Origin of the sequence: Saccharothrix coeruleofusca, from assembly GCF_014648515.1 — a bacterium.
In the GTDB taxonomy this organism is placed as follows: domain Bacteria; phylum Actinomycetota; class Actinomycetes; order Mycobacteriales; family Pseudonocardiaceae; genus Actinosynnema; species Actinosynnema coeruleofuscum.
This window is the reverse complement of the sequence record NZ_BMRG01000001.1, coordinates 198,651-244,357: the sequence shown is the minus strand read 5'-3', so window position 1 is coordinate 244,357 and position 45,707 is coordinate 198,651. Positions and strand designations below refer to the sequence as shown.

General features: G+C 73.5%; 46 protein-coding genes, 1 pseudogene and 1 riboswitch. Of the genes and pseudogenes, 23 read left to right on the top strand and 24 right to left on the bottom strand.

The features are described 5' to 3' along the window. From IEZ00_RS01305 to IEZ00_RS01290, 4 genes are all read right to left on the bottom strand, one after another. Positions 1–1,419, bottom strand: a 1,419-nt coding sequence (locus IEZ00_RS01305) for a glycoside hydrolase family 3 protein (RefSeq protein ID WP_189221167.1), incomplete at its 3' end; no start/stop codon positions are given. Positions 1,420–1,425: 6 nt separating this feature from the next. Beyond that, positions 1,426–2,256, bottom strand: a complete 831-nt coding sequence (locus IEZ00_RS01300) for a carbohydrate ABC transporter permease (RefSeq protein WP_189221717.1) — start codon at positions 2,254–2,256, stop codon at positions 1,426–1,428. 20 nt (positions 2,257–2,276) lie between these two features. Next, positions 2,277–3,269 carry a carbohydrate ABC transporter permease gene (locus tag IEZ00_RS01295; protein WP_189221166.1) on the bottom strand — a complete coding sequence of 331 codons (993 nt, stop codon included), beginning with the start codon at positions 3,267–3,269 and terminating at the stop codon, positions 2,277–2,279. Between the two features lie 7 nt (positions 3,270–3,276). Continuing rightward, positions 3,277–4,560 (bottom strand): sugar ABC transporter substrate-binding protein, encoded by a 1,284-nt coding sequence (locus IEZ00_RS01290; protein ID WP_189221165.1) that lies wholly within the window; start codon positions 4,558–4,560, stop codon positions 3,277–3,279. Positions 4,561–4,775: 215 nt separating this feature from the next. Here IEZ00_RS01290 and IEZ00_RS01285 point away from each other — a divergent pair, with 215 nt between their 5' ends. After that, a complete protein-coding gene (locus IEZ00_RS01285) occupies positions 4,776–5,534 on the top strand; it encodes a GntR family transcriptional regulator (RefSeq protein WP_189221164.1) in 759 nt (252 codons plus the stop codon). A 4-nt stretch (positions 5,535–5,538) separates the two neighbouring features. Here the strand turns inward: IEZ00_RS01285 and IEZ00_RS01280 are convergent, their stop codons facing one another. Together IEZ00_RS01280 and IEZ00_RS01275 are read right to left on the bottom strand one after the other, a co-directional pair. After that, entirely contained in the window at positions 5,539–6,699 is a 1,161-nt protein-coding gene (locus IEZ00_RS01280) for an HNH endonuclease signature motif containing protein (RefSeq protein WP_189221163.1), read from the bottom strand. A 115-nt stretch (positions 6,700–6,814) separates the two neighbouring features. Next, a complete protein-coding gene (locus tag IEZ00_RS01275; protein ID WP_189221162.1) occupies positions 6,815–7,744 on the bottom strand; it encodes a threonine ammonia-lyase in 930 nt (309 codons plus the stop codon). A gap of 513 nt (positions 7,745–8,257) precedes the next feature. Here IEZ00_RS01275 and IEZ00_RS01270 point away from each other — a divergent pair. Then, positions 8,258–9,421: a S1 family peptidase gene (locus IEZ00_RS01270; protein ID WP_189221161.1), complete on the top strand. Its 1,164-nt coding sequence runs from the start codon at positions 8,258–8,260 to the stop codon at positions 9,419–9,421. A gap of 94 nt (positions 9,422–9,515) precedes the next feature. Here IEZ00_RS01270 and IEZ00_RS01265 read toward each other — a convergent pair whose 3' ends face one another. Together IEZ00_RS01265 and thiE are read right to left on the bottom strand one after the other, a co-directional pair. After that, positions 9,516–10,289 carry a dioxygenase family protein gene (locus IEZ00_RS01265; RefSeq protein ID WP_189221716.1) on the bottom strand — a complete coding sequence of 258 codons (774 nt, stop codon included), beginning with the start codon at positions 10,287–10,289 and terminating at the stop codon, positions 9,516–9,518. After that, positions 10,289–10,951, bottom strand: coding sequence for a thiamine phosphate synthase (thiE, locus tag IEZ00_RS01260; RefSeq protein ID WP_189221160.1), 663 nt, complete (start codon positions 10,949–10,951; stop codon positions 10,289–10,291). Before thiE ends, IEZ00_RS01265 begins: the two co-directional genes overlap by 1 nt. Before the next feature lie 44 nt (positions 10,952–10,995). Next, positions 10,996–11,107, top strand: a riboswitch (TPP riboswitch). Here thiE and thiO point away from each other — a divergent pair. The 4 genes from thiO to IEZ00_RS01240 all read left to right on the top strand — a co-directional run bounded on the left by thiO (position 11,093) and on the right by IEZ00_RS01240 (position 13,634). Continuing rightward, positions 11,093–12,139, top strand: coding sequence for a glycine oxidase ThiO (thiO, locus tag IEZ00_RS01255; protein WP_229794877.1), 1,047 nt, complete (start codon positions 11,093–11,095; stop codon positions 12,137–12,139). It overlaps the preceding riboswitch by 15 nt. Continuing rightward, positions 12,139–12,339, top strand: coding sequence for a sulfur carrier protein ThiS (gene thiS / locus IEZ00_RS01250; RefSeq protein WP_189221159.1), 201 nt, complete (start codon positions 12,139–12,141; stop codon positions 12,337–12,339). The genes thiO and thiS overlap by 1 nt, the downstream gene beginning before the upstream one ends. A gap of 1 nt (position 12,340) precedes the next feature. After that, complete coding sequence (locus IEZ00_RS01245; RefSeq protein WP_189221158.1) at positions 12,341–13,102, top strand: thiazole synthase; 762 nt, start codon at positions 12,341–12,343, stop codon at positions 13,100–13,102. 91 nt (positions 13,103–13,193) lie between these two features. After that, a complete protein-coding gene (locus IEZ00_RS01240) occupies positions 13,194–13,634 on the top strand; it encodes a MarR family winged helix-turn-helix transcriptional regulator (protein WP_229794875.1) in 441 nt (146 codons plus the stop codon). An 18-nt stretch (positions 13,635–13,652) separates the two neighbouring features. Here the strand turns inward: IEZ00_RS01240 and IEZ00_RS01235 are convergent, their stop codons facing one another. Genes IEZ00_RS01235 through thiC form a run of 3 tightly spaced genes read right to left on the bottom strand, consistent with a single transcriptional unit; the run spans position 13,653 to position 16,945 of the window. Further along, positions 13,653–14,465: a class I SAM-dependent methyltransferase gene (locus IEZ00_RS01235; protein ID WP_189221157.1), complete on the bottom strand. Its 813-nt coding sequence runs from the start codon at positions 14,463–14,465 to the stop codon at positions 13,653–13,655. 9 nt (positions 14,466–14,474) lie between these two features. Beyond that, positions 14,475–15,296, bottom strand: coding sequence for a bifunctional hydroxymethylpyrimidine kinase/phosphomethylpyrimidine kinase (gene thiD, locus IEZ00_RS01230; RefSeq protein ID WP_189221156.1), 822 nt, complete (start codon positions 15,294–15,296; stop codon positions 14,475–14,477). Further along, a complete protein-coding gene (gene thiC, locus IEZ00_RS01225) occupies positions 15,296–16,945 on the bottom strand; it encodes a phosphomethylpyrimidine synthase ThiC (RefSeq protein WP_189221155.1) in 1,650 nt (549 codons plus the stop codon). The genes thiD and thiC overlap by 1 nt, the downstream gene beginning before the upstream one ends. Positions 16,946–17,130: 185 nt before the next feature. Here thiC and IEZ00_RS01220 point away from each other — a divergent pair, with 185 nt between their 5' ends. Beyond that, entirely contained in the window at positions 17,131–17,886 is a 756-nt protein-coding gene (locus IEZ00_RS01220; protein ID WP_189221154.1) for a hypothetical protein, read from the top strand. Here the strand turns inward: IEZ00_RS01220 and IEZ00_RS01215 are convergent. Beyond that, positions 17,773–18,369 carry a LysE family translocator gene (locus IEZ00_RS01215; RefSeq protein ID WP_189221153.1) on the bottom strand — a complete coding sequence of 199 codons (597 nt, stop codon included), beginning with the start codon at positions 18,367–18,369 and terminating at the stop codon, positions 17,773–17,775. The genes IEZ00_RS01220 and IEZ00_RS01215 overlap by 114 nt on opposite strands. 34 nt (positions 18,370–18,403) lie before the next feature. Then, a complete protein-coding gene (locus tag IEZ00_RS01210) occupies positions 18,404–18,991 on the bottom strand; it encodes a peptide deformylase (protein WP_189221152.1) in 588 nt (195 codons plus the stop codon). A gap of 110 nt (positions 18,992–19,101) precedes the next feature. Between IEZ00_RS01210 and IEZ00_RS01205 the strand changes: the two are divergent. Both IEZ00_RS01205 and IEZ00_RS01200 read left to right on the top strand, forming a co-directional pair. Next, positions 19,102–19,386, top strand: a pseudogene (locus tag IEZ00_RS01205) (DUF3263 domain-containing protein); the annotation flags it as partial. Between the two features lie 83 nt (positions 19,387–19,469). Beyond that, positions 19,470–20,099, top strand: coding sequence for a LytR C-terminal domain-containing protein (locus tag IEZ00_RS01200; RefSeq protein ID WP_189221150.1), 630 nt, complete (start codon positions 19,470–19,472; stop codon positions 20,097–20,099). Positions 20,100–20,118: 19 nt separating this feature from the next. Here the strand turns inward: IEZ00_RS01200 and IEZ00_RS01195 are convergent, their stop codons facing one another. From IEZ00_RS01195 to moeA, 4 genes are all read right to left on the bottom strand, one after another. Beyond that, positions 20,119–22,278, bottom strand: a complete 2,160-nt coding sequence (locus IEZ00_RS01195; RefSeq protein WP_189221149.1) for an AAA family ATPase — start codon at positions 22,276–22,278, stop codon at positions 20,119–20,121. Positions 22,279–22,296: 18 nt separating this feature from the next. Continuing rightward, a complete protein-coding gene (pssA, locus tag IEZ00_RS01190) occupies positions 22,297–23,250 on the bottom strand; it encodes a CDP-diacylglycerol--serine O-phosphatidyltransferase (protein ID WP_189221148.1) in 954 nt (317 codons plus the stop codon). Between the two features lie 3 nt (positions 23,251–23,253). After that, positions 23,254–23,964, bottom strand: coding sequence for a phosphatidylserine decarboxylase (locus IEZ00_RS01185; RefSeq protein ID WP_189221147.1), 711 nt, complete (start codon positions 23,962–23,964; stop codon positions 23,254–23,256). A gap of 179 nt (positions 23,965–24,143) precedes the next feature. Next, positions 24,144–25,379: a molybdopterin molybdotransferase MoeA gene (gene moeA, locus IEZ00_RS01180; RefSeq protein ID WP_189221146.1), complete on the bottom strand. Its 1,236-nt coding sequence runs from the start codon at positions 25,377–25,379 to the stop codon at positions 24,144–24,146. A gap of 66 nt (positions 25,380–25,445) precedes the next feature. Between moeA and IEZ00_RS01175 the strand changes: the two genes are divergently transcribed. The 4 genes from IEZ00_RS01175 to groL all read left to right on the top strand — a co-directional run bounded on the left by IEZ00_RS01175 (position 25,446) and on the right by groL (position 29,646). Continuing rightward, a complete protein-coding gene (locus IEZ00_RS01175) occupies positions 25,446–26,090 on the top strand; it encodes an AIM24 family protein (protein ID WP_189221145.1) in 645 nt (214 codons plus the stop codon). A 91-nt stretch (positions 26,091–26,181) separates the two neighbouring features. Further along, a complete protein-coding gene (locus IEZ00_RS01170) occupies positions 26,182–26,388 on the top strand; it encodes a cold-shock protein (RefSeq protein WP_033432301.1) in 207 nt (68 codons plus the stop codon). A 99-nt stretch (positions 26,389–26,487) separates the two neighbouring features. Next, positions 26,488–27,801 (top strand): serine/threonine-protein kinase, encoded by a 1,314-nt coding sequence (locus IEZ00_RS01165; RefSeq protein ID WP_189221144.1) that lies wholly within the window; start codon positions 26,488–26,490, stop codon positions 27,799–27,801. Positions 27,802–28,023: 222 nt separating this feature from the next. Next, a complete protein-coding gene (gene groL / locus IEZ00_RS01160) occupies positions 28,024–29,646 on the top strand; it encodes a chaperonin GroEL (protein ID WP_189221143.1) in 1,623 nt (540 codons plus the stop codon). Between the two features lie 82 nt (positions 29,647–29,728). Here groL and IEZ00_RS01155 read toward each other — a convergent pair whose 3' ends face one another. Continuing rightward, positions 29,729–30,151: a carboxypeptidase regulatory-like domain-containing protein gene (locus IEZ00_RS01155; RefSeq protein WP_244992640.1), complete on the bottom strand. Its 423-nt coding sequence runs from the start codon at positions 30,149–30,151 to the stop codon at positions 29,729–29,731. A 59-nt stretch (positions 30,152–30,210) separates the two neighbouring features. Next, a complete protein-coding gene (locus IEZ00_RS01150) occupies positions 30,211–30,816 on the bottom strand; it encodes an RNA polymerase sigma factor (RefSeq protein WP_189221713.1) in 606 nt (201 codons plus the stop codon). 359 nt (positions 30,817–31,175) lie between these two features. Between IEZ00_RS01150 and IEZ00_RS01145 the strand changes: the two genes are divergently transcribed. From IEZ00_RS01145 to IEZ00_RS01125, 5 genes are all read left to right on the top strand, one after another. Next, a complete protein-coding gene (locus IEZ00_RS01145) occupies positions 31,176–31,829 on the top strand; it encodes a copper homeostasis protein CutC (protein WP_229794873.1) in 654 nt (217 codons plus the stop codon). A 70-nt stretch (positions 31,830–31,899) separates the two neighbouring features. After that, a complete protein-coding gene (locus IEZ00_RS01140; protein WP_373293060.1) occupies positions 31,900–33,192 on the top strand; it encodes an extracellular solute-binding protein in 1,293 nt (430 codons plus the stop codon). Beyond that, on the top strand, positions 33,189–34,094 hold the full coding sequence (locus tag IEZ00_RS01135; protein WP_189221140.1) for a carbohydrate ABC transporter permease: 906 nt from the start codon (positions 33,189–33,191) through the stop codon (positions 34,092–34,094). Before IEZ00_RS01140 ends, IEZ00_RS01135 begins: the two co-directional genes overlap by 4 nt. After that, complete coding sequence (locus IEZ00_RS01130) at positions 34,094–34,939, top strand: carbohydrate ABC transporter permease (protein WP_189221139.1); 846 nt, start codon at positions 34,094–34,096, stop codon at positions 34,937–34,939. Before IEZ00_RS01135 ends, IEZ00_RS01130 begins: the two co-directional genes overlap by 1 nt. Next, a complete protein-coding gene (locus tag IEZ00_RS01125) occupies positions 34,939–36,285 on the top strand; it encodes a beta-N-acetylhexosaminidase (RefSeq protein WP_229795030.1) in 1,347 nt (448 codons plus the stop codon). Before IEZ00_RS01130 ends, IEZ00_RS01125 begins: the two co-directional genes overlap by 1 nt. A gap of 49 nt (positions 36,286–36,334) precedes the next feature. On the opposite strand, the gene IEZ00_RS01120 is transcribed toward IEZ00_RS01125, so the two are convergent. Beyond that, a complete protein-coding gene (locus IEZ00_RS01120) occupies positions 36,335–36,556 on the bottom strand; it encodes a PspC domain-containing protein (protein WP_189221137.1) in 222 nt (73 codons plus the stop codon). Positions 36,557–36,743: 187 nt separating this feature from the next. On the opposite strand from IEZ00_RS01120, the gene IEZ00_RS01115 reads away from it, so the two are divergent. Together IEZ00_RS01115 and IEZ00_RS01110 are read left to right on the top strand one after the other, a co-directional pair. Beyond that, positions 36,744–37,859, top strand: a complete 1,116-nt coding sequence (locus IEZ00_RS01115) for an XdhC family protein (RefSeq protein ID WP_189221136.1) — start codon at positions 36,744–36,746, stop codon at positions 37,857–37,859. A gap of 77 nt (positions 37,860–37,936) precedes the next feature. Beyond that, positions 37,937–38,593 carry a DUF433 domain-containing protein gene (locus IEZ00_RS01110; RefSeq protein WP_189221135.1) on the top strand — a complete coding sequence of 219 codons (657 nt, stop codon included), beginning with the start codon at positions 37,937–37,939 and terminating at the stop codon, positions 38,591–38,593. A gap of 41 nt (positions 38,594–38,634) precedes the next feature. On the opposite strand, the gene IEZ00_RS01105 is transcribed toward IEZ00_RS01110, so the two are convergent. The 3 genes from IEZ00_RS01105 to IEZ00_RS01095 all read right to left on the bottom strand — a co-directional run bounded on the left by IEZ00_RS01105 (position 38,635) and on the right by IEZ00_RS01095 (position 42,002). Next, positions 38,635–39,570: an o-succinylbenzoate synthase gene (locus IEZ00_RS01105; protein WP_268248644.1), complete on the bottom strand. Its 936-nt coding sequence runs from the start codon at positions 39,568–39,570 to the stop codon at positions 38,635–38,637. Positions 39,571–39,632: 62 nt separating this feature from the next. Then, the gene (locus tag IEZ00_RS01100) at positions 39,633–40,286 is read right to left on the bottom strand and encodes a hypothetical protein (protein ID WP_189221134.1); all 654 of its coding nucleotides are present in this window, start codon (positions 40,284–40,286) and stop codon (positions 39,633–39,635) included. A gap of 63 nt (positions 40,287–40,349) precedes the next feature. Next, positions 40,350–42,002, bottom strand: coding sequence for a DNA repair helicase XPB (locus IEZ00_RS01095; RefSeq protein WP_189221133.1), 1,653 nt, complete (start codon positions 42,000–42,002; stop codon positions 40,350–40,352). Positions 42,003–42,110: 108 nt separating this feature from the next. On the opposite strand from IEZ00_RS01095, the gene IEZ00_RS01090 reads away from it, so the two are divergent. Both IEZ00_RS01090 and IEZ00_RS01085 read left to right on the top strand, forming a co-directional pair. Further along, positions 42,111–42,647, top strand: a complete 537-nt coding sequence (locus IEZ00_RS01090; RefSeq protein WP_189221132.1) for an LppU/SCO3897 family protein — start codon at positions 42,111–42,113, stop codon at positions 42,645–42,647. A 54-nt stretch (positions 42,648–42,701) separates the two neighbouring features. Further along, the gene (locus IEZ00_RS01085; protein ID WP_189221131.1) at positions 42,702–43,169 is read left to right on the top strand and encodes an LppU/SCO3897 family protein; all 468 of its coding nucleotides are present in this window, start codon (positions 42,702–42,704) and stop codon (positions 43,167–43,169) included. A gap of 157 nt (positions 43,170–43,326) precedes the next feature. Here IEZ00_RS01085 and IEZ00_RS01080 read toward each other — a convergent pair whose 3' ends face one another. Beyond that, a complete protein-coding gene (locus IEZ00_RS01080; protein ID WP_229794871.1) occupies positions 43,327–44,193 on the bottom strand; it encodes an ABC transporter substrate-binding protein in 867 nt (288 codons plus the stop codon). A gap of 552 nt (positions 44,194–44,745) precedes the next feature. Here IEZ00_RS01080 and IEZ00_RS36085 point away from each other — a divergent pair. Further along, positions 44,746–45,707, top strand: a 962-nt coding sequence (locus IEZ00_RS36085; RefSeq protein ID WP_229794869.1) for a nitrate- and nitrite sensing domain-containing protein, incomplete at its 3' end; no start/stop codon positions are given.

The following is a 45,707-nucleotide window of genomic DNA, read 5'->3' as shown; positions in this document are numbered from 1 at the left end:
GGTGGCGGCGGCGATGCGCTCGGCCGCGGCGCGCAGGCACACCCGTGAACCGCCGTGGGTGTCCACGCGGGCACCGGCGCCCAGGTCGGGGCCCGGCACGCCGGTCTCCACGTGCACTAGGTCTAGACCAATTGTAGCCAGTTCGGACACCAGGTCGCGAACCGCCGGGAAGCGGTGCGCCTCCCTGGTGACCACCACCACGGTACGTCCGGCGGCCGCCCGCGACACCGCCGCGGCGGTGACGCCATCGGCGGGCAGCACCTCGGTGCCGGGCAGCAGTTCCACCAGGTGCGGCCCCAACCCCCACGGCACGTCGCCGACCGCGATCGACGGCTCCACCGCCAGGTCGAGCACCAGCGGCGGACCGCTGGGCGCCAGCGTCCCGGCCACCTCGACGGCCCGGCGCGCGGCGGCCATGCCCAGCTCCGGGTCGTGCCCGTCGACCGCCGCCGGGGGCCTGCCGAGCGCGGCGGTGCGCCGGGCGGCCTCCGCCAGCCGCTCGCGGGACAGCGCCCCGGACTCCACCGCCGCCACGATGCTGTCCACCAGCCACCGCAGCCCGTCGTCGTCCAGCGGCTCACCGCCCAGGCACAGCGCGTCCACGCCCGCCGCCAGCGCCCGCACCGACCCCTCGGCCAGGTCGCCGCCGACCGCCTTCATGTCCAGGCCGTCGGTGATGACCGCGCCGGTGAACCCCAGCTCCTCCCGCAGCACCCGCAGCGCCCGCGGGTTCAGCGTCGCGGGCTGGTCGCCCCACGCGGGCACCACCAGGTGCCCGGTCATCACCGACCGGACGCCCGCCCGCACCGCCGCGCGGAACGGCACGAACTCCACCTCGCGCAGCTGCTGCTCGGTCCTGGGCAGCACCGGCAGCGCCGCGTGCGAGTCCACCGAGGAGGCGCCGTGGCCGGGGAAGTGCTTCGCGCACGCGGCCACGCCCACCGCCTGCGTCCCCTCCACGAACGCGGCCACGTGCCCGGCCGCCGCGTGCGGGTCCGAGCCGAACGCGCGCACGCCGATCACCGGGTCCTCCGGGGTGAGCACCAGGTCGGCCGACGGCGCCAGGTTCAGGGTCACCCCGCACGCCGCCAGCCGCGCCCCGATCGACGCGGCCACCGCGCGGGTCAGGTCGAGGTCGTCGGCGGCCCCCAGCGCGTGGTTGCCGGGCACCTCCGACCCCCGCGCGGCGTCCAGGCGGGTGACGTCGCCGCCCTCCTCGTCGATGCCGACGACCACGTCCGGGCGGGCCGCGCGCAGCCGCGCGGTCAGCGCGGTCACCTGGGCGTCGTCGACGACGTTGCGGCCGAACAGCACGACCCCGCCCAGGCCGTCGGCCACCCGCTCGATCAGCCAGTCGGGCGCGGTGGTGCCGTGGAAGCCGGGCAGCAGCACGGCCGACGCGAGCCGGTGCAACGACATGCGGTCCTACCCCTTCACCGCACCGGCGGTGACGCCGATGACCATCTTGCGCTGGACGATCAGGAAGAACACCAGCACCGGCAGCGTGAACAGCGCCGAGGCGGCCATCGCGCCGCCCCAGTCGGTGCCGAACTGCGACTGGAAGCCGCTCAACCACACCGGCAGCGTCTGCCTGGACTGGTCGTTGATCAGCGACAGCGCGTACAGGAACTCGTTCCACGCGGTGACGAACGCGAACACCGACGTGGCCACCATGCCGGGGCCCAGCAGCGGCAGGGTGACCCGGCGGAACGCCTCCCACCGGCTGCACCCGTCGACCTGCGCGGCCTCCTCCAGCTCCAGCGGGATGCCGTTGACGAACCCGCGCAGCGTCCAGGCGCAGAACGGCAGGGTCACCGCGAAGTAGATCAGCACCAGCGAGGGCAGCTTGTCCAGCAGGTCCAGGTCCCGCATCATCAGGAACACCGGGATCAGCAGCGCCTCGAACGGGGCCATCTGGGCCACCAGCATCAGCATCACGAAGCCCTTGCGGCCGCGGAACCTCATCCGCGCCAGCGGCACCGCCGCCAGCAGGCCGACCACGACCGCGGCCAGCACCGCCAGCAGCGTCACCACCAGGCTGTTGCCCAGCGACTGCAGGAAGCCCGGCTTGGTCCACGCGGTGGCGAAGTTGGTCCCGGTGACCGACAGCGGCAGCAGGTCGTACTCGCTGGTCAGCATGTCCTTGCGCGGCTTGAGCGCGGTGGCGACCATCCAGTAGGTCGGGAACGCGAAGAACAGCGCCACGACCAGCGCGACGGCGTTCGCGGCCACCTTCTTGCTCTTCGCGGGGTTCACAGCGCGGTTCACAGCGGGGTTCACAGCGCCCCCTCCTGGGATCGGACCAGCCTGCGCAGGTACTGGAAGGTCAGCAGGGCCAGCAGCAGCACCATCAGCACGCTCACCGCGGCGGCCACGCCGAAGTGGCTCTGCGAGATGCCCTCCAGGTACTGGTAGACCGCGAGCGTGGTGCTCCCGCCGTCCGGGCCGCCCTTGCGGATCGCCCAGATCTGCGCGAACACCTTGAAGTCCCACAGCAGGGACAGGAACGTCACCATCATCAGCAGCGGGCGCAGCTCCGGCCAGGTCACCGCGCGGAAGGTCTGCCACGGCGAGGCGCCGTCCATGCCCGCCGCCTCGTACTGGTCGCGCGGGATGCCGATGGCGCCCGCGTACAGCGAGAAGGCCAGGAACGGCACGGCCTGCCAGACGATCAGCAGCCCGATCACCGCCAGCGTGGAGGCGCCGGTGGAGAACCAGGAGAAGCCCGCGAACCCGTCGAAGCCCAGGCGCACCAGGGTCTTGTTGAGGATGCCGTACTGCTGGTCGAAGATCCACTGGTAGACCGTGGTCGCCGCGAGCAGCGGCATGGCCCACGCCAGCAGCATCGACACCTGCAGCACGATCCGGACCACCGGGCTGATCTGGCGCATCAGCAGCGCCAGCAGCAGGCCCGCCAGCACCGAGCTGCCCACCACCAGCACGGTGAACACCACGGTGCGGGCGCTGATGGCCCAGAACTCCGGGTCGGACAGCACCTGGGTGTAGTTGTCCAGGCCGGTCCACACGACCTGGCCGCGGGTCAGCTCGCGCAGGTTCAGCTTGCGGAAGCTGGTCGCCAGCACGGACAGCACCGGGAAGCCGATCATCCACAGGATGGCGATGACCGCGGGGGCGAGCAGCAGGTAGGGCAGCGCCCGGTCCAGGGCGCTGCCCCGGCGGCGACGGGCGCCGCCGGGCGCGGCACGCCGCGGTGCCTGCGAGGAACCCCTCGTCGGCACCGCGGCGTCGGTCGTGTCCACGGCCGTCATGGCTGCGTCATCCGGCCAGCGTCTTGGTCAGCGCGGCGTTGGCGTCGCCGGTGGCCTGGTCCAGCGACTTGGCGCCGGTCAGGTACGCGGTCAGCATGTCCTTGAGCGGGTTCTGGCCCGCCTCCACCGCGGCCCAGGTGGGCGTGGTCGGGGTGACCTTGCCGTTGGGGGCGGACTCGGCCAGCGCCTTGCCCACCGGGTTGGTGGCCAGCTTGGCGGTGTCGGTGGAGGTGCCCGGCACCGAGCCGCCCTCGGCCAGCATGTCCTGGTACTTCTTGGACGACAGCAGCTTCAGGTAGTCCTTGGCCAGGTCGGTGTTCTGGCTGCCCGCCGGGATGGCCAGGTTCGAGCCGCCGAGGAAGACCGGCGCGGTCTTGCCCGCGGTCTTGGACGGGATCGGGAACGCCGCGGTCTTGCTCGCCAGGTCGGGGTTGGCCTTGACCGCGCCCGCCAGCTCCCACGGCAGGCCGATCATCATGCCGACCTTGCCCGTGCCGAAGACCTCCATCTGCTGCGGGGTGGCCTCGTCGGTGTCCTTGGGGGCCTTGGTGCCGGAGACGTCCACGAGCTTCTTGTAGAAGTCCAGGCCCGCCTTGGCCTGCGGGGTGTCCAGCGCGCCGGTCCAGGCGGAGCCGTCCTGCTTCGCCACGTCGCCGCCCTCGTCCCAGATGAACGACAGCAGCGCGTACCAGGACTGGCCGGGCAGGTAGAGGGCCTGGAAGTCGGGGTCGGCGGCGTTGGCGGCCTTGAGCTTCTCGATGGCCGCGACCCACTCGTCGCGCGTGGTGGGCGCGGCGGTGATGCCCGCGGCCTCGAAGAGGTCCGTGCGGTAGATGACGGTGCGGTTGGAGGCGTAGAACGGCATCCCGTAGGACTTGCCGTCCCAGGTCAGCGAGTCCTTCAGGCCTGCGAGCCACTGGTCGCCGCCGAGCGCGGAGACGTCACCGCTGAGGTCCTCCAGCGTCTCCTCGGCGGCGAACTTCGCGGTCTGGGTGTTGCCCAGCTCGATCACGTCGGGCGGGGTGTTGCTGGTCAGCGCGGTGGTCAGCTTCTCCTGGATGCCGCCCCACTTCTGCACCTCGTACTTGACCGTGACGCCGGGGTGGGCGTCCTGGAACTCCTTGTGCAGGGCGTCGGTCAGCGCGGCCGGCGCGGAGCCGTCCATCAGCCAGACGGTGAGCGTCTTGCCGTCGCCGGAGCCGCTGTCGGACCCGCTGGAGCTCGTGCCACATCCGGCCACGGCCACCGCCAGTGCGGCGGCACCGGCGGCCATCCCTTTCCAGCCCTTCACGTTCGCGCCCTTTCCCTGACCCGGTCGCCGCGACCGGGCACCAAGTGGTGTAGACCAATATGATCAGCGTGTGCCTCGCCACACTGCCTGTCAAGGCCGTTGCAGAGACGTTGCAAAGTCATCGGATCAATTCCGCTCCGGGGGTTCGGGGGCGCGATCCGCCGTGGACAGGGCATCCTTGTCGTGGGAGCGCTGGTGAGGTCGAGGAGGAAGGCATGCTGGAGACGAGCACTGCGACGGGACTGGACACCAGGTCCCGCGCGCAGCGCGAACCGAAGTACTGGGGACTCAAGCGCCACCTGCTCGACCTGCTGCGGGCGCTGCCGCCGGGCTCGCCGATCCCGACCGAGCGCTCGCTCGCCGCGGAGTTCGACGTCTCGCGCACGACGGTCCGGCAGGCGCTGGCGGAGCTGACCGTCGAGGGTCGGCTGCTGCGGGTGCAGGGCAAGGGCACCTTCGCCGCGGAACCCAAGGTGGCGCAACGGCTTCAGCTGTCCTCGTACACAGAGGACATGCGGGCGCAGGGCCGCCAGCCCTCGTCCCGGCTGATCGACGCCTCCGAGCAGCCCGCGGAGGCCGAGCTGGCCCGGCTGCTGGGCGTGCGGGCGGGCGCGAAGGTGCTGCGGCTGCACCGCCTGCGGCTGGCCGACGGCGAGCCGATGGCGATCGAGACCACGCACCTGGCGCTGGGCCGGTTCCGGGGCCTGCGCCGGTACCTGACCCCCGGCGGCTCGCTGTACCAGGTGCTGCGCGAGCGCTTCGGGGTCGAGATGGGGCACGCCGAGGAGACCATCGAGACGGCGCTGGCCTCGCCCGAGGAGGCCGAGCTGCTCGGCGCCGACATCGGGCTGCCGATGCTGCTGCTGTCCCGGCACTCCTTCGACACCCAGGGCAACCCGGTGGAGTGGGTGCGCTCGGTGTACCGGGGCGACCGCTACAAGTTCGTGGCGACGCTGAACCGCCCCTCGGACTGACCGCTCACCCCGCCAGCTCCAGGGCTCGTCGGTGCAGCAGGTTCTGCCGGGGGAGCTGGGCGGGGTCGATGTGGCGGGGCGGGATGAACACCGCTGCCCCGCCGGTGAGCCGGATCCGCCACCGGTGGTGGTGGACCTCGCTGTGGTGGCGGCGGCAGAGCAGGACGAGGTTGTCCAGATCGGTGGGACCGCCGTCGGCCCAGTGCCGCACGTGGTGGGCGTCGCACCAGCGGGCCGGGCGGCCGCAGCCGGGGAAGGCGCAGCCGCGGTCGCGCGCGTGCAGCGCCCGGCGCTGGGCCAGGCTCACGGTGCGCCGGGCCCGGCCCAGGTCCAGCACCTCGGAGCGGCCGCCCAGCACCGCGGGGATGACCACGGCGTCGCAGGCAAGGCGGCGGGCCTGGGCGGCGGTCAGGTGGCCGCCGCCGTCCAGCCGCGCGGTGCCGGTGCCGGTGCGCAGGGTCTGGTAGTCCAGGGTGACGCTGAGGTGGGGGCGTTGCCCCGCCCGGGTGGGCAGGGCCTCGCCGCGCAGGTCGATCAGGTCGGCCAGGGCCTGGCCCTGGCGCTCGGCGCGGGAGCGGGTGTCCTCGGCGCCGGGGCGGGCCAGCGGGTCCAGCGCGGCGGTGAGGCGGGCGCCGCTCTCGGCGGTCGGCTCGCCCCACAGCTCCAGCCGCCCGCCGGGCAGGTCGCGCAGGTGCAGCACGTCGGGGGCTTCCGCCTCGGGCTCGGGTCCGGGCTCGGCGGCGTCCTGCTCGGCGTGGATGCGGTCGGCCAGCAGGCGCAGCGCGCGGGGCTCGGTGGAGCGGGCTGCGGTGACCAGGATGTCCTCCGCGCCCTCGGGGAGCCGGGGCAGGGCTCGGGCGAGCTGGGCCAGGTGGGCCTCGGACAGCTCGGGCAGGGCGGCGGCGGTGACCGGGTGGGCCGGTGGCAGCGGTTGGCCCGACGGGCTCAGCGCGGGCAGGAACAGCCGGACCTGGGTCAGCCAGCGGGTGAACTCGGCCCGGTCGGCGCGCAGCAGCAGGCGGTAGGCGGCCAGGTCCAGGCCGCGGCGCTGGGCCTCGGCGAGCAGGCCCAGCCGTCGCTGGTGGGCCGCGCGGGCGGCGGCCTCGGCCTCGACGGCGGCTGAGCGCAGCTGCTCGTCGGACAGCAGCGGCGGCGGGGTTTCCATGCCGACCACGCTATTCGAACGGCTGTTCGAGCGGCAATGACACGATCAGGCGGACCCGATCAGGTGGCAGTGATCGGGTGCCCGTGATCGGGTGGCCGTGATCGGGTGGCCGTGATCACGAGGACAGGATGCGGGCGAAGACCTCCGGGTCGACGTTGCCGCCGGTCACCACGGCGACGGTCTTCCCAGGACGCGGCGACTTCAGGTGCGCCGCGACGGCCACCGCGCCGGTGGGCTCGACCACCAGCCGCGCCCGGCGGGCGAGCACCCGGACGGCGTCCAGGATCTCCCCCTCGGACACGGTCACCACGTCGTCGACGAACGCCCGCAGGTGGGCGAAGGTCAGCTCGGACAGCTCGGCCCGCAGCCCGTCGGCCACCGTGCGGGCGCGGTCGGCCGGGGACCACGGCACCCGCGCCCCGGCGCGGAACGACTCGGCCGCGTCGGCGGCCAGCTCCGGCTCCACGCCGACCACCGCGGCGGAGGGCCGCAGCGCCTTCACCGCGGCGGCGACGCCGGAGATCAGCCCGCCGCCGCTGACGGGCACCAGCACGGTGGCCACGTCGGGCAGGTCGGCCAGCACCTCCAGGCCGATGGTGCCCTGGCCCGCGATCACGTCGGGGTGGTCGAACGGGGGGACCAGGGTGGCGCCGGTGGCCTCGGCCAGCTCGCGGGCCCGCGACTCGCGCTCGGGCATCGGCACCAGCACCACCTCGGCGCCGTGCGCGCGGGTGGCCTCGATCTTGACCGCGGGGGCGTTGTCCGGGATGACGATGGTGGCCTTGATCCCGAACAGGGCGGCGGCACTGGCCACGGCCTGGGCGTGGTTGCCGCTGGAGTAGGCGATGACGCCGCGCGCCCGCACCTGCTCGGGCAGCCGCGCCAGCGCGTGGTAGGCGCCGCGGATCTTGAACGCGCCGACCCGCTGGAGGCTTTCCGGCTTGAGCCACAGCCCGTCGTCCTGCGGCAGCAGGGGGGTGCGGACGACCGCGGGGGCGATCAAGGCCGCCGCGGCCTGGATGTCGGTGAGGGTGACGAGGTCCATGGTGGAGATCCTGAACCATCCCGATGTCCGCGCCGGGTTCGTTCCGGAACCACTCTGGCGACTACTGAGACGCGCCATGGCCACTCGTTCGGCATAGGGGTTGTCACGCGAACGGGGAGTAGTCGGACGAGGAGTGGTCACTTCTGGCAATTAACACCATTCGGTGAGCTAATCATTACCCCGAGTGAGAGTTAACTGTCAAACGCTACACAGCGCAGTCAAACTGGCGTGACTTGTGACACACTTCGCCCTCAGGTGATCCGAGGCGTAACAGGTCACAGAGTCATAACGTAGCTCGAACGGGCGAGTACTGATCGGTAGCGATCGGGAAGGAGCGCGATGCGACGGCACCCCGCGCGACTCGTCCGGCCCGTGCTGGAGAAGACGGAGAGAAGAGAAGGGGTGGGGCGACCCCTGCCGCCGCCCCACCACCCGTCCCCCTAGAGCCCCCGAGAGCGGTCCCTGCAACCAGGCTCTCGGGTTCCCTGCACCCGAAGATGAGGGAGACGCCTGATGAACCGCACGAGTGCGGCCCGCCTCGCCGTGGCAGCTCTGCTCGCCACCGGCGCGGCTACACCTCTCAGCGTACCGGCGATCGCCGCTCCGGTCGGCCCCAACGGGACAAGCTCTCCGAACACGGAGAGCTACCCCGCCGAGTTGGTCCGAGCGGCGCAACGCGACCTCGGCCTGACCGCCGAACAGATGACCACCCGTCTCGCCCGCGACGCCGCGGCGGCGGAGGTCGAGGACGAGGCGCGCGACGCCGCGGGCGCGGCGTACGCGGGCTCCTGGATCAGCCCCGCCACCGGCGGGCTCGTGGTCGCCGTGGTCGACCCGGCCAAGGCGGGCGCGGTGCGCGCCGCGGGCGCCGAGGCCAAGCACGTCGCCTTCTCGCACCAGCAGCTGACCGGCGCCAAGGACGCGATCGACGCCATGGGCGCGCCCCGGTCGGTCACCGGCTGGCGGGTCGACGACCTGACCAACTCGGTGGTGGTCGAGGTCCACCGCGACCAGCGGGACGCGGCCACCGAGGCGTTCCTGACCAGGGCCAGGGCGGTCAGCCCGGCGGTGCGCGTGGTCGAGGTCGACCAGACGCCCACCACCCTGTACGACACCCGCGGCGGCGACGCCTACTACATCGGCAGCAGCCGGTGCTCGGTCGGCTTCGCGGTCAGCGGCGGCTTCGTGACCGCGGGCCACTGCGGCCGCAGCGGCGCGAGCACCAGCGGCCACAACCGGGTGGCGCAGGGCTCCTTCGCGGGCTCGTCGTTCCCCGGCAACGACTACGGCTGGGTCCGCACGAACAGCAACTGGACCTCGCGGCCGTGGGTGAACCGCTACAACGGCTCCAACGTCACCGTCACCGGCTCCAGCTCGGCGGCGGTCGGCGCGGCGATCTGCCGCTCCGGCTCCACCACCGGCTGGCGCTGCGGCACCGTCCAGGCCAAGAACCAGACGGTGAACTACGCGCAGGGCTCGGTGTCCGGCCTGACCCGCACCAACGCCTGCGCTGAGCCGGGCGACTCGGGCGGGTCGTGGGTGGCGGGCAGCAACTACAGCCAGGCCCAGGGCGTGACCTCCGGCGGCTCGGGCAACTGCTCCTCCGGTGGCACGACCTACTTCCAGCCGGTCGGCGAGATCCTCAGCGCCTACGGGCTGAGCCTGACCCGAGGCTGACCCCGGCCCGCGCGCGGTCGACCTCCCTGCGGACCGCGCCGCGGGCGACCGGCACCCCCTGGCGCACCCCCTCGCCAGGGGGTGCCGACCCCGGTCAGCCGAACTGGACCGAGCGCTTGGACAGGCCGTACCAGAAGCCCTCGACGGCGGTGCGGGGCGACGACGGGTCCGCGCCCGCGCCCGCCGCGCCCATCGCCACGAACAGCGGCGCGAAGTGCTCGGTGCGGGGGTGCGCGATGCCCGCGGCGGGGGCCTTGCGCTGGAAGTCCAGCAGCGCGTCCACGTCGCCGCCTGCCAGCGCGCGGGCGGCCCAGTCGTCGAACTCGGCCGACCACGACGGCGGCTGGTAGTCCGGGCCCGCCGGGAAGTCCACGCAGCTGAGGTTGTGCGTGAGGAACCCGCTGCCGACCACCAGCACGCCCCGCTCGCGCAGCGGCGCGAGCCTGCGGCCCAGGTCGAACAGCCCGCGCGGGTCAAGGCTGGGCATGGACACCTGGAGCACCGGGACGTCGGCTTCGGGGAACATCTCCTTCAGCGGCACGTACGCGCCGTGGTCCAGGCCGCGTTCCGGGTCCTGGGCCACGGGTTCGGCGCCGCCGACGAGCTTGGTCACCTCCTCGGCCAGCTCGGGCGCGCCGGGCGCGTCGTAGGTGACCTCGTAGTAGCGCCGGGGGAAGCCCCAGAAGTCGTAGGTGAGCGGCGTCGGGCGGGTGGCCCCCAGGGTCAGCGGGGACTCCTCCCAGTGCGCGGAGACGACCAGGATCGACTCCGGTCGCGGCAGCTCGGCCGCCCACGACCGCAGCTCGCCGGTCCACCGCTCGTCGTCGGCCAGCGGGGGAGCCCCGTGGCCCAGGTACAGCACAGGCATCACGGGATCGAGACTACGCCCTCTAGTTGAAACTTCAACCACGATGCCGCGGCCCTCGGGTCCTCGGCCTCGGTGATCGCCCGCACCACCACGATCCGGCGCGCCCCGGCGGCCAGCACCTCCGGCAGCCGCTCCCGGTCGATGCCGCCGATGGCGAACCAGGGGCGGTCCACGCCCGCCGCCGCGGTGGCCCGCACCAGGTCCAGCCCCGGCGCGGGACGGCCCGGCTTGGTCGGCGTCGGCCAGCACGGGCCGGTGCAGAAGTAGTCCACGCCCGGCTCGGCCGCCGCCGCCCGCGCCTGCGCCACGTCGTGCGTGGACCGGCCGATCACCACGTCCTCGCCCACGATCCGGCGGGCCAGCGGCACCGGCAGGTCGTCCTGGCCCAGGTGCAGCACGTCGGCGTCCACCGCCAGCGCCACGTCCGCGCGGTCGTTGACCGCCAGCAGCGCGCCGTGCCGGGCGCACGCCTCGGCCAGCACCTCCAGCGCGGCGATCTCCTGCTTGGCCTCCAGGCCCTTGTCCCGCAGCTGCACGACGTCCACCCCGCCCGCGAGCGCGGCGTCGGCGAACTCGGCGAGGTCGGGGCGGTTCGGGGTGCAGAGGTACAGCGTCGCGTCCGCGAGCCGCCGCCTGGTCGTGGTTGCGTCGAGTCCTGGCACGGGCTGGAAGGTAACCGCCCGCCGCGGCCGTGCGCTACGGTGGAGGCGGTCCGCACGGGAGCCCGGAGGACACCGGGCTGAGAGGGAGCGTGGTTCGCTCCGACCGTCGAACCTGATCCGGGTCATGCCGGCGCAGGGAGCGTGAGTGCCTTGGCAGTGCAGGTCACCGTCCTCGGGGGCGGCGTCATCGGCCTGTCCGTGGCGTGGTTCGCCGCGCGGGACGGCTTCCCGGTCACCGTCGTCGACCGCGGCTCGCCGCACGGCGGCTCGTGGGTCGCGGGCGGGATGCTCGCCCCGATCACCGAGGCGTGGCCCGGTGACGAGCACGTGCTCGACCTGGGCGTGGAGTCGCTGGAGCGGTGGCCCTCCTTCGCCGCCGACCTCGGCCTGGAGCTGAGCGAGGTGGGCACGCTGGCGGTGGCCGTCGACCGCGCGGACGCGCAGGTGCTCGACCAGCTGTGCGCCTACCTGGGCACGCGCGGCCGCTCCGCGCGCCGGGTGACCGGGCGCGAGCTGCGCGGCCTGGAGCCGGGGCTGGGCCCGTCGGTCCGAAGTGGACTGCACGTGCCCGGCGACCTCTCCGTGGACAACCGGGCGCTGCTGGACGCGCTGCGCGCGGCGTGCCGGGACCACGGCGTGCGGTTCGCCGAAGCCGAGCCAGGAGCCGAGCCAGGGGCCGAGCCCGAGACCGGGGCCGGTCGGAACGGCGGTGTCACGGTGATCGCGGCAGGGGCGTGGAGCGGCGGGCTGCACCCGAAGCTGCGCGGGGTGATCCGCCCGGTGAAGGGCGAGATCCTGCGCCTGGTCGCCCGACCAGGCGCGCTGCCGCCGCCCCGGCACACCGTCCGCGCGCACGTCGAGGGCAGGCCGGTCTACCTGGTGCCGAGGCCGGGCGGGCTGGTGCTCGGCGCCACCCAGTACGAGGCGGGCTTCGACACCGGGGTCAAGGTGCGGGGCGTGCTGGACCTGCTGCGGGACGCCGAAGCGGTGTGGCCCGCGATCACCGAGTACGCGCTGGTCGAGTCGGCCGCCGGGTTCCGCGCGGGCAGCCCGGACAACGCGCCCGTCGTGGACTGGCTGGAACCGGGCGTGCTGGCCGCCACCGGCCACCACCGCAACGGCCTGCTGCTCGCGCCGGTCACCGCGCGGCGGGCGCTCGCCCTGCTGCGCGAGAGGGAGGACAGCTGATGAAGGCCAAGGTCAACGGACGGGTGCGGGAGCTGGCCGAGGGGGCCACCGTGGCCACCGTGGTGGCGCTGCTGGGCACGCCGCCCAGCGGGGTCGCCGTCGCGCTGGACGGCGAGGTGGTGCCGCGCGCGGCCTGGGACTCCACCGCCGTGCCCGAGGGCGGCGCGGTCGAGGTGCTCACCGCCGTGCAGGGGGGCTGACGTGGACGACCCGCTGGTCATCGCCGGGCGCGAGTTCCGCTCCCGGCTGGTCATGGGCACCGGCGGCGCGGCGAACCTGGCCGTGCTGGAGCGCGCGCTGGTGGCGTCGGGCACCGAGCTGACCACCGTCGCCATGCGGCGCGCGGACGCGGGCGGCGGCACCGGCGTGCTGGAGCTGCTGCGCCGCCTGGGCATCGAGGCGCTGCCCAACACCGCGGGCTGCCGCACCGCGGCCGAGGCGGTGCTGACCGCCCGGCTGGCCCGCGAGGCGCTGGGCACCAACTGGGTGAAGCTGGAGGTGCACGCCGACGAGCGCACCCTGCTGCCCGACCCGGTGGAGCTGCTGGACGCGGCCGAGCGGCTGGTCGACGACGGGTTCGTGGTGCTGCCCTACACCAGCGACGACCCGGTGCTGGCGCGCAGGCTGGAGGACCTGGGCTGCGCCACGGTGATGCCGCTGGGCTCGCCGATCGGCACCGGGCTGGGCATCCGCAACCCGCACAACATCGAGCTGATCGTGGCCCGCGCGTCGGTGCCGGTGATCCTGGACGCGGGGGTGGGCACCGCCTCCGACGCCGCGCTGGCCATGGAGCTGGGCTGCTCGGCGGTGCTGCTGGCCACCGCGGTGACCCGCGCGCAGGACCCGGAGCGGATGGCCTCGGCGATGCGCGGCGCGGTCGAGGCGGGCAGGCTGGCCCGGCTGGCGGGCCGCATCCCGCAGCGGTTCTGGGCGCAGGCGTCCAGCCCGGCGCTGGATCGGTGATGGCCCATCGGGCGGTGGTCGGCGCGGGCGGCATGATGGATGCTTGAGCACCCGTGCTCCGTCCTGTCCACCGACCGAGGAGGAACGTGCCGTGACGGCACCGTTGACCGACCAGGTCGAGGACGCCACCGCGCGCCTGTACCTGGCGATCGGCAGGCTCGCGCGCCTGCTGCGCCGGACCGGGTCCCCAGGGCTCGGTCCCGGCGCGGTGTCCGCGCTGGCCACCCTCGCCCGGTGCGGCCCGATGCGGCTGGGCGACCTCGCCACCAAGGAGGGGGTCGCCCCGCCGACGCTCTCGCGGATCGTCGCCGCGCTGGTGGAGGCCGGGTACGTGCGCCGGGAGCCGGACCCGCAGGACGGCCGCGCCTGGCTGGCCACGCCGACCCCCGAGGGCGAGACGATGGTCTCCGGGGTCCGCTCGGCCCGCGTGCGCGAGCTGCAGCGCCGCATCGAGCAGCTCTCCCCGGAGCACCAGTCGGCGCTGGTCAACGCGCTGGGCGCGCTGGAGGAACTGGTGGGCGAGGCGCACTAGCGGTCAGAACCTCGGCGGTCAGAACCGGTAGCGCACCAGCCTGCCCGAGTCGCGCAGGCCGGGCAGCAGCGCCAGCACCTTCATCGCGATCCGCCCGCCGCGCGGCAGCTTGTCCAGGTGCGGCAGCTCGACGCTGCGCAGCGACTGCACCAGCTCGACGCCCCACGGCTCGATCGACCGGGGGTCGTCCATGCCCCAGTGCAGCGTCGCGCCCGCGTTGCGCACCGCCGGGACCAGCTTCTGCAGCTTGATCCCGAGCGTGCCGTAGGCGTCGAACAGCAGCTGCCCGCCGGGGAAGTGGCCGGTGATCCGCCGCACCAGCCGCTCCACCTCCTCGGCCCGCAGGTACATCGTCAGGCCCTCGAACACGGCCACCACCGGCCGGTCGGCGGGGACGGCCTCCAGCCAGCCCTCGGCGGTCACCGAGGTGGCCAGCAGCCGGTAGTCGCCCGGCGGGTCGGGCAGCAGCTTGCGCCGCAGCTCGACCACTTCGGGCAGGTCCACGTCCACCCAGCGCACCGACGGCGGCGGCGCCATCCTGCGCGCCCGCGTGTCCAGGCCGCAGGCCAGGTGCAGCACGGTCGCCTCGGGCGTGGCGGCCAGGAACTCGGCGGTCCAGTCGTCGAGCACCCTGGCCCGGATCGCCACGCCGATCGCCGAGGTGCCCCGGATGCCGGTCCTGGCGAAGTCGTAGTCGATCCGGGCCACCGCCTCGGCCGCCGCGGTGTCGTGCAGGACGGAGTCGGGCCGCGCGCTGTCCAGCGCCCTGGCGTACAGGGTCGCCAGCATCGTCTCCTGAGTGCCCGTGAACGTGATCGCCTCGCGCGCCATCGCGCCACGCTAGTGCGACCCGTCCGCCAAGCGCCACAACGGGGATACGGGGCCGACGCCCGCGCCCAGCGGGTAGGCGGCCCGCACCGAGCGGACGATGAACTCCTTGCCGAACCGCACCGCGTCGGGCACGCTCTCGCCCCTGGCCAGCCGGGAGCAGATCGCCGAGGCCAGGGTGTCGCCGCTGCCGTGGGTGTGCGGCACGTCGAAGCGGGGGCCGAGCAGCTCGACGAACTCCGCGCCGTCGTAGAGCACGTCCAGGCACTCCGGGTCGTCCCACAGGTGGCCGCCCTTGACCAGCACCCACCGCGGCCCCAGCGCGTGCAGCGCCCGCGCGGCCTCGCGCTGGTCCGCGCGCGAGCGCACCTCCAGGCCGGTGAGCAGCCGCACCTCGTCCAGGTTCGGCGTCACCAGCGTCGCGCGCGGGAACAGCTCGTCGCGCAGCGCCTTGAGCGCGTCGTCGGCCAGCAGCTGGTGGCCGTGCATGGACGCGGCCACCGGGTCCACCACGAACGGGATCGTCCGTCCGATGTGGACCCGGTCGCACGCTTCGGCGACCGCCTCGATGATGCCCGCCGACGCCAGCATCCCGGTCTTGGCCGCGTTCACGCCGATGTCGCCCGCCACCGCCTCGATCTGGGCGGCCACCACCTCCGGCGGGATCTCGGTGTAGCCGGTGACGCCCAGCGAGTTCTGCACGGTCACCGCGGTGACCGCGGTCATGCCGTGGACGCCGCACGCGAACAGCGCGCGCAGGTCCGCTTGCAGGCCCGCACCACCGCCGGAATCCGATCCGGCGATGGTGAGGACCCTGGGGGGTGTTCGCTCCATCACTCCACTACCGGCAGGTAGACCTTGCCGCCCTGGTCGCTGAACTGGTGGGACTTCTCGGACATGCCCGCCTCGATCGCCTCGACCGTGGACAGCCCGCGCTCCTCCGCGTACCGCCGCACGTCCTGGGTGATCTTCATCGAGCAGAACTTGGGACCGCACATCGAGCAGAAGTGCGCGGTCTTCGCCGGCGCCGCGGGCAGCGTCTCGTCGTGGAACGAGCGCGCGGTGTCCGGGTCCAGCGACAGGTTGAACTGGTCCTCCCAGCGGAACTCGAACCGCGCCTTGGACAGCGCGTCGTCCCAGTCCTGCGCGCCGGGGTGGCCCTTGGCCAGGTCCGCCGAGTGCGCCGCGATCTTGTAGGTGATCACGCCGGTCTTCACGTCGTCCCGGTTGGGCAGGCCCAGGTGCTCCTTGGGCGTGACGTAGCACAGCATCGCGGTGCCCAGCCAGCCGATCTGGGCCGCCCCGATGGCCGAGGTGATGTGGTCGTAGGCGGGCGCGATGTCGGTGGCCAGCGGCCCGAGGGTGTAGAACGGCGCCTCACCGCACCACTCCTCCTCCAGCCGCACGTTCTCCGCGATCTTGTGCATCGGCACGTGGCCGGGCCCCTCGATCATCACCTGCACGTCGCGGGCGCGGGCGATGTGGGTCAGCTCGCCCAGCGTGCGCAGCTCGGCGAACTGCGCCTCGTCGTTGGCGTCCGCGATCGAGCCCGGCCGCAGGCCGTCGCCCAGCGAGAACGTCACGTCGTAGGCGCGCAGGATGTCGCACAGCTCCTCGAAGTGCGTGTAGAGGAAGCTCTCCTTGTGGTGCGCCAGGCACCACGCGGCCATGATCGACCCGCCGCGCGAGACGATGCCGGTGACCCGCTTGGCGGTCAGCGGCACGTACCGCAGCAGCACGCCCGCGTGCACGGTCATGTAGTCCACGCCCTGCTCGGCCTGCTCGACCACGGTGTCGCGGTAGACCTCCCACGACAGCTTCGCCGGGTCGCCGTCGACCTTCTCCAGCGCCTGGTAGATGGGCACGGTGCCGACCGGCACCGGCGAGTTGCGCAGGATCCACTCGCGGGTCTCGTGGATGCGCTTGCCGGTGGACAGGTCCATGATCGTGTCGGCGCCCCAGCGGGTCGCCCACACCATCTTCTCCACCTCCTCCTCGATGGAGGAGGACACCGCCGAGTTGCCGATGTTGGCGTTGATCTTCACCAGGAACTTCTTGCCGATGATCATCGGCTCGGCCTCGGGGTGGTTGCGGTTGAGCGGGATGACCGCGCGCCCGGCGGCCACCTCGTCGCGGACGAACTCGGGGGTCATCGACTCGCGGGCCGCGATGAACCGCATCTCGGGGGTGATGACCCCGGCCTTGGCGTAGGCCAGCTGGGTCACCGCCCCGCCGATCGGCTCGCGGTCCCCGATCCACCCCGCGCGCAGCGCGGGCAGTCCGCTGTGGACGTCGATGGTGGCGTTGGAATCGGTGTACGGACCGGAAGTGTCGTACAGGTCGACGTGCTCGCCGTTGGTCAGCTCCACCCTGCGGAAGGGCACCCGCACCCCGTCGCCCACCTCGCGGTGGACCTTGCGGGAGCCCGAAATCGGGCCGGTGGTGACAGCGGGCCGAACCGAGCGGTCGTCAAGTGCCGTCACGACGTTTCCTCCCTACGCCGGCATTACCCGGTCAGGTTCCGGCGGTCGGCGGCGCCGGGTCCCTCGACCCAGCCGCCCTCTCAGCCCGCTACGGCGCGAGCTCCCGCGTGTTGAGTTGTCCGCCCGACCATAACCACGGCCGGGTGCGGATGCCAAGGCCGCCGGTTTCGGTCTAAGTTCTCCGCGTGGCTGATCACCAGCCGTTCCCGCCCGGAGGCAGGCGCGTGGAACGCCCCGCCGTCGCGTCGCCGTGCCCCTCGTGCGGGGACCTGGCCGGTCGCGGCTACCCCGCCTGCCGGTTCTGCGCCGAGCTGGTGGACCAGTACTGGCTGGCCGACTGGCAGGTGCTGCTGGCCGCCGAGCAGCTGGCAGAGGGCGGCGCGGGGGAGCGCGAGCTGGCCGAGCTGGTGCTCGCCGACGAGGTCGGCAAGTACCCGTGGACCTGCGTGGACTGGGCGATGACGCTGGTCGGCTGCTCCCAGTGCGGCGCCGAGCCGGGCACCGGGCCGGTGGACTGCGTCCGGTGCGCGATGTCCGACGCGCTGCGCTGGTCCTGGGACCACGCCGGGTTCCCGAAGTCGATGACCGCGGGCGAGCACGCGCTGCGCGTGGCGCGGGCCACCCTGCGCGCCCCGCACCGCCACCGCGACCCGGTGGTCGGGGCGTGGCGGCTGCTGATGCCGTTCCTGCTGGTCGGCCACCTGCCCACGGTGGGGCAGGTGCGGCGGCTGCGCGCCCAGGTCCTCGCGGGCGCCTACGAGGAGCTGGCGCGCTGCGCCGACCACGGCGAGCTGATCGGGTTCCCCGAGCTGCCGTGGCTGCGCCCGTCACCGAGCGGAGAGCACCAGCCGAAGCCCCAGGGCGACCAGGACCGCGCCGGAGACCCGCTCCAGGGCGCGGCGGACCCGCGCGCGGGAGAGCCGGCCTCGGACCCGGTCTAGCACGACCACCACGACCAGGTACCACGCCGTGTCCACCAGCACCCAGACCAGCGCGAACAGCAGCAGCACGCCCCTGCCGCCGCCTGCGGGCAGGAACTGCGGCAGGAACGAGACGGCGAACACGCCCAGCTTCGGGTTGGCCAGGTTCACCACCAGGCCCGCCCGGAAGGCGTGGCTCGCGGGCGGCGGCGCGGTCACCGGCTCGCTCGCCGACCGCCACGCCTTCACGCCCAGGTAGACCAGGAACACCGCGCCGGTGATCCGCAGCGCGTGGTAGGCGACCTCGGAGGCGGTCAGCAGCACCGACAGCCCCAGCGCGGCGGCCACCGCCCAGCAGGCCACGCCGACCTCCATGCCCGCGACCGTGGCCAGCGCGCTGCCGCGCCCCCGGACCGACTGGCGCAGGACCAGCGCCGTTCCGGGGCCGGGCGACAGTGCGATCAGGAAGGACGCCGCGACGAGCGCGGCCGCGCTGCTCCACACGCGACCATCGTCACCGGGGTGTCCAGCGGTTTTGTCAGCCCTCGTCGTCCTCGTCGGCGAACGGGTCCGGCGAGGTCGCCGGGTCCCAGGACAGGCCGGGCACGCCCCACCCGTTGGCCTTGAGCATCTTCTTCGCGGCCCGCTTGTGCCGCCCGACCAGCCGGTCCAGGTACAGGTGGCCGTCGAGGTGGTCGGTCTCGTGCTGCAGGCAGCGGGCGAAGAACCCGGTGCCCTCGACCTCGACGGGCTTGCCGTCGCCGTCCACGCCGGTGACCTTCGCCCAGCTCGCCCGGCCGGTCGGGTAGGACTCGCCGGGCGCGGACAGGCAGCCCTCGTAGTCGTCGTCCGGGTCGGGCATGCCCAGCGGGATCTCGGAGGTCTCCAGCACCGGGTTGACCACCACGCCGCGGTGCCGCACGCCCTCGTCGTCCGGGCAGTCGTAGACGAACAGGCGCTGGTCGATCCCGATCTGGTTGGCCGCGAGGCCGACGCCGCGCGCCGCCGCCATGGTCTCGAACATGTCCTCGATGAGCGTCCGCAGCGCGTCGTCGAAGACCTCGACCGGGCGCGTCGGGTGGTGCAGGACCGGGTCTCCCGCGATCCGGATCGGGTGAACTGCCATGACCGGCAGCCTAACCAGGCGGGCCGGGGACGCGCCGACCGATGAGCCGACCCGGTCGAAGATCACGTGATGTAATGGGGCGGCACGCACCGACACGGCTGAGGAGCCCGATGGACGCCGCAGAGGCACTGGCGCCGGCGGAGGGGCCGGACGACGGTTTGGACGACCGCGAGCGCCAGATCCTGGCCTTCGAACGCCAGTGGTGGAAGTACGCGGGCGCCAAGGAGCAGGCCATCCGCGAGCTGTTCGACATGTCGGCGACCCGGTACTACCAGCTGCTCAACGCGGTGGTGGACAAGGAGGCGGCGCTGGCGGTCGACCCGATGCTGGTCAAGCGGCTGCGCCGGATCAGGTCCGGCAGGCAGCGCGCCCGCGCGGCCAGGCGGCTGGGCGTGACCGGGCCGGGTGTGACCGGGCTGGGTGCGACCGGGCTGGACCCGGCCGACTCGGACGTGGCCGACTCGGACGTGGCCGACCGATGAGCAACCCCGAACCGACCGGCTCCACGCGTCCGACGCGAGCCGCGGGTTACGCCCTGCTCGCGGTCGCCGCGGCGTCCCTGGTGCTCGGCGTGGTGTCGCTGTTCACCGGCGGCGAGGACACCTCCGGCGCGCAGCCGGGGCAGCCACCGGCCTCGACGGCGGGCTCGCCGACCTCCGACGCGCCCCCCTCGGCACCCGCCGAGACGACCACGGACGCGCCCACGAGCACGGACACGACCACGGACACGACCACGGGCGCGCCCGCGACCACGACGACCGCGCCCGCGACGGACACCCCGCCCCCGCCGGTCACCCCGGAGAACCGGCAGCCGGTGCGGGTCTACAACAACAGCACCGTGCCCAACCTGGCGGCCAGGGCGTCCACCGAGGTGCGCTCCCTGGGCTGGCAGGTCACCGAGACCGACAACTACTCCCAGGGCCAGATCCCCACCACCACGGTCTACTTCCGGCCGGGCACCGACGAGGAGGCGCAGGCCAAGCAGCTGGCCGAGCTGATCGGGGCCAGGGCGGAGCCGCGCTTCGAGGGCATCGTCAAGGCCCACCCCGGCATCATCGTGATCGTCACCAACGACTACCGGGGCCCCAACCCGAAGGCGGGGTCCTGACCGGTCCCGCCCGCGCGCGTCAGGCGCGCTGGCGGGACTCGGCGTAGGCGGCCAGCGACGCCAGCTGGGCCGGGTCCAGGGAGGGCCGCACGGTCTTGCGCGCGGTCGCCAGGTGCGCCGCGGTGACCGACGCCGCCGCCAGGTCCTCGCGCATCGCGGTGAGCGCGGCCTCGCGGATCAGCGCCGCGCAGTCCGCCGCCGAGTAGCCGTCCAGCTCCGCCGCCAGCGCGGGCAGGTCCACGTCCGCCGCCAGCGGGGTGTTGCGCGCCGACGCGCGCAGGATCTCGGCCCTGGCGTCGGCGTCCGGCGGCGGCACGTAGACCAGCCGCTCCAGCCTGCCCGGCCGCAGCAGCGCCGGGTCGATCAGCTCCGGCCGGTTGGTCGCGCCCAGCACGATCACGTCCCGCAGCGGCTCCACGCCGTCCAGCTCGGTCAGCAGCGCGGCCACCACGCGGTCGCCCACGCCCGAGTCGGCGGACTGGCCCCGGCGCGGGGCCAGCGCGTCCACCTCGTCCAGGAACACCAGCGCGGGCGCGGCCTCGGCGGCCCGGCGGAACAGCTCCCGCACCGCCCGCTCGGACTCGCCGACGAACTTGTCCATCAGCTCCGCGCCCTTGACCGAGAGCACGTTCAGCCTGCCGGTGCCCGCCAGCGCGCGGATCAGGAACGTCTTGCCGCAGCCGGGCGGGCCGTACAGCAGCAGGCCGCGCGGGGGAGCCACGCCCAGCCGCGCGAAGGAGTCCGGGTAGCGCAGCGGCCACAGCGCGGCCTCGGTCAGCGCCTGCTTCACCTCGACCATGTCGCCCACGTCGTCCAGGGTGAGCCCGCCGGTGCGCAGCGTGTCCGAAGTGGACATGGAGATCGGCCGGACCGTGTCCAGCGCGCCGATCAGGTCCTGCTGCGCCACCAGCGGCTCGTCGTCGGCGCGCTGGCGCAGGGCGGAGCGCACGGCGGCCTCCCGGCGCAGCGCGACCAGGTCGGCGGCGACGAAGCCGGGCGTGCGGTCGGCCACCGCCTGCAGGTCCACGTCGGCGTCCAGCGGCACGTCGCGCAGCAGCACCCGCAGCAGCTCCCGGCGGGTGGCGGCGTCGGGCAGCGGCAGCACCAGCTCCCGGTCGACCAGCTCGGGGGCGCGCAGGCGGGGGTCGATGGCCTCGGGGTGGGCGCTGGTGACCACCAGGACCACGCCGGGGCGGGCCACGGCGGCCTTGAGCGCCTCCAGCACGACGGTGGCCACCGGGGGCGGGTCGGTGGCCGGGAGCAGCGCCTCCACGTCGGTGAGCAGCAGCACGGCGGGCGCTTGCGCGGCCACGATCGCGTCGGCCAGGCGTTGGGCGGCGGCGTTGGCCTCCAGCACCGCGATGCCGGGCGCGGCGATCTCGGTGGTGGTCGCGCCGACGCTGTGCGCCACCGCGCGGACCAGGGTGGTCTTGCCGACCCCCTCGGGGCCGCTGACCAGCGCGGCCAGCCTCGGCGCGGCGCCCAGCCTGGTGAGCAGCTCGGGGCGGGTGAAGGTCAGGTCCAGCCACTCGGCCAGCCGCTTGGCGGCGTCCTGCTGGCCGATCAGGTCGGCCACCGGCACCGCGTCGGGGTGGCGCGGCGCCTCGGCGGGCGCGGGATCACCGGTGCGGGCCCCGTCGCGCCAGCTCACCACGGTGGTGGGCTGCACCGCGACCGGGCCGGGCGGCTCCGCCGAGGTGATCGTCAGCAGCTCGTTGGTCCAGGTCAGGCCGATCGCGTTGGACAGCTTGCGGCGGGTGGCGCTGACGTCCGAGCCGGGCGGCGGCGCGAGGTCCTGGGGCAGCAGCGAGACCGCGTCGCCCACGGTGAGGACCTTGCCGGTCAGCGCCATGCGCAGGGTCTCGGGGGTCAGCGCGGTGCTGGCCAGCCGGGAGCCCGCGACGGTGATCGCGCGGGCGGCGGCGACCTCCACCGGGGCCACCACGACCTCGGAGCCCTCGGTGACGCCCAGGTTGGACAGGGTCACGTCGTCGACCAGCACCACGCCGGGCGGCCCGTCGCCCGCGGCGGCCAGCGCGGCGCTGACCCTGGCGCCGGTCAGCCGCACCGCGTCCCAGGCGCGCAGGCCCAGCGCGTCGAGGACCTCCGGGTGCAGCCGCACCACCCCGCGCCGGGTGTCCAACGCCGAGGGGGACAGCCGGGCCGTCAACGTGATCACGCGAAGAGCCTAGGCTCTTCACTCCCCCCGGCGCAGCCCGATCCGCCGCCAGCCCCGCCGCCTGCCCCGCCCGGCCTCGGGCACCACCTGGGTGGGGTCGACCGCACGCCGGGGCCGCCGCACCGCCCGCATGGCCGCGCCCGCGACGCGGTTGCGGATCGGCCGGTGCAGCCCCAGCCTCCGCGCGGCCACGCCGTGCGCCCGCCGGATGGCCCGCCGGTCGGCGGCGGGCACCTCCCACGCCTCGGGGTGGCGGGCCAGCCAGCGGTAGCGGCGCACCGAGTACGGCAGGTGCGCCAGGTACACCAGCTCGGCGGCGATGAGCGCCACCAGCGGGAACGTGATCACCGCGGCGGCCAGCAGGCCCACCAGCACCAGCAGCGGCGCGACCGCCCGCGCGGGCACCCTGACCGCCTTCACCGACACCGTCGGGATGCGGCTGACCAGCAGCAGCGCCACGGCCACCGTCCACACCGCGACCACCGGGCGCTGCGACCACCAGCCGCCCGCGCCCAGCTGCTCGTCCAGGATCAGCGGCAGCAGCAGCAACAGCCCGCCCGCGGGCGCGGGCACGCCGACGAAGAACTCCTTGGCGTAGGGCGGCTGGTCGACCTCCAGCAGGGTGTTGAACCGGGCCAGCCGCAGCACCATGCACACGCCGAAGATCAGCGCGACGACCCAGCCCTCGCGGCTGCCGTCGAACCGCCAGACGTAGACCACCAGCGCGGGGGCGATGCCGAAGGACACCGCGTCGGCCAGCGAGTCCAGCTCCGCGCCCATCTTGCTGGTGGCGTCCAGCAGCCGGGCCAGCCTGCCGTCCAGGCCGTCGAAGACGGCGGCGGCGGCGATCGAGCCGATCGCCGCCCCGTACATGCCGACCATCGCGAAGTGCACGGCCGACAACCCCGCGCACATCGCGAGCACGGTGATCGCGTTCGGCAGCAGTCGAACGCCCGGCCCGCCGGGAGCCACCGGTCAGACCTCCGGGAGCTCGGCGAGGACGGTCTCGCCGCCGATGGTGCGCTGGCCCGCCTCGACCAGCACCCGGCTGCCGCGCGGCACGTACAGGTCGACCCGCGAGCCGAACCGGATCAGGCCGTAGGTCGCGCCCGCGACCACCGCGTCGCCCTCGGCCACCTGGCACACGATGCGCCGCGCGACCAGGCCCGCGATCTGCACCACGACCAGGTCGTGGCCCGCGTCGGAGCGCAGCCACACGGTGTTGCGCTCGTTGTCCTCGCTGGCCTTGTCCAGGTCCGCGGACAGGAACTTGCCGGGCCGGTAGGAGACCTGCCGGACGGTGCCGGTCACCGGGACGCGCTGCACGTGCACGTCGAACACCGACAGGAACACGCTGATCCGGGTCATCGGCTCGGCGCCGAGGCCCAGCTCGGCGGGCGGCAGGGCCTCCACGACGTGGGAGACGGTGCCGTCGGCGGGGGCCACGGCCAGGCCGGGGCGGGTGGGGGCGGTCCGCTTGGGCTCGCGGAAGAACCAGGCCACCCACGCGGTCAGCACCGCGCCGATCACGCTCAGCTTGGGGGAGACCCTGCGGAGCAGGAATGTCGCCACCGCCGCGCCTGCCACGAAGGGGCGGCCGGCGGGGTGCATCGGGGGGACGACGCCCCGAGCGAGGTCGATGAAGTGGGAGACGGCACCACTGTGCTTGTCGCGATCGACGGTCATGTCTCTTCCGGGGTAGGGCGGTGCATCGGCCGGCCACACGCTACGCCGGCGGCACCCGTCGCCGCCCGGCCCGCCCGTGCGTCCCCCGACGAAACGCGCGGGCGGGCCGGGCGGGTCGACAACCAGTGTAATTCGAGTCACACGGGGTTAACAACTCCGAACGGTGACTTTGATGCTACTCACAGTGTCATCGCGGATGGCGTGGAATCACCCAGGAAGCGGACGAGCACCTCGTCGCCCTCGGCCAGCTCGGTCACCTCCGGCGGCACCTCGATCAGGCAGTCGCTCAGCGCCAGCGCCGACAGCAGGTGCGACCCCGGCCCGCCGACCGGCGTCACCACCCGGCCCGACGCCGGGTCGTAGGCCCCACGCCGGAACTGGGTGCGCCCGGCGGGCGAGGTGATCGCCTCGCTCAGCCGCGCCCGCGCGATGGGCCGCTCCACCCGCGCGAACCCCATCGCCGCGCGCAGCGCGGGCCGGATGAACACCTCGAACGACACCTGCGCGCTGACCGGGTTGCCGGGCAGCGTCGCCACCGCCACGCCCAGGTAGCGGCCCGCGCCCTGCGGCCCGCCCGGCTGCATGGCCACCCTGGTGAACTCCACCCCGCGCCCGGTGAGCGCGTCCTTGACCACCTCGTACGCCCCCGCGCTGACCCCGCCGGAGGTCAGCAGCAGGTCGAAGCCGGGCAGCCGCGCGGCCACCGCGTCGTGGAACCGCGCCACGTCGTCGGGCACGAACCGCAGCAGCTCCGCCTCGCCGCCCGCCTCGCGCACCGCCGCGGCCAGCATCACGCCGTTGGACTCGTAGATCTGCCCCGGCCGCAGCGGCTCGCCCGGCGCGACCAGCTCCGAGCCGGTGGACAGCACCAGCACCCTGGGCCGCCTGCGCACCGGCAGCCCGGCCAACCCCAGCGCCGCCGCCAGGCCCAGCTGGGCGGGCCCGAGCGGGGTGCCCGCGCGCAGCACCGTCGCGCCCGCCGCCACGTCGTCGGCCGCGCGCCGCACGTTCGCGCCCTCGGCCACGCCGCGCTCCAGCCGCACCACCTCGGTGCCGCCGTCGGTCCACTCCACCTGCACCACCGCGTCCGCGCCGGGCGGCAGCGGCGCGCCGGTCATGATCCGGTGCGCGGTGCCCGGCTCCAGCGGCGGCACGTCCGTGCGGCCCGCCGGGATGTCCTGCGCCACCGGCAGGGACACCGGCGCGCCCGCCACGTCGGCCGCGCGCACCGCGTAGCCGTCCATGGCCGAGTTGTCGAACGGCGGCAGCGACACCGGCGCGACCAGGTCGGCCGCCAGCACCAGGCCGAGGCAGTCGGCCACCGGCGCGGTCACCACGGGCATCGGGCCGACCAGCTCCGCGATCCGGGCGCGGTGGTCGGCTACGGCGGTGAGGGGGCTCGGCACGGCGCCCATCCTGCCGCGCCCGTGCGAGACTGCTCCGACCGGCCGTCACACCCGGTGCTGGGGAGGGGGATTGAGGTGCAGGTCCGGACGCGGCACACGCCGACTTCGGGAGTGGCCAGGCTGGTGCTGGCGCCCGCCGAGCCGGTGCTGGTCGAGCGGTCCTCGTTGCTGGCCACCAGTTACGGCGTGGGGGTCGACGCCCGCGTCAAGGGCAAGGGCGTGCGCGCCGCCCGCTGCACCGCGGGCCCCGAGGGCGGCTGGGTGGACGTGGCCCCGCCGCTGCCCGGCGACCTGCACGTGCTGGAGCTGGACGGCACCGCGGGCTGGTGCCTGGCGGGCAACAGCTGGCTGGCCTGCGCGGGCACGGTCGGCTTCGACCCGGCCGCGCCCCCGCTGCGCGCCCTGCACGGCGGGGACAGCGGTTTCCTCAACTACGCCTTCGGCACCGGCTCGGTGGTGCTGGGCTGCTACGGCGAGCTGGACGTGGTGACCCTGGCGCCGGGCGAGCTGGTGACCGTGGACAGCGGCCACGTGCTGGGCTTCGCCGACACCCTCCAGTGCAGGCTGCGGGCGCTGTCGCCGGACGCGTCGCAGTCCGTGCGCACCGGCGCGGGCCTGGTGCTGGACTTCGCCGGGCCGGGCCTGGTGCTGACCAGGACGCGCAGCCCGCGCGGGCTGGCCACCTGGTTGCGGGACAACGGACTCAGCCCGCGCGGATGACCCCGCGCATGACTCCGTAAGGGGGTATCGGCGACCCCCTCGCTGCCTCTAGCGTGGCGCTTTGCTCAGGTATTTCTCGAAGGAGGACGTCTTGGCTGTCGGCACGGTCAAGTGGTTCAACTCGGAGAAGGGGTACGGCTTCATCGCCGCCGACGGCGGGCCGGACGTCTTCGTGCACTACTCGGCGATCCAGATGGAGGGGTTCCGCACCCTCGCGGAGGGCGACCGCGTGGAGTTCGAGATCCAGGCGGGGCGCGACGGCCGCAGCCAGGCGTCGGACGTCCGAAAGGCATCGTGACTCCCGCCCGGCCCGTCCCAGCGGCGGGTCGGGCGGTTTTCCGGCGCGTCGGCCCGAACCCGGCGCGGCGGGCTTCCGGCGGGCGTTAGGCTGCCTCGCGTGTCGGACGACCTGACTGGGCGACGGCTGGGCCACTACCGGATCGACGGGGTGCTCGGCCGCGGTGGCATGAGCGTGACGTACAAGGCCACGGACGTCCGGCTCGGGCGCAAGGTGGCGTTGAAGGTCATCGGCGAGCACCTGACCGCCGACGCGGAGTTCCGCGAGCGCTTCGTCGACGAGGCGCGCAACACCTCGGCGATCGACCACGCCAACATCGTGCCGCTGTACGACTTCGACGAGGTCGACGGCCTGCTCTACATCGCCATGCGGCTGGTCGACGGCCACGACCTGGCCAGCCACATCAAGGACGGCCCGCTCTCGCCCGCGCGCACGCTGACGCTGCTGGGGCAGGTGGCCGAGGCGCTGGACATGCTGCACGGCAAGGGCCTGGTGCACCTCGACGTCAAGCCCGCCAACGTGCTGGTCACCACCAAGGAGGCCGCGCGCGAGCACGTCTACCTGGCCGACTTCGGGCTGACCCGGCGCGGCGCGACCGGCCACCGCACCCGCACCGGCGACTTCCTCGGCTCGCCCACCTACGCCGCGCCCGAGCACCTGCGCGGCGAGCCGCTGGACGGCCGCACCGACCAGTACGCGCTGGCCTGCATGGTGTTCGCCTGCCTGAGCGGGCGGCCGCCGTTCCAGGGCGGGGTGCAGGACGTGATCCAGGGGCACCTGGGCTCGGAGATCCCGGCGCTGAGCTCGCTGGTGGCGCTGCCGCCCGCGATCGACGACGTGCTGCGCAAGGGCGCGGCCAAGGAGCCCGCCCAGCGCTTCGCCTCCTGCCAGGAGCTGATCGCGGCGGCGCGGGCCGCGCTGGGCGGTGCGGCGCAGCAGAGCACCCCGCCGCCCCGGCGCGCCGAGCAGGGGCCGCACTCGGGTCCGCTGCCCACCCCGCTGCCCCAGCAGTCGGGTCCGCTGTCGGGTCCGCAGTCGGGTCCGCTGTCGGGTCCACTGGCCCAGACCGGCCCGCACAGCGGCGGCCTGCCCGCGCAGCAGCCCTACCGCCCGGCCGGCTACCAGCAGCCCGGCTTCCCGTCCGAGCCGGTGCGGCTGCGCCCGCCCGCCCCGGTGGGCGCCAGCGCGTTCGCCGACACCGGCCGCGCCAGGCCGCCGTGGTTCCTCCCGGTGGTCGTGGGCGCGGCGGCCATCGCGCTGATCGTGGTGCTGGTGGTGATCCTCATGCCCAAGGACGAGCCGACCCGGCCCTCCAGCGGCACGTCCAGCACCGGCCAGTCCATCCCGGTGGGCGAGGCCACCACCTCGGGCAAGCCGCTGCCCACCAGCGTGTCGGTTCGCTCGACCCGGTGACCTGCGCTTCTTGCACTCGACGGCGGTGAGTGCTAAACACGGTTCTGGCACTCGGGACTGCCGAGTGCCAGCACGCAGGCTGGGACGGTGAGGCGCGGCCACGGGGATCCCGTGACCGGGTCGTCCGTCGCGGGCACCGAGCCTGGCCGAAGCACCGTGTTCCGCTGAGGACGCACGTCCCCAGTGGCCCCATACGCGATTTAGGCGGAGGAACACACCGCAATGGCCAAGATGATCGCCTTCGACGAGGATGCCCGCCGCGGCCTTGAGCGCGGCATGAACACCCTCGCGGACGCCGTCAAGGTGACGCTCGGCCCGAAGGGTCGCAACGTCGTGCTCGAGAAGAAGTGGGGCGCGCCGACCATCACCAACGACGGCGTCTCCATCGCCAAGGAGATCGAGCTCGAGGACCCGTGGGAGAAGATCGGGGCCGAGCTCGTCAAGGAAGTGGCGAAGAAGACCGACGACGTCGCCGGTGACGGCACCACCACCGCCACCGTGCTGGCCCAGGCGCTGGTCCGCGAGGGCCTGCGCAACGTCGCCGCGGGCGCCAACCCGCTCGGCCTCAAGCGCGGCATCGAGCAGGCCGTCGACGCCGTGATCGAGCAGCTGCACAAGACCGCCAAGGAGGTCGAGACCAAGGAGCAGATCGCCGCCACGGCGTCCATCTCCGCGGGCGACTCGACCATCGGCGAGCTGATCGCCGAGGCCATGGACAAGGTCGGCAAGGAAGGCGTCATCACCGTCGAGGAGAGCAACGCGCTCGGGCTCGAGCTGGAGCTCACCGAGGGCATGCGCTTCGACAAGGGCTACATCTCGGGTTACTTCGTGACCGACCCGGAGCGGCAGGAGGCGGTCCTGGAGGACCCGTACATCCTGCTCTACGGCTCCAAGATCTCCACGGTCAAGGACCTGCTGCCGCTGCTGGAGAAGGTCATGCAGAGCGGCAAGCCGCTGCTGATCATCTCCGAGGACGTCGAGGGCGAGGCCCTGGCGACCCTGGTGGTCAACAAGATCCGCGGCACGTTCAAGTCCGTCGCGGTCAAGGCCCCCGGCTTCGGCGACCGCCGCAAGGCCATCCTGCAGGACATCGCGATCCTGACCGGCGGCCAGGTCATCACCGAGGACGTCGGCCTCAAGCTGGAGAACGCCGACCTGTCGCTGCTGGGCAAGGCCCGCAAGGTCGTCGTCACCAAGGACGAGACCACCGTGGTCGAGGGCGCCGGTGACGCCGAGCAGATCCAGGGCCGGGTGAACCAGATCCGCGCCGAGATCGAGAAGTCGGACTCCGACTACGACCGCGAGAAGCTGCAGGAGCGCCTGGCCAAGCTGGCCGGTGGCGTGGCGGTCATCAAGGCCGGTGCCGCGACCGAGGTCGAGCTCAAGGAGCGCAAGCACCGCATCGAGGACGCGGTGCGCAACGCCAAGGCCGCCGTGGAGGAGGGCATCGTCGCCGGTGGTGGCGTGGCCCTGCTGCAGGCCGCCGAGGCCGCGTTCGCGGGCCTGAAGCTGGAGGGCGACGAGGCCACCGGCGCCAACATCGTCAAGGTCGCCGTGGAGGCCCCGCTCAAGCAGATCGCGGTCAACGCCGGTCTCGAGGGCGGCGTCGTGGTGGAGAAGGTCAAGGGCCTGCCCGTCGGCCACGGCCTCAACGCCGCCACCGGCGCGTACGAGGACCTGCTGGCGGCCGGCGTGCCGGACCCGACGAAGGTCACCCGCTCGGCGCTGCAGAACGCCGCGTCGATCGCCGCGCTGTTCCTCACCACCGAGGCCGTCGTGGCGGACAAGCCGGAGAAGGCCTCGGCCGCCCCGGCCGTGCCGGACGCCGGCGGCATGGACTTCTGATCCACGCCTGACGCGCTGACGAGAACAGGGCCCGGTCCGCTTCGGCGGACCGGGCCCTGGCTCGTTCAGCGGTTCCCGCGGCTCACAGCATGATCGTCGGGGTGACCACGGTGCGCCCCCGCTCGCCCCTGGAGTCGACCAGGTGCACCACGATCTGGGTGGTCCCCGCGGGCACGTCGGAGAGCACGAACCGGCCGCCGTCGTCGGCCGTGGTCGTGCTCGACTCGTGCTCGGCCACGCGCACCTCGACGGTGTGCTCCCCGGCGGGCACCAGCCAGCCGTCGATGCGGTGCCGCGCCCCGGTGGAGGTGAAGTTGACCATCAGGGTGAGGTTGTCCACCGTGAAGGTGATGGTCCCCGGCTGGCCGCCGCGCACCCCGGCGAAGGAGCCCGCGCGCTCCCAGCGCGCGACCTCCACGTCGAGGCTCTCCAGCGCGACGGCGAACTGAATTCGCTCCACCAGGTCCGCAGGCGGTGGGTCGAGCTCGTGCACCAGCCGGTTCAGCTCGGTGAGGACGGCGGTGTCCTCTTGGCCTCTGCGGTCATCGCGCGGGTCGATGTCGTTCACCGCGATCCTCCTTCCGCTTCAAGATGCGTGCGCAGCGTGTTCAGGCACCGGCCCCTGGTGGGGCCGATGCTGCCGCGCGGGATGGACAGTGCTTCCGCGACCGCGCGGTACTCCGCCCGCCCGGCCAGCACCGTGAGCCGCAGCAGTTCTTGGCACCGCTGCGACAACTTCCCGAACGCGCGCCACAGCCGGTGGTCGCGGTCGTCCACCAGCGCGGCGTCCTCGGGCAGCCCGTACTCGCTCTCCAGCTGCTCGGCCAGCTCGTCGGACAGCGCCGCCTCCCGGCGGGCGGGGGTCCAGGTGCGCTGGGCCTCGCGCCGGGTGGCCACGACCAGCCAGCCCACCAGCGCCCTGGGCTCGTTGAGCCGGTCGAGGTGGCGCAGCAGGGCCAGCCAGACCGTCTGCACCACGTCCTCGGCGGTGCTGCGGTCCAGCCCGTTGCCCCTGGCCACGTGCCAGACCAGCGGGGTCAGGTCGGCGACCAGCACGTCCAGCGCCCTGCGGTCGCCCGCTCGGGCGGCGATGACGCAGGCGGCGTGGCGGTCCGCCCCGGCCAGTCCCTCCCACGGCGGGCGTTCTCCGGTCGTGCGCAGCTCACCCACGTCGTCACCTCCTCCTCGGCGTACCCAGCCGTAGCCGATCGTCACACACGTCCCTCCTCACAGCGCGGGGCGGTCCGCACCACCTCTCCCGCAGCGCGGACCGCCCGGCGCTCCGGCGGCCACCTCGGTCGACACCCCTCGAAGCCGACCGAGGACGGGCCGCTCGTCCCCCCTCGGGTCTAGGTGGCTCCGGCGAGTGGCTTCGCGGTGGCCATGAGGTCCTCCCTGGTCGAGGTTCGAAGGGGCGGTCACCAGATAAGGAGTGAGTAGTTCTACGGTGGATACACCGCCCTCCGTTAACAGTTCACGGTCGTTCCGGAAGGTCGGTCCGGTCGCCCCTCGGCGATATGGTCCAGACCATGTTGGAAGTCATCGCTCTGCACGCGGCCGACGCCGAAGCCGCCCAAGCCGGTGGCGCGCACCGGCTGGAACTGGTCGCCGACATGGCCGCGGACGGCCTGACGCCGCCCACCGCCGTCGTCCGCGACGTGCTCTCCGCCACCGACCTGCCGGTCCGGGTGATGCTGCGCGACGCGCCGGGGTTCGCGCCCGGCGACCTGGCCGCGCTGCGCCGCCGGGCCGCCGAGTTGCGGGACGCCGGGGCCACCGAGTTCGTGCTGGGCTTCCTGGACGCGAACGGCTGGGTCGACCGGGCCGCGTGCGCCGAGGTGCTGGCCGAGCTGGAGGGCTGCCGGTGGACCTTCCACCGGGCGCTGGACAACTCCGCCGACCCGGAGGCGGCGTGGCCGGTGGTCGCCGGGCTGGGCTGCGACACCGTGCTGGCCGCGGGCAGCCCGCGCGGGGTGGCCGACGGGCTGCCGGTGCTGGAGCGGCTGGCCGCGCGGCAGGGCGAGGTGCGGCTGCTGGTCGGCGGCGGGCTCAAGCGGGAGCACGTGGCCCCGCTGAAAGCGGCGGGCGCGACCGCGTTCCACGTGGGCAGCGCGGTGCGGCCGGGGGGCTGGGACGCGCCGCTGTCCGCCGGGGCCGTGCGGACCTGGGCGAATCTGGTCTAGACCGTTCGGCCATTCGGACATAGCATCCCCGTTGCTTCCCATGAAATACCTGTTGCACATAGTGCAACCCATGGAAGGGGTGTCGGAGATGCGGTTCGTGGTGCTGACCGCCGTGGCGGTCGCCGCCCTGGCAGGCTGCTCGCCGGTCCAGTCCGGTCCGGCCGCCTCCGGCGGCGACGAGCAGACCGGCCAGCTGCGGGTCTGGCTGTTCGACGAGGTCAACCGGGGCCCCAAGGAGGCCGTGGTCAAGGAGGCCGTCACCGAGTTCCAGGCCGCCCACCAGGGCGTCACCGTGGACGTGCAGTACATCCAGGTGCAGACCCGCGCCGAGCGCTTCAAGGCCGCCTTCAGCGACCCGCAGAGCGCGCCCGACGTGGCCGAGTTCGGCAACACCGACCTCGCGGGCTACGTCGCGGGCGGCGGCTTCGGCGAGCTGGACCTGTCCTCCTGGGCCGACGGCCAGGACCTGCTGCCCGCCGTGCTGGAGACCGGCAAGGTCGACGGCAAGGTCTACGGCCTGCCCTGGTACGTCGGGGTGCGCGCGCTGTACTACCGCACCGACGTGTTCAGCGAGCTGGGCCTGCAGCCGCCCGCCACGCTGGCCGACATCGCCCCGCTGGCCAGGAGGATCCGCCAGGCCAAGCCGGACATGCTGGGCATCTCCGCGGGCGGCAAGTACACCTACGGCGCCATGCCGTTCGTGTGGGCCAACGGCGGCGACATCGCCCGCGAGGACGGCGGCAAGTACGTCGCCGCCATCGACAGCCCCGAGTCCAAGGCGGGCCTGAAGCAGTACACCGAGCTGATCGCCGACGACATCTGCCCGCCCGCCCAGTGCGCGGCCAACGGCGGCGACGCCAGCGTGGAGGCCTTCCGCGCGGGCAAGGCCGCGATGGTCATCGGCGGCGACTTCAACCGCAAGTCCGTCGACGCCTCCACCGCGGCGGGCAAGTACGCCGTGGTCCCGCTGCCCGGCAAGGACAGCGGCTCCATCGCCCCGGCGTTCGCGGGCGGCAACCTGCTCGGCGTGATGAAGGGCAGCCAGCGCAAGACCCTGGCCACCCAGTTCGTCCAGCTGCTGGGCGGCAAGGTCTACCAGCGCAAGATGTTCGACGCCATGGGCAACCTGCCCACCTTCGGCGACGTGCAGGCCGAGGTCGCCGAGGCCGACCCCGCGCTGGAGCCGTTCACCAAGACCCTGGAGGCGGGCACCAAGTTCGTGCCGGTGACCCCCAACTGGGCCAAGGTCGACGCCCAGGGCGTGCTGCCCACGCTGATCCAGCAGGTCGCCACCGGCGAACAGGACCTGGACGGCGCGGCCAAGGCCGCCGCCGACCAGATGAACGCCGCGTTCTCCTCATGACCCACGGCGTGACCCGGCGGGCCGGTCGGGGCGAGGGGCGCACCGCCTACGCCTACCTCGCCCCGGCCCTGCTGGTCCTGGTCGGGCTGATGGGCTACCCGATCTACCAGCTGGTGCTGATCTCCCTGTTCGACTACGGCCAGGAGCAGGTCAGCGGCGGCGCGCCGCTGACCTTCCTGGGCCTGGACAACTACGCCACCCTGCTGGCCGACCGGCAGTTCTGGTCCGTGCTCGGGCAGACCGTCGCGTTCGCGGCGTTCTGCGTGGTGGGCACGCTGCTGGTCGGCACGGCGCTGGCCGTGCTGGCCACCAAGGTCCGCACCTGGGCGCGGATGGTGCTGTTCCTGGCCGCGCTGGGCGCCTGGTCCACCCCCGCCGTGGCGGGCTCGACGATCTGGCTGTTCCTGTTCGACGCCAACTTCGGGTTCGTCAACGAGGTGCTGGGCACCACCGGGTTCTCCTGGATGTTCGGCAAGTGGACCGCGTTCGGCGTGGTCGCCGCCGAGGTGATCTGGTGCTCGTTCCCGTTCGTCATGGTGACCCTGTACGCGGGCATCAAGGCGATCCCCGGCGAGGTGCTGGAGGCCGCGGCGCTGGACGGCGCGTCCACCTGGCGCACCACCCGCAGCGTGGTCCTGCCGCTGCTGCGGCCGCTGCTGATCGTGGTCACCATCCAGTCGATCATCTGGGACTTCAAGGTGTTCACCCAGATCTACGTGATGACCAGCGGCGGCGGCATCGCGGGCCGCAACCTGGTGCTCAACGTCTACGCCTACCAGCAGGCGTTCGCCGCCTCCGAGTACGGGCTGGGCGCGGCCATCGGCGTGGTCATGACGCTGTTGCTGCTGCTGGTCACCCTGGGCTACCTGCGGGCGCTGCGGCGCAGCGGGGAGGAGTTGTGATGCCCCGAGGACTGAGCCGCGGCTTCTACGAGGCGATCACCGTCGTCATCGCCGGGATCATCGCCTTCCCGCTGTACTGGATGGTGCTCACCGCGCTCAAGCCCGAGGACGAGGTGATCTCGGCCGACCCCCGGCCGTGGACCGCCGAGCCGACGCTGGACAGCTTCGTGCGCGCGCTGACCGTGCAGAGCTTCGGCCGCTACCTGGCCAACAGCCTGGTGGTGGCGCTGGCGGTGGTGCTGCTGAGCCTGCTCATCTCGTTCCTGGCGGCCACCGCGCTGACCCGGTTCCGCTTCCGCAGCCGCACCACGCTGCTGGTGATGCTGCTGGTGGTGCAGATGGTGCCGGTGGAGGCGCTGACCATCCCGCTGTTCTTCGTCATGCAGTCGGTGCGCGACGTGGCCCCCGCGTTCGGCCTGAACCACCTGGGCTCGCTGGTGCTGGTGCACCTGGCGTTCAGCCTGCCGTTCGCGATCTGGATGCTGCGCGGGTTCGTCGCGGCGGTGCCGGTGGAGCTGGAGGAGGCGGCCACCCTCGACGGCGCCTCCCGCTTCCGGTTCCTGTGGCAGGTGCTGTTCCCGCTGGTGGCGCCGGGCCTGGTGGCGACCAGCGTGCTGTCGTTCATCCACGCCTGGAACGACTTCCTGTTCGCCAAGACGTTCATCATCTCGGCGGCGGAGAACCAGACGCTGCCGCTGGCGCTGCAGGTGTTCATCAAGCCCGACCAGAACGACTGGGGAGCGATCATGGCCGGGTCGACCCTGATGACCATCCCGGTGCTGGTGTTCTTCGTGGTGGTGCAGCGCAGGCTGGTGGCCGGGCTGGCCGGGGCGGTGAAGTCGTGATCCTGCCCAAGCCGGTGCGGTTCACCAGGGGCGACGGCGAGGTCGAGTTCTCCGGCCGGGTCGAGGTGCGCGCGGTCGACGGCCCGGCCGAGGGCTACCGGCTGTCCATCTCGGACTCCGGGGTCGTGGTGGAGGCCGCCGACGAGGCGGGGGAGTTCTACGCGCGGCAGACGCTGCGGCAGTTGAGCGGGCCGGACGCGTTCCGCGCGGCCCCGATCCACGACGGGCCGGTGCTGCTGCCGGTGTGCCGGGTCGAGGACCACCCCCGGTTCGCCTGGCGCGGGTGCCTGATCGACGTGGCGCGGCACTTCCTGCCCAAGGCCGACCTGCTGCGGTACGTGGACCTGCTGGCCGCGCACAAGCTCAACGTGCTGCACCTGCACCTGACCGACGACCAGGGCTGGCGGTTCGAGTCCAAGCGCCACCCCCGGCTGCACGAGGTCGGCGGCTGGCGGCCGGACTCGCGGTGGGGCGACCGGCGCGGCGGGCTGATGACCGGCCGCCCGCACGGCGGCTACTACACGCAGGACGACCTGCGCGAGGTGGTGGCGTACGCGGCGCGGCGGCACATCACCGTGGTGCCCGAGATCGACGTGCCCGGCCACTCGCAGGCGGCCATCGCGGCCTACCCGGAGCTGGGCACCGAGGGCGGCGGCGTGTGGACCGACTGGGGCGTGAACCCCCGCGTCCTCAACGCGCACGAGTCCACTGTGGACTTCTACCGGGACGTCTTCGACGAGCTGCTGGAGGTCTTCCCCAGCGAGGTCATCGGCCTGGGCGGCGACGAGGCGCCCGGCGGGGACGGCCGGTTCGTGCGGCGGATCGCGCAGCACCTGGTCAGTCGCGGACGTCGCCCGTACGGGTGGGACGAGGTGCTGTCGGTCGGGCCGCTGCCGGTGAGCACCGTGGTCGCCGCGTGGCGCGACGAGGAGGCCGGGCGGGCGGCGCTGGCGCGCGGGCACGACGTGGTGATGTGCCCGGAGCGGCACGTGTACCTGGACTACCGGCAGTCCGACCGCCCGGACGAGCCGATCCCGGTGGGCACGGTGCTGACGCTGGAGGACGTCTACCGGTACGAGCCGGTGGGCCGGGTGCTCGGCGCGCAGGCGAACCTGTGGACCGAGCACCTGGACTCCCCCCGGCGGCTGGACTACGCCGCCTTCCCGCGCCTGGCCGCGTTCGCCGAGGTGGTGTGGAGCCCCGCGCCGCGTGACGAGGCGGAGTTCCTGGCCCGGCTGGCCGAGCACCACCTGCCGAGGCTGGACGCGCTCGGCGTGGAGTACCGCCCCCTGGCCGGTCCCCGCCCCTGGCAGACCCTGCCCGGCGTCCCCGGCCACCCCCGCTGACGTCTGCAAGTACCACCCGAGGGGGGCCGGGTGGTACTTGCAGACGCGGTCAGTCCTCCTCGGGGACGAGGAGCCAGCAGGCGAGGTAGAGCACCGCGCCCGCGCCGAACCCGAACAGGGTCGCGGCGACGAGCAGGATGCGCAGCAGGGCCGCGTCCACGCCCAGCAGCTTGGCGACGCCGCCGCACACACCCGCCACCATCCGGTCGCTGCGGCTGCGGCGGAGCTTCTTGACCTTGTCGGTGGCCTGGTTGAGCACGTCGTTCGTCATGGCTCAAGCCTGCCGCGCGGCGCGTGCCACCACATCGGGGGCACACCCTGAGGTTCCCCGGACCCGCCGCGATGACCCTTAGGGCAGGGTTCAGGGGTCGAACGCACTCCCACCGCCCCGAACGCGGGCACAATCGGAGGATGACCGGGGCGTCGCGGTTCCGGCCCGACCGCTGGAGGGATCGCCCTTGCGTGAGGTGTTCGAGGACCTGGCCCGACGGGTGGCGGCGGGCCAGACGGTCGGCCTGGCCACGGTGGTCGCCACGTTCAGCTCCGCGCCCCGCCCGCCCGGCGCGGCGATGCTGGTCGGCGCGGACGGCGAGGTGGTGGGCAGCGTCTCGGGCGGCTGCGTGGAAGGCGCGGTCTACGAGCTGGCGCAGCAGGTGGTGGCCGACGGCGTCCCGGTGCTCCAGCGGTACGGGGTGAGCGACGACGACGCCTTCGCGGTGGGCCTGACCTGCGGCGGGATCATCGACGTGTACGTGGAACCGGTGTCGGCGCAAACGTTTCCGCAACTGCCCGAGGTGCTCGCCGCCATCCAGGCGCGGCAGCCGGTGGCGGTGGCGACCATCGTCGAGCACCCGGACCGGCTGGGCCGCAGGCTGGTGGTCTGGCCCGACCAGGTGGACGGCGACGTCGGCTCCGCCCGCGCCCGCGACGCCATCGCCGACGACGCCCGCGGCCTGCTCGCCACCGGCCGCAGCGGCACCCTGCACTACGGCCCGGACGGGCAGCGCCGCGGCGAGGGCATGACGGTGTTCGTCAACTCCTTCGAGCCGCCGCCCCGGCTGCTGGTCTTCGGCGCCATCGACTTCGCCGCCGCGATGGCCAGGATGGCCGCGTTCCTGGGCTACCGGGTCACCGTGTGCGACGCGCGGCCGGTGTTCGCCACCAAGTCCCGCTTCCCGGAGGCGGACGAGGTGGTCGTGGACTGGCCGCACCGCTACCTGGCCGCCGAGGCCGAGGCGGGCCGCTTGGACGAGCGCACCGCCGTCGCGGTGCTGACCCACGACCCGAAGTTCGACGTGCCGCTGCTGGAGGTCGCGCTGCGGCTGAAGCTGGGCTACGTGGGGGCCATGGGCTCCCGCCGGACCCACGACGACCGGATGCGGCGGCTGCGCGAGGCCGGGCTGAGCGAGGGCGAGCTGGCCGGGCTGTCCTCGCCGATCGGGCTGGACCTGGGCGCGCGCACGCCGGAGGAGACCGCGGTGTCCATCGCCGCGGAGATCATCGCGCTGCGCTGGGGCGGCGGGGGCGAGCGGCTGGCCCGCACCGACGGCGCGATCCACCACCCGCGCGGCTGACCCGCGCGAGCCGTGTCGCCCGATCGGGTCGGTGGGTGTGACCGTACGATCGGGATGTCCGGGAAGGGGGTGCGGCGGTGGTCGACAAGTTCCACGACCCCTTGCTCACGCCCAGGGAGACGGCCCGGCACCTCGCCATCCCCGAGTCGACGCTGTACTACTGGCTGGCCGAGGAGGCGGGCGGTGCGCCGCTCGTGCACCGGGTGGCCCCGGAGCGGCGCGGGTGGCCCTCGGTGCCGTTCGTGGCCGTCGTCGAGGCCTACGTGCTCCGGTCGTTGCGCGATCTCGGGCTGACCAAGAGCAAGGTCCGGGACGCGGCGGCAGCCGTGCGGGCGGAGTTCGGCACGCCGTACGGCCTGGCCACGAGGAAGATCGCGACAGACGGCATCGACATCTTCCTCGACTACGCGGAGGGCGACCTGGCCCGTGTCGGCGACCAGCAGCGCCCCATCCGGGAAGTCCTCGGCGGCTACCTCCGGTACATCACGTGGGACACCGAGGACGACTTCGCGGCCGCGTTGCGGCTGCGGCAGTACCCGGAGGTGGCTCCGGTGATCATCGACCCCCGGTTCAGCGGGGGATCGCCGGTGATCGAGACCAACCACGTCCCCGTCGACGCGGTGGTGGGCATGTGGCTGGCGGGCGATTCGATCAAGGCGGTCGCCTACGAGTACGACTTGACCCCTGAACAGGTCGAATCGGTGTGCCGAGTTGCCCAACGCGTCGCCGCTTGAGTTCTTCCTCGAGCGCGGGCTGGGTCGGGGAGTGGCCGGTGTCAGCGACCTTCCACGCGGCGCAGCCGGTCCAGCCACCGCGCCGTCGTCTCCCGGTCCGCCGCGAACTCCGCCATCCGGTCCGGCGTCGGGGGCTGCCGGGGCACCGGGAGGAACCCGTCCACCGGCCGCAGCGACGCCGACGTTACGTCCCCGTCCAGCAGCGACAGCGTCCCCAGGCCGCACGCGAAGTCCAGCTCCGGCAGCGCCCCGGCCAGCGCCAGCCCGGCCGCCATGCCCACCGAGGTCTCCACCGCCGAGGACACCACGCACGGCAGCCCGCACGCCTCGGCCACGCGCAGCGCCCGCCGCACCCCGCCCAGCGGCGCCACCTTGATCACCGCCACGTCCGCCGCGCCCGCCACCGCCACGCGCAGCGGGTCCTCCGCCCGCCGGATCGACTCGTCGGCCGCGACGCGCACGTCCACCCGCCGCCGCACGGCCGCCAGCTCGTCCAGGGTCGGGCAGGGCTGCTCGACGTACTCCAGCCCGCCCGCGGCCCGCTCCAGCTCCCGGATCGCCGCCACGGCCGTGTCGACGTCCCAGGCCGCGTTGGCGTCCACCCGGATCGCCCCGGACGGTCCCAGCGCGTCGCGGACCGCCGCCACCCGCTCCAGGTCCGCCCGCAGCGGCACGCCGGGGTCGGCGACCTTCACCTTGGCCGTGGCGCACCCGGACGCGGCCACCAGCGCGTGCGCGCGCTGCGGGTCCACGACCGGCACCGTGCAGTTGACCGGCACCCGGTCCCGCACCGGTTCGGGCCACCCCGCCGACGCGGCCTCGACGGCGCACGCCAGCCAGGGCGCGCACTCGGCGTCGGAGTAGTCGGGGAACGCGCAGAACTCGCCCCAGCCGCGATCTCCTTCCAGCAGCACGCCCTCGCGGACGGTGATGCCCCGGAAACGGGTGCGCATCGGGATCGAGTAGACGAACGCCACCGCGACATCCTAGGACCGCGGTCCCCGCTCCCGGCCGGGTCGGCGCGGGGGCGGACCGGTGGCTACCAGGTGGCGACCGGGTCCAGCGCGGCCACCCGCCGCAGCGCGCTGCCCGCCAGCTCCGGGTCCAGCTCCTCGGCCAGGATGCGCAGCGCGTCGCCGAACTGGTCCAGCCGCCGGTCCAGCTCGGCCAGCGCGCGGGTGGTCTCGGCGATGGCCGCCGCCAACCCCGGCCGGTTGGACGCCTTGGCCAGCGCCTCGCGCACGGTCCCGCTGTCGCGCAGCGCCACCAGCGCCTGCCACAGCGACCGCTCGACCCGCTCGACCCGCGCCGGGTCCAGCGAGGTGCGGTCCACGGCCAGGAAGTGCTCGCACAGCCGCCGGGCGCGCCGCCGCTGCTCCAGCGGGAACTGCTCGAAGTGCACGACGTCCTGCTCGCGCGCCAGCTTCACCACGTCCCACTCGGCCACCCTCGGCGGCACCAGCACGACCAGGCCCGCCAGCGCGAACGGCGCGCAGGCCAGCCCGGCGGCCCACCAGGGCGTGGCGCCGAGCACGGCCAGCGCGCCCGCCAGCGGCACCGCCGCGGGCAGCAGCACGCGCGCCCGGCCGTGCCGGACCCGCCGCCTGGCCTCCGCCGCCACCGCGGCGCGGTCCGCGCCGGGACGCCACATCCACCAGCGCGGCAACGGTGTCAGCCGCACCACCACGTTCATGCGTCCTCCGGTCCCCCAACCCGGTGACAACCTAGCGCGCACCGGGACCGCCGCCGGACGCGGTCAGCCGATCTTCGGTCCCAGCAGGTCGTCGGCGTCCACGATGCGGTAGGCGTAGCCCTGCTCGGCCAGGAACCGCTGCCGGTGCGCGGCGTAGTCGGTGTCCAGGGTGTCCCGCGCCACCACCGAGTAGAAGTGCGCCTGCCGCCCGTCGCCCTTGGGGCGCAACAACCTGCCCAGCCGCTGCGCCTCCTCCTGGCGCGAGCCGAAGGTGCCCGACACCTGCACCGCCACCGAGGCCTCCGGCAGGTCGATGGAGAAGTTGGCCACTTTGGACACCACGAGGGTGCGCAGCTCCCCGCGCCGGAAGGCGTCGAACAGCTGCTCGCGCTCCTTGTTCTTGGTGGAGCCCTGGATGACCGGCGCGTCCAGGGCCTCGCCCAGCGCCTCCAGCTGGTCCAGGTAGGCGCCGATGACCAGGGTCGGCTCGTCCTTGTGCCGGTCGAGGATGGCCCGCACCACGGGCAGCTTGGTGCGCGCGGTGGAGCACAGCTTGTAGCGCTCCTCCGGCTCGGCGGTGGCGTACTCCAGCCGCTCGTTGTCGGTCAGCGTGACCCGGACCTCGGTGCACTCGGCGGGCGCGATCCAGCCCTGCGCCTCGATGTCGCGCCACGGCACGTCGTAGCGCTTCGGGCCGATCAGGGAGAACACGTCGCCCTCCTGGCCGTCCTCGCGGACCAGGGTCGCGGTCAGCCCCAGCCGCCTGCGGGACTGCAGGTCGGCGGTCATCCGGAACACCGGCGCGGGCAGCAGGTGCACCTCGTCGTAGACGATCAGGCCCCAGTCGCGCGAGTCGAACAGCTCCAGGTGCTTGTACTCGCCCTTGGACTTGCGGGTGATCACCTGGTAGGTGGCGATGGTGACCGGGCGGATCTCCTTGCGCTCGCCGGAGTACTCGCCGATCTCGTCCTCGGTCAGCGAGGTGCGGGCGACCAGCTCCCGCTTCCACTGCCGCCCGGCCACGGTGTTGGTCACCAGGATCAGCGTGGTCGCCCCGGCCTCGGCCATGGCCGCCGCGCCGACCAGCGTCTTGCCCGCGCCGCAGGGCAGCACGACCACGCCCGAGCCGCCCGCCCGGAACGCCTGCGCGGCCAGCCGCTGGTAGTCGCGCAGCCGCCAGCCGTCCTCGACCAGCTCGATCGGGTGCGCCTCGCCGTCGACGTAGCCCGCCAGGTCCTCGGCGGGCCAGCCGACCTTGAGCAGCAGCTGCTTGAGCCTGCCGCGCTCGCTGGGGTGCACCACGACGGTGTCGTCGTCGATGCGCGCCCCGAGCATCGGCTTGATCTTCTTGTTGCGCAGCACCTCCTCCAGCACCGCGCGGTCGGTGGTGCTCAGCACCAGCCCGTGCGCCGGGTGGTTGGCCAGCTGCAGCCTGCCGAACCGGCCCATGGTGTCGACCACGTCCACCAGCAGCGGCTGCGGCACCGGGTAGCGGGAGAACCGCACCAGCGCGTCCACCACCTGCTCGGCGTCGTGGCCCGCGGCGCGCGCGTTCCACAGCGCCAGCGGCGTGACCCGGTAGGTGTGCACGTGCTCGGGGGCGCGTTCCAGCTCGGCGAACGGCGCGATGGCGGTGCGCGCCTCGTCGGAGAGCGGGTGGTCGACCTCCAGCAGCAGGGTCTTGTCCGACTGGACGATCAAGGGGCCGTCGGTCACGGAAGCGCACTCCTGTCGGTTGGCGTCCTCACCAGTGTTCCAACCGCGTGCAAGTACGCTGGCGGACGCCGTCACAGCACCGATCACAGCACCGACGCGAGGGTGGTCATGAGCACTGACGATGCGCAGCCGCAGCCGGGGGGCAACCGCAGGCGGGGGCTGATCGCCGGGTTGGCGGTGGTGGCCGCGGCCGCGATCGCCTTCGCGGTCTTCATGGTGGTCCGGGACGGCGGTTCACTCGCCGCGGGCGACTGCGCGGCGGTGCAGGGCGGGGCCTCGCAGGCCGAGGCCAAGCCGGTCGCCGCCGCCGCGGACTGCGGTGACGACAAGGCGGGCTACAAGGTCGGCAAGGTCGTCGAGGGCGCGGACGCGGCGTGCCCGGAGGAGGGCCTGTACACCGAGGCGCTGCCGGAGACCGGGTCCACCACGACGCTGTGCCTGCTGCCGAACATGGTCGAGGGCGCCTGCTACGCGCCGGACGAGCGCGGCGACGGGTTCGTCAAGTCCGACTGCGCGGGCGGGGACACGATCAAGGTCACCAAGGTCGTCCAGGGTTCCACGGACACCACCCAGTGCCCGGACAGCGCGGGCATGTCCTACCCCGAGCCCGCGGTCACCTACTGCCTGGCGCCCGCCGAGATGTGACCGCATGAGGTGAATCCGCTCAACCCGGAGCGCGGGTGCGCCGATGTCGTGGCCATGCGGAAGATCGGGTGGGGCGTCGGCGCGGCGGCTGTCGTGGTCGCGGGGGCGTGCGCGCTGGCCGTGGCGGGGCAGGACGGCCCGCGCCCCAGGCCGGGCGAGTGCGCGGCCGTGGCCGGGACCGGGGACGAGCCGCGCTACCGGCCCGCCGACTGCGGCTCCGAGCAGGCCAACGTCCGGATCGCGAAGGTGCTGGAGGAGGGGGAGGGCTGCCCGAAGGGCGGGGCCCGGTACTCCACCTACGCGGGCCCGTTCACGCTGTGCCTGATCCCCAACTTCGTCGAGGGCGCGTGCTACCGCGGCGACCGGCAGGTCGGGATGCGCCGGGTGGACTGCGCGGGCGCGCACGCCGTGCGGGTGGCCAAGGTGGGGACGGGCGAGGTGTCCTGCGGGTCGGACCGCGCGGTGGCCTACCCCGAGCCGTCGGTGACGTTCTGCCTGGCACGGGGGCCCGCCGCCCGGTGAGCGGAGAGGACGGCGACGGCATCGCGCTCAACCTCAACGCCGAGGAGGGCCACTGCTTCAAGGAGGAGGGCGACGCGGTCCCCGCCTGCTCGGCGGTGGCCTGAACGCGCCGAGGGCCTCCCGCGACGTTCCGGGAGGCCCTCGGCGACGGAGCGGGTCAGCCGTTCGCGTCCGGGGGCAGCAGCCCCTGCACGTCCAGGCGGCCGGGCAGCACGTCCTCGGTCTCCATCAGGTCGGCGACCCGCTGGAGCCGGACCGGGTTGAGCGAGAGCGGGAAGGTGCCCACCGACACCAGCGCCGCGGTCTGCTGGTCCACGTCGATGTAGCTGGTCAGCGCGTCCTGCACGGCCAGCTTGTTGTTGGTGGCGGCCTGCTGGGCGTCGCGCAGCACCGAGCGGAACAGCGCCAGCGTGTTGGGGTTGTCGTCGGCGAACTTCTTGCTCGACGCGTAGCCCGACATGGGCAGTTCCTTGGTGGGGCCGGTCGCGGTGTCGGTGACGATCCGCGCGCCGATGTCGCGCTGCGCCTTGGTGATGTGCGGCTCGATCATCCAGGCCGCGTCGACCTGCTTGGCCTGCATGGCGCTGACCATCTGCTCGAACGCCATCTCGCGCAGCTGGATGCCCTGCTTGCCCACGCCCGCGGTGTCCAGCACCGCCTTGGTGGTCAGCGCGCCGAGGTCGACGGTGCTGTTCACCGCGATCTTGGGGGTGGGCAGCGCGCCGGGGCTGTCGTACCTGCTGTCGATGGTGACCAGCGCCATCGAGTTGGCGCCCGCCTGGTAGGCCTCGCCCTGGATCTGCAGCTGGGTGCCCTCGGCCACGGCCTGGAACAGGTTCACGTGGCTGGCCCAGGTCACGTCCAGGGTGGTGTCGAGCTGCTTGATGCCCTCGTCCTCGTTGTTGAGGGGGACCAGCTGGACCTGCAGGCCCGCCCGCTCGAACAGCTTGTCGTTGATCGCGAGCCGCAGCGGGGCGACGTCGACCACCGGCAGCACGCCGATGCGCAGCGTGGTGCGCTCCACTTCCGGCCGGTCGCCGCTGTCGGTTCCCGGGATCAGCCCGCAAGCCGACAGAGTCGCGGCGCAGGCGATCAACGCCGCGGAACGTCGCAGAACACGCGCTGGGGTAGGCATGGCACCTCTCGCCCTTGACCTCGGGAGCGGGGTCGGTGTGATCACGGAATTGCCGACGAGGTGTCGACGTTCGGGGATGGTAACCACCCGTAGGTATGAAAAGACAGCCCTAGTCGATACGGTGAGTGCTTCCGGAGGCTTCCGTCGGGTAGGGGGCGGGCACTACGCTGCCGGCCGGGTGGCACGCCGTCTGCGCAGACTGCCGTGCACCCGCCCAGAGGTGGGGTGCCTAGCCGGCTCGACCGCCTCTGTGCTGCAATTCGGCCCGATTTCGAGTCCATGCTTCGGCTCTGGGGAGAGGCCGGGGAACACTGCTGCCGGAAGAGGAAGCCCAGGGTGGCCCGACGAGAGAGAGGTCCCAGCCAGACTGGCGTGGGGATTACACCGCGCTCCGATAGGCCCGAAACGGGTGACGGACTGGCTGCGCTGGGTGATGGAACTGTGACCGAACAAACGGGGACCGGGTCGAAGGCGGACGCTTCGCAGGACACCGCGCGCACCGCCGCGTGGCGTCTGCGCAACTGGCGGCTGCCGACCAAGCTGGGCGCCGTGCTGCTGATCCCCACGGTCGCAGCCGTCGCGCTGGGCGGGCTGCGGGTGCAGGCGGACCTGCAGAACGCCAGTGAGTTCAACCGCCTGGCCAACCAGGTCCAGCTGGAGTCCTCGGTCGCGAACCTGGTCCAGCAGCTCCAGCGCGAGCGCGACCTCAGCACCAGCCACGTGGCGTCGGGCAGGCAGCTCGACCGCGTGGTGCTGGACCGACAACTGCGTCGCGTCAACGACGCGACCGACACGCTCAACAACCGCATCGGCGAGCTCAGCGGGGATCTGGACGACGAGGTCGTCGCCCGGTTCCGCCGCGCCGCCGAGCAGCTCAACCGGCTCAACAGCCTGCGCAACGCGGTGCGCGAGACGCAGTACCCGCCGGACGCGGTGCTGCGCACCTACTCCGAGTCCATCGAGAACCTGCTCGACCTCGGCGAGCAGGCCATCGCCGGGATCGACGACCCCGAGCTGGTGCGGTTGCACCTGGCGACCAACGCCATGGCCCGCATCAAGGAGCAGGAGTCCCGCAAGCGCGGCATCATGCTGGACGTGTTCCAGCGCGGCGCCTTCGGTCCCGGCCAGCAGCGCGCGCTGCTGGCGGCCAACGCCGAGCTGGACGCGGCCCGCAACGACTTCCGCAAGTCGGCGACGCCGGAACAGGCCAGGATCTACGACGACACCGTCACCGGTCTGATCATCGACAACGCCAACGACATGCAGGAGTCGGCGCTGAACCTGGCCGACGCGGGCCAGAACTTCTCGTCCTCGCTGCGCCCCGGACCGTGGGACACCGCGGCCACGCTGACCGTGAACCTCACCGGCGACGTGGAGAAGCTGCTGCTGGAACAGCTGCAGAA

What these genes read in the sequence shown, in the direction of transcription:
- moeA (WP_189221146.1), bottom strand. Translation starts at nt 25,379, where the DNA reads ATGGGCGCCGTGCCGAGCCCCCTCACCGCCGTAGCCGACCACCGCGCC.
- IEZ00_RS01085 (WP_189221131.1), top strand. Translation starts at nt 42,702, where the DNA reads ATGCGGAAGATCGGGTGGGGCGTCGGCGCGGCGGCTGTCGTGGTCGCG.
- thiS (WP_189221159.1), top strand. Translation starts at nt 12,139, where the DNA reads ATGAAGGCCAAGGTCAACGGACGGGTGCGGGAGCTGGCCGAGGGGGCC.
- IEZ00_RS01140 (WP_373293060.1), top strand. Translation starts at nt 31,900, where the DNA reads ATGGAAGGGGTGTCGGAGATGCGGTTCGTGGTGCTGACCGCCGTGGCG.
- IEZ00_RS01090 (WP_189221132.1), top strand. Translation starts at nt 42,111, where the DNA reads ATGAGCACTGACGATGCGCAGCCGCAGCCGGGGGGCAACCGCAGGCGG.
- IEZ00_RS01295 (WP_189221166.1), bottom strand. Translation starts at nt 3,269, where the DNA reads ATGACGGCCGTGGACACGACCGACGCCGCGGTGCCGACGAGGGGTTCC.
- thiD (WP_189221156.1), bottom strand. Translation starts at nt 15,296, where the DNA reads ATGGAGCGAACACCCCCCAGGGTCCTCACCATCGCCGGATCGGATTCC.
- IEZ00_RS01210 (WP_189221152.1), bottom strand. Translation starts at nt 18,991, where the DNA reads ATGGCAGTTCACCCGATCCGGATCGCGGGAGACCCGGTCCTGCACCAC.
- IEZ00_RS01145 (WP_229794873.1), top strand. Translation starts at nt 31,176, where the DNA reads ATGTTGGAAGTCATCGCTCTGCACGCGGCCGACGCCGAAGCCGCCCAA.
- IEZ00_RS01280 (WP_189221163.1), bottom strand. Translation starts at nt 6,699, where the DNA reads ATGGAAACCCCGCCGCCGCTGCTGTCCGACGAGCAGCTGCGCTCAGCC.
- IEZ00_RS01135 (WP_189221140.1), top strand. Translation starts at nt 33,189, where the DNA reads ATGACCCACGGCGTGACCCGGCGGGCCGGTCGGGGCGAGGGGCGCACC.
- IEZ00_RS01100 (WP_189221134.1), bottom strand. Translation starts at nt 40,286, where the DNA reads ATGAACGTGGTGGTGCGGCTGACACCGTTGCCGCGCTGGTGGATGTGG.
- IEZ00_RS01275 (WP_189221162.1), bottom strand. Translation starts at nt 7,744, where the DNA reads ATGGACCTCGTCACCCTCACCGACATCCAGGCCGCGGCGGCCTTGATC.
- IEZ00_RS01270 (WP_189221161.1), top strand. Translation starts at nt 8,258, where the DNA reads ATGAACCGCACGAGTGCGGCCCGCCTCGCCGTGGCAGCTCTGCTCGCC.
- IEZ00_RS01235 (WP_189221157.1), bottom strand. Translation starts at nt 14,465, where the DNA reads ATGGCGCGCGAGGCGATCACGTTCACGGGCACTCAGGAGACGATGCTG.
- IEZ00_RS01200 (WP_189221150.1), top strand. Translation starts at nt 19,470, where the DNA reads ATGAGCAACCCCGAACCGACCGGCTCCACGCGTCCGACGCGAGCCGCG.
- IEZ00_RS01185 (WP_189221147.1), bottom strand. Translation starts at nt 23,964, where the DNA reads ATGACCGTCGATCGCGACAAGCACAGTGGTGCCGTCTCCCACTTCATC.
- groL (WP_189221143.1), top strand. Translation starts at nt 28,024, where the DNA reads ATGGCCAAGATGATCGCCTTCGACGAGGATGCCCGCCGCGGCCTTGAG.
- IEZ00_RS01120 (WP_189221137.1), bottom strand. Translation starts at nt 36,556, where the DNA reads ATGACGAACGACGTGCTCAACCAGGCCACCGACAAGGTCAAGAAGCTC.
- IEZ00_RS01130 (WP_189221139.1), top strand. Translation starts at nt 34,094, where the DNA reads ATGCCCCGAGGACTGAGCCGCGGCTTCTACGAGGCGATCACCGTCGTC.
- IEZ00_RS01265 (WP_189221716.1), bottom strand. Translation starts at nt 10,289, where the DNA reads ATGCCTGTGCTGTACCTGGGCCACGGGGCTCCCCCGCTGGCCGACGAC.
- IEZ00_RS01285 (WP_189221164.1), top strand. Translation starts at nt 4,776, where the DNA reads ATGCTGGAGACGAGCACTGCGACGGGACTGGACACCAGGTCCCGCGCG.